The sequence below is a fragment of the Corynebacterium pelargi genome, from assembly GCF_014635485.1.
GTDB lineage: Bacteria > Actinomycetota > Actinomycetes > Mycobacteriales > Mycobacteriaceae > Corynebacterium > Corynebacterium pelargi.
The window spans coordinates 1-55,824 of the sequence record NZ_BMCX01000006.1; the positions used below are offsets into that span (position 1 = coordinate 1).

51 protein-coding genes and 1 pseudogene are annotated in these 55,824 nt (G+C 58.2%); 37 read left to right on the plus strand and 15 right to left on the minus strand.

All coding sequences use genetic code 11. The features are described from left to right. Positions 1 to 1,029, minus strand: a 1,029-nt coding sequence (locus tag IEU99_RS10630; RefSeq protein ID WP_188358310.1) for an FAD-dependent oxidoreductase, incomplete at its 3' end; no start/stop codon positions are given. Positions 1,030 to 1,268: 239 nt separating this feature from the next. On the opposite strand from IEU99_RS10630, the gene IEU99_RS10635 reads away from it, so the two are divergent. The 7 genes from IEU99_RS10635 to IEU99_RS10665 are packed head-to-tail and all read left to right on the plus strand — an operon-like array spanning position 1,269 to position 7,406. Further along, entirely contained in the window at positions 1,269 to 2,945 is a 1,677-nt protein-coding gene (locus IEU99_RS10635; protein ID WP_128889107.1) for a nitrite/sulfite reductase, read from the plus strand. Next, a complete protein-coding gene (locus IEU99_RS10640; RefSeq protein WP_128889108.1) occupies positions 2,942 to 3,175 on the plus strand; it encodes a hypothetical protein in 234 nt (77 codons plus the stop codon). Before IEU99_RS10635 ends, IEU99_RS10640 begins: the two co-directional genes overlap by 4 nt. Continuing rightward, positions 3,127 to 3,843 carry a phosphoadenylyl-sulfate reductase gene (locus IEU99_RS10645; RefSeq protein WP_371869491.1) on the plus strand — a complete coding sequence of 239 codons (717 nt, stop codon included), beginning with the start codon at positions 3,127 to 3,129 and terminating at the stop codon, positions 3,841 to 3,843. The genes IEU99_RS10640 and IEU99_RS10645 overlap by 49 nt, the downstream gene beginning before the upstream one ends. Then, positions 3,840 to 4,739: a sulfate adenylyltransferase subunit CysD gene (cysD, locus tag IEU99_RS10650; RefSeq protein ID WP_128889110.1), complete on the plus strand. Its 900-nt coding sequence runs from the start codon at positions 3,840 to 3,842 to the stop codon at positions 4,737 to 4,739. The genes IEU99_RS10645 and cysD overlap by 4 nt, the downstream gene beginning before the upstream one ends. Then, complete coding sequence (locus tag IEU99_RS10655) at positions 4,739 to 5,923, plus strand: sulfate adenylyltransferase subunit 1 (RefSeq protein WP_128889111.1); 1,185 nt, start codon at positions 4,739 to 4,741, stop codon at positions 5,921 to 5,923. The genes cysD and IEU99_RS10655 overlap by 1 nt, the downstream gene beginning before the upstream one ends. After that, positions 5,920 to 6,510: a sirohydrochlorin chelatase gene (locus IEU99_RS10660; protein ID WP_128889112.1), complete on the plus strand. Its 591-nt coding sequence runs from the start codon at positions 5,920 to 5,922 to the stop codon at positions 6,508 to 6,510. Before IEU99_RS10655 ends, IEU99_RS10660 begins: the two co-directional genes overlap by 4 nt. Then, complete coding sequence (locus IEU99_RS10665; protein WP_128889113.1) at positions 6,507 to 7,406, plus strand: sulfite exporter TauE/SafE family protein; 900 nt, start codon at positions 6,507 to 6,509, stop codon at positions 7,404 to 7,406. The genes IEU99_RS10660 and IEU99_RS10665 overlap by 4 nt, the downstream gene beginning before the upstream one ends. On the opposite strand, the gene IEU99_RS10670 is transcribed toward IEU99_RS10665, so the two are convergent. Beyond that, complete coding sequence (locus IEU99_RS10670) at positions 7,309 to 7,746, minus strand: hypothetical protein (protein WP_128889114.1); 438 nt, start codon at positions 7,744 to 7,746, stop codon at positions 7,309 to 7,311. The genes IEU99_RS10665 and IEU99_RS10670 overlap by 98 nt on opposite strands. Positions 7,747 to 7,840: 94 nt before the next feature. Here IEU99_RS10670 and IEU99_RS10675 point away from each other — a divergent pair, with 94 nt between their 5' ends. Both IEU99_RS10675 and IEU99_RS10680 read left to right on the plus strand, forming a co-directional pair. After that, entirely contained in the window at positions 7,841 to 8,377 is a 537-nt protein-coding gene (locus IEU99_RS10675) for a nucleosidase (RefSeq protein ID WP_128889115.1), read from the plus strand. A gap of 104 nt (positions 8,378 to 8,481) precedes the next feature. After that, on the plus strand, positions 8,482 to 10,065 hold the full coding sequence (locus tag IEU99_RS10680; protein WP_128889116.1) for an inorganic phosphate transporter: 1,584 nt from the start codon (positions 8,482 to 8,484) through the stop codon (positions 10,063 to 10,065). A 58-nt stretch (positions 10,066 to 10,123) separates the two neighbouring features. Here the strand turns inward: IEU99_RS10680 and IEU99_RS10685 are convergent, their stop codons facing one another. Both IEU99_RS10685 and IEU99_RS10690 read right to left on the minus strand, forming a co-directional pair. Continuing rightward, on the minus strand, positions 10,124 to 11,443 hold the full coding sequence (locus IEU99_RS10685) for an AI-2E family transporter (RefSeq protein ID WP_128889117.1): 1,320 nt from the start codon (positions 11,441 to 11,443) through the stop codon (positions 10,124 to 10,126). 136 nt (positions 11,444 to 11,579) lie between these two features. Continuing rightward, a complete protein-coding gene (locus tag IEU99_RS10690; RefSeq protein ID WP_128889118.1) occupies positions 11,580 to 12,203 on the minus strand; it encodes an HAD family hydrolase in 624 nt (207 codons plus the stop codon). A gap of 237 nt (positions 12,204 to 12,440) precedes the next feature. On the opposite strand from IEU99_RS10690, the gene dnaK reads away from it, so the two are divergent. The 5 genes from dnaK (at position 12,441) to IEU99_RS10715 (ending at position 17,491) form a co-directional block, all read left to right on the plus strand. Then, positions 12,441 to 14,267, plus strand: a complete 1,827-nt coding sequence (gene dnaK / locus IEU99_RS10695) for a molecular chaperone DnaK (protein ID WP_128889119.1) — start codon at positions 12,441 to 12,443, stop codon at positions 14,265 to 14,267. A gap of 2 nt (positions 14,268 to 14,269) precedes the next feature. Beyond that, on the plus strand, positions 14,270 to 14,839 hold the full coding sequence (gene grpE / locus IEU99_RS10700; RefSeq protein ID WP_128889120.1) for a nucleotide exchange factor GrpE: 570 nt from the start codon (positions 14,270 to 14,272) through the stop codon (positions 14,837 to 14,839). Positions 14,840 to 14,983: 144 nt separating this feature from the next. Beyond that, positions 14,984 to 16,150, plus strand: coding sequence for a molecular chaperone DnaJ (gene dnaJ, locus IEU99_RS10705; RefSeq protein WP_128889121.1), 1,167 nt, complete (start codon positions 14,984 to 14,986; stop codon positions 16,148 to 16,150). A 3-nt stretch (positions 16,151 to 16,153) separates the two neighbouring features. Continuing rightward, on the plus strand, positions 16,154 to 16,534 hold the full coding sequence (locus IEU99_RS10710) for a heat shock protein transcriptional repressor HspR (protein WP_128889122.1): 381 nt from the start codon (positions 16,154 to 16,156) through the stop codon (positions 16,532 to 16,534). A 63-nt stretch (positions 16,535 to 16,597) separates the two neighbouring features. Then, positions 16,598 to 17,491 (plus strand): Dyp-type peroxidase, encoded by an 894-nt coding sequence (locus tag IEU99_RS10715; protein ID WP_128889123.1) that lies wholly within the window; start codon positions 16,598 to 16,600, stop codon positions 17,489 to 17,491. Positions 17,492 to 17,518: 27 nt separating this feature from the next. On the opposite strand, the gene IEU99_RS10720 is transcribed toward IEU99_RS10715, so the two are convergent. Both IEU99_RS10720 and IEU99_RS10725 read right to left on the minus strand, forming a co-directional pair. Further along, a complete protein-coding gene (locus IEU99_RS10720; RefSeq protein WP_128889124.1) occupies positions 17,519 to 18,574 on the minus strand; it encodes an alpha/beta hydrolase in 1,056 nt (351 codons plus the stop codon). Continuing rightward, on the minus strand, positions 18,571 to 18,816 hold the full coding sequence (locus tag IEU99_RS10725; protein WP_128889125.1) for a hypothetical protein: 246 nt from the start codon (positions 18,814 to 18,816) through the stop codon (positions 18,571 to 18,573). Before IEU99_RS10725 ends, IEU99_RS10720 begins: the two co-directional genes overlap by 4 nt. 100 nt (positions 18,817 to 18,916) lie before the next feature. On the opposite strand from IEU99_RS10725, the gene IEU99_RS10730 reads away from it, so the two are divergent. Further along, positions 18,917 to 19,708, plus strand: coding sequence for a carbon-nitrogen hydrolase family protein (locus IEU99_RS10730; RefSeq protein WP_128889126.1), 792 nt, complete (start codon positions 18,917 to 18,919; stop codon positions 19,706 to 19,708). Here the strand turns inward: IEU99_RS10730 and IEU99_RS10735 are convergent. Both IEU99_RS10735 and IEU99_RS10740 read right to left on the minus strand, forming a co-directional pair. Beyond that, a complete protein-coding gene (locus tag IEU99_RS10735; protein WP_128889127.1) occupies positions 19,705 to 20,730 on the minus strand; it encodes a ferredoxin reductase domain-containing protein in 1,026 nt (341 codons plus the stop codon). The genes IEU99_RS10730 and IEU99_RS10735 overlap by 4 nt on opposite strands. Before the next feature lie 10 nt (positions 20,731 to 20,740). Continuing rightward, positions 20,741 to 21,799: an LLM class flavin-dependent oxidoreductase gene (locus tag IEU99_RS10740; protein WP_128889128.1), complete on the minus strand. Its 1,059-nt coding sequence runs from the start codon at positions 21,797 to 21,799 to the stop codon at positions 20,741 to 20,743. A gap of 133 nt (positions 21,800 to 21,932) precedes the next feature. Between IEU99_RS10740 and IEU99_RS10745 the strand changes: the two genes are divergently transcribed. From IEU99_RS10745 to IEU99_RS10760, 4 genes are all read left to right on the plus strand, one after another. Next, positions 21,933 to 23,249, plus strand: coding sequence for a sodium/glutamate symporter (locus tag IEU99_RS10745; protein ID WP_128889129.1), 1,317 nt, complete (start codon positions 21,933 to 21,935; stop codon positions 23,247 to 23,249). An 84-nt stretch (positions 23,250 to 23,333) separates the two neighbouring features. Next, positions 23,334 to 25,883 carry an ATP-dependent chaperone ClpB gene (gene clpB, locus IEU99_RS10750; RefSeq protein ID WP_123959380.1) on the plus strand — a complete coding sequence of 850 codons (2,550 nt, stop codon included), beginning with the start codon at positions 23,334 to 23,336 and terminating at the stop codon, positions 25,881 to 25,883. Positions 25,884 to 26,024: 141 nt separating this feature from the next. Beyond that, positions 26,025 to 26,219, plus strand: coding sequence for a hypothetical protein (locus IEU99_RS10755; RefSeq protein ID WP_128889130.1), 195 nt, complete (start codon positions 26,025 to 26,027; stop codon positions 26,217 to 26,219). A 325-nt stretch (positions 26,220 to 26,544) separates the two neighbouring features. Beyond that, positions 26,545 to 27,477 carry a hypothetical protein gene (locus tag IEU99_RS10760; RefSeq protein WP_128889131.1) on the plus strand — a complete coding sequence of 311 codons (933 nt, stop codon included), beginning with the start codon at positions 26,545 to 26,547 and terminating at the stop codon, positions 27,475 to 27,477. A 977-nt stretch (positions 27,478 to 28,454) separates the two neighbouring features. Here the strand turns inward: IEU99_RS10760 and IEU99_RS10765 are convergent. Continuing rightward, positions 28,455 to 29,738, minus strand: a complete 1,284-nt coding sequence (locus IEU99_RS10765; protein WP_164931124.1) for a glycosyltransferase family 87 protein — start codon at positions 29,736 to 29,738, stop codon at positions 28,455 to 28,457. 167 nt (positions 29,739 to 29,905) lie between these two features. On the opposite strand from IEU99_RS10765, the gene IEU99_RS10770 reads away from it, so the two are divergent. From IEU99_RS10770 to IEU99_RS10845, 16 genes are all read left to right on the plus strand, one after another. Then, entirely contained in the window at positions 29,906 to 30,736 is an 831-nt protein-coding gene (locus tag IEU99_RS10770) for a sulfurtransferase (RefSeq protein ID WP_128889133.1), read from the plus strand. 9 nt (positions 30,737 to 30,745) lie between these two features. Further along, positions 30,746 to 31,828: a TtfA family protein gene (locus IEU99_RS10775; RefSeq protein ID WP_128889134.1), complete on the plus strand. Its 1,083-nt coding sequence runs from the start codon at positions 30,746 to 30,748 to the stop codon at positions 31,826 to 31,828. Continuing rightward, a complete protein-coding gene (gene pyrE, locus IEU99_RS10780) occupies positions 31,821 to 32,354 on the plus strand; it encodes an orotate phosphoribosyltransferase (protein ID WP_128889135.1) in 534 nt (177 codons plus the stop codon). Before IEU99_RS10775 ends, pyrE begins: the two co-directional genes overlap by 8 nt. After that, a complete protein-coding gene (locus IEU99_RS10785) occupies positions 32,341 to 33,006 on the plus strand; it encodes a TrmH family RNA methyltransferase (protein WP_128890759.1) in 666 nt (221 codons plus the stop codon). The genes pyrE and IEU99_RS10785 overlap by 14 nt, the downstream gene beginning before the upstream one ends. Before the next feature lie 57 nt (positions 33,007 to 33,063). Next, positions 33,064 to 34,194 carry a glycoside hydrolase family 76 protein gene (locus tag IEU99_RS10790; protein ID WP_128889136.1) on the plus strand — a complete coding sequence of 377 codons (1,131 nt, stop codon included), beginning with the start codon at positions 33,064 to 33,066 and terminating at the stop codon, positions 34,192 to 34,194. A 138-nt stretch (positions 34,195 to 34,332) separates the two neighbouring features. Beyond that, positions 34,333 to 35,367 (plus strand): class II fructose-bisphosphate aldolase, encoded by a 1,035-nt coding sequence (gene fbaA, locus IEU99_RS10795; RefSeq protein ID WP_128889137.1) that lies wholly within the window; start codon positions 34,333 to 34,335, stop codon positions 35,365 to 35,367. 129 nt (positions 35,368 to 35,496) lie between these two features. Beyond that, positions 35,497 to 36,642, plus strand: a complete 1,146-nt coding sequence (locus tag IEU99_RS10800) for an acid phosphatase (RefSeq protein WP_128889138.1) — start codon at positions 35,497 to 35,499, stop codon at positions 36,640 to 36,642. A gap of 9 nt (positions 36,643 to 36,651) precedes the next feature. Continuing rightward, positions 36,652 to 38,277, plus strand: a complete 1,626-nt coding sequence (locus IEU99_RS10805) for an alkaline phosphatase D family protein (protein WP_128889139.1) — start codon at positions 36,652 to 36,654, stop codon at positions 38,275 to 38,277. Positions 38,278 to 38,306: 29 nt separating this feature from the next. Then, entirely contained in the window at positions 38,307 to 39,383 is a 1,077-nt protein-coding gene (locus IEU99_RS10810) for an FUSC family protein (protein WP_128889140.1), read from the plus strand. Between the two features lie 15 nt (positions 39,384 to 39,398). After that, the gene (locus IEU99_RS10815; protein ID WP_128889141.1) at positions 39,399 to 40,568 is read left to right on the plus strand and encodes an FUSC family protein; all 1,170 of its coding nucleotides are present in this window, start codon (positions 39,399 to 39,401) and stop codon (positions 40,566 to 40,568) included. Positions 40,569 to 40,647: 79 nt separating this feature from the next. Further along, the gene (locus IEU99_RS10820) at positions 40,648 to 42,084 is read left to right on the plus strand and encodes a choice-of-anchor M domain-containing protein (protein WP_128889142.1); all 1,437 of its coding nucleotides are present in this window, start codon (positions 40,648 to 40,650) and stop codon (positions 42,082 to 42,084) included. Positions 42,085 to 42,088: 4 nt separating this feature from the next. Beyond that, positions 42,089 to 43,528, plus strand: coding sequence for an anchored repeat ABC transporter, substrate-binding protein (locus IEU99_RS10825; protein ID WP_164931126.1), 1,440 nt, complete (start codon positions 42,089 to 42,091; stop codon positions 43,526 to 43,528). A gap of 13 nt (positions 43,529 to 43,541) precedes the next feature. Next, positions 43,542 to 44,300 carry a choice-of-anchor M domain-containing protein gene (locus IEU99_RS10830; protein WP_164931127.1) on the plus strand — a complete coding sequence of 253 codons (759 nt, stop codon included), beginning with the start codon at positions 43,542 to 43,544 and terminating at the stop codon, positions 44,298 to 44,300. Then, positions 44,284 to 44,991, plus strand: a complete 708-nt coding sequence (locus IEU99_RS10835; protein ID WP_128889145.1) for a metal ABC transporter ATP-binding protein — start codon at positions 44,284 to 44,286, stop codon at positions 44,989 to 44,991. Before IEU99_RS10830 ends, IEU99_RS10835 begins: the two co-directional genes overlap by 17 nt. Next, entirely contained in the window at positions 44,988 to 45,824 is an 837-nt protein-coding gene (locus IEU99_RS10840; protein ID WP_128889146.1) for an anchored repeat-type ABC transporter permease subunit, read from the plus strand. Before IEU99_RS10835 ends, IEU99_RS10840 begins: the two co-directional genes overlap by 4 nt. Further along, positions 45,824 to 48,724, plus strand: a complete 2,901-nt coding sequence (locus tag IEU99_RS10845) for a choice-of-anchor M domain-containing protein (protein WP_128889147.1) — start codon at positions 45,824 to 45,826, stop codon at positions 48,722 to 48,724. The genes IEU99_RS10840 and IEU99_RS10845 overlap by 1 nt, the downstream gene beginning before the upstream one ends. Here IEU99_RS10845 and IEU99_RS10850 read toward each other — a convergent pair. Next, entirely contained in the window at positions 48,710 to 49,492 is a 783-nt protein-coding gene (locus tag IEU99_RS10850; protein WP_128889148.1) for a hypothetical protein, read from the minus strand. The genes IEU99_RS10845 and IEU99_RS10850 overlap by 15 nt on opposite strands. A 62-nt stretch (positions 49,493 to 49,554) precedes the next feature. Here IEU99_RS10850 and IEU99_RS10855 point away from each other — a divergent pair, with 62 nt between their 5' ends. Further along, a complete protein-coding gene (locus IEU99_RS10855) occupies positions 49,555 to 50,844 on the plus strand; it encodes an adenylosuccinate synthase (protein WP_128889149.1) in 1,290 nt (429 codons plus the stop codon). Here IEU99_RS10855 and IEU99_RS10860 read toward each other — a convergent pair. The 3 genes from IEU99_RS10860 to IEU99_RS10870 are packed head-to-tail and all read right to left on the minus strand — an operon-like array spanning position 50,841 to position 53,691. Next, the gene (locus tag IEU99_RS10860) at positions 50,841 to 52,385 is read right to left on the minus strand and encodes a hypothetical protein (protein ID WP_128889150.1); all 1,545 of its coding nucleotides are present in this window, start codon (positions 52,383 to 52,385) and stop codon (positions 50,841 to 50,843) included. The genes IEU99_RS10855 and IEU99_RS10860 overlap by 4 nt on opposite strands. Further along, a complete protein-coding gene (locus IEU99_RS10865) occupies positions 52,373 to 53,167 on the minus strand; it encodes an ABC transporter ATP-binding protein (protein WP_128889151.1) in 795 nt (264 codons plus the stop codon). Before IEU99_RS10865 ends, IEU99_RS10860 begins: the two co-directional genes overlap by 13 nt. 20 nt (positions 53,168 to 53,187) lie before the next feature. Further along, complete coding sequence (locus IEU99_RS10870; protein ID WP_128889152.1) at positions 53,188 to 53,691, minus strand: phosphoribosyltransferase; 504 nt, start codon at positions 53,689 to 53,691, stop codon at positions 53,188 to 53,190. Positions 53,692 to 53,747: 56 nt separating this feature from the next. Between IEU99_RS10870 and IEU99_RS10875 the strand changes: the two genes are divergently transcribed. Then, positions 53,748 to 54,866 (plus strand): ATP-grasp domain-containing protein, encoded by a 1,119-nt coding sequence (locus tag IEU99_RS10875; protein ID WP_128889153.1) that lies wholly within the window; start codon positions 53,748 to 53,750, stop codon positions 54,864 to 54,866. Here the strand turns inward: IEU99_RS10875 and IEU99_RS10880 are convergent. Together IEU99_RS10880 and IEU99_RS10885 are read right to left on the minus strand one after the other, a co-directional pair. Next, the gene (locus tag IEU99_RS10880) at positions 54,856 to 55,350 is read right to left on the minus strand and encodes a GNAT family N-acetyltransferase (RefSeq protein ID WP_128889154.1); all 495 of its coding nucleotides are present in this window, start codon (positions 55,348 to 55,350) and stop codon (positions 54,856 to 54,858) included. The genes IEU99_RS10875 and IEU99_RS10880 overlap by 11 nt on opposite strands. A 90-nt stretch (positions 55,351 to 55,440) precedes the next feature. Continuing rightward, positions 55,441 to 55,824: pseudogene (locus IEU99_RS10885) on the minus strand (hypothetical protein); the annotation flags it as partial.

The window sequence follows — 55,824 nt, forward strand, 5'->3', positions numbered from 1 at the left end:
GGTGGTGGTGACGTGGGCGCCGTCGTTGGGGATGGTGTGGGTGGTGGTGTCGAAGGGCACGCCTGTGATGGGGGTGGAGCGGTAGCCGACGGCGCGGTAGACGGCTTGGATGTCCCAGTCGGTGGTGGTGCCGGTGGGCTGGACGTTGCCGGTGCCGTCGAGTTGGGTGCGTTCGGTGCGCAGGCCGGTGACGTGTCCGTTGGTGCCGAGGATTTCGGTGGGGGATTCGAAAAAGTGGATGAATAGTTTGTGGGGTGCGCCTTTGGGTTCGCGCATGGCGTAGGCCTCGAGTGTTTGGCAGACGAGGTCTTGGGATTTGGATTCGTGTCGGGTGGTAATGGAGGCGTCGTCGTAGTCGATGTCTTCGGGGTTGACGATGACTTCGATGGTGTCGGAGTGGTCGAGTTCTTTGAGTTCGAGTGGGGTGAATTTGGCTTGGGCTGGGCCGCGTCGGCCGAAGATGTGGATTTCTTTGGCCTGGTTGTTTTTGAGGGTGTTGTAGACGTTGTCGGGGATTTCGGTGGTGTGGAGTTCGTCGGCGGTTTTGGCGAGGATGCGTGCGACATCTAATGCGACGTTGCCGACACCGATGACGGCAACGCGTTCGGCGCTTAGGTCCCAGGTGCGTTGGAAGTCGGGGTTGCCGTCGTAGAAGCCGACGAATTCGCCAGCACCGTAGGAGCCTTCTAAGTCGATGCCGGGGATGGTGAGGTCGCGGTCACCGGTGGCGCCGGTGGCGAAGATGATGGCGTCGTAGTATTCGCGGAGTTCGTCGATGGTGATGTCGTTGCCGACGTCGATGTTGCCGATGAGGCGGATCTGTGGTTTGTCGAGGATGTTGTGCAGGCTGGTGATGATGCCTTTGATGCGTGGGTGGTCGGGTGCGACGCCGTAGCGGATGAGGCCGAAGGGTGCGGGCATGCGTTCGATGAGGTCGATGGTGACGTCTTGGCCGGATTTGATGAGTAGGTCCGAGGCGTAGATCCCGGCGGGCCCGGCACCAACAACAGCAACACGAAGGCTTGGCATAAAGGTTCCTTTCAAAAATGGACTAAGTGGTCTAGAAAATTACGCAAAGCGGCGTGTTTGACGCAATTTTTAGCCACATTTTCATTCATTGCGGTATTTATTCACGTTGCAGAAAATTTTTTAACAGCAGGTCACAGTGCCTAAATGGTAGGCAGACTAAAAAGTCTGCACCAAATAGACTAGGCGGTATGGCTATTGTTCCTTAGCAACGGATTGCACCCGATGAAAAGGAACACACCATGACCACCACCACGGCAAAACCCAGAACCCAAAGGGCTCGCCCACGCAAGCCAGAGGGGCAGTGGAAGATCGACGGCACCACACCCTTAAACGACGACGAGCGCATCAAACAAGAAGATGAAGGGCTCTCCGCCAAACAGCGCGTGATCGACATTTACTCAAAACAAGGCTTCGCCTCGATCCCCGCAGAAGACTTGGCCCCGCGCTTTAAGTGGCTCGGGCTTTATACCCAACGCAAACAAAACCTCGGCGGCGAACTCACCGGGCAATTAGATAACTCCGAGCTCCAAGACGAGTTCTTTATGATGCGCGTGCGCTTCGACGGCGGCCGCGTGACCCCACAACAGCTTCGCGTGGTGGGAGAGATCTCCCGGGATTTCGCCCGATCCACCGCCGATTTCACCGATCGCCAAAATATCCAACTGCACTGGATCCGCATCGAAGATGTCCCAGAAATCTGGGATCGGCTTGAGGCGGTAGGTCTTTCTACCCTCATGGGCTGCGGCGATGTCCCGCGCGTGATCCTAGGCTCCCCGGTCGCTGGGGTTGCCGCCGATGAGATCATCGATGCCACCCCGGCAATTGATGCCATCGTCGAGGACTACTTGCTGCGCCCCGAATTCCAAAACCTACCGCGCAAGTTCAAGTCAGCCATCTCCGGCAATGCCCGCCAAGACGTCACCCACGAAATTCAAGACGTCGCCTTTATCGGCGTTGAACACCCAGAATATGGCCCCGGATTCGAATGCTTTGTTGGCGGCGGGCTATCCACCAACCCCATGCTTTCGCGCTCCTTAGGCGCATGGGTTCCGCTTGAGCGCGTACCGGAAGTATGGGCTGGTGTAGCAGGCATTTTCCGCGACTATGGCTTCCGGCGCCTGCGCAATCGCGCCCGCTTGAAGTTCCTCGTAGCCCAATGGGGCATTGAAAAATTCCGCCAGGTGCTCGAAGAGGAATACCTAGAAGCCCCGCTTATCGACGGCCCCTCTGCCCCCATCCACCAGGGTGCGCGTGACCACATCGGCGTGCATCAGCAACGCGATGGCCGCTTCTATGTGGGCGTGAAACCCACCGTTGGGCACGCCACCGGCGAACAGCTCATCCAGATCGCCGAGGTAGCTGAGTCCTTTGGCATTCAGCGCATCCGCACCACGCCGGATAAAGAACTGCTCTTTCTCGATGTAGAAGAACGCGACGTTGCTGCGCTTTCCAAGGCCCTTGATGCCACCGGCTTGTACTCCACGCCCAGTGAATTTCGCCGCGGCATTATCTCCTGCACCGGTTTGGAGTTTTGCAAGCTGGCGCACGTGACCACCAAAGCCCGCGCCATTGAGCTCGTCGACGAGCTCGAAGCTCGCCTTGGAGATCTCGACGTTCCCTTGAAGATCTCACTGAATGGCTGCCCCAATTCCTGCGCTCGCACGCAGGTGGCAGACATTGGGCTCAAAGGCCAAACCGTTACCGATGCTGAAGGCAACCGCGTTGAAGGCTTCCAAGTACACCTCGGTGGCGCACTGGGCCTGGAGTGGGGAAGGAAGCTGCGTGGACACAAGGTGATCGCCTCCGAGCTTGGCGATTATGTGGTGCGCGTGGTGGAGAAGTTCAAGCAACAACGCGAAGAGGGCGAGCAGTTCCGTGATTGGGTGCTGCGCGCCAGTGAGGAGGACCTGCAATGAGATTTCGTCGCAAGCCAAACCCCAACCGCAACCACCCACTGCACTGCCCCTATTGCGCCAGCGAAGAACTCTTCCCGGCAGAAGAAAGCGACTTCGCCTGGAGCTGTGTTGCCTGCCTGCGCGTGTTTGAAGTGCTCTTTCACGGCCAAAACGCCCCCGAGCACCAGCCCGAACCAGCCCTATCCACCTCCGAGGCAATCGCCCGATCCGTAGCGAAGGTCAAAGCATGAACCACGCACTCGATAACGCCGTCAAAAGCGCTGAAGAGATCCTCACCTGGGCAAATGAGCATGTCCATGGCTCCATCGCGGTGACGTTATCTATGGAGAACACGGTGCTGGCAGAGTTAGCCAACCGCTACCTTCCCCGCGCAGACTTTCTCTTTTTAGATACCGAGTACCACTTCCCGGAAACCCTTGAAGTGGCCGACGCCGTAGAGCAGCGCTATCCCCAAACACTCGTGCGCGCCACCGCCGAGCTGAGCAGAAAAGAACAGGACCAAAAGTATGGCCCCATGCTCTATATGCGAGATCCCGGCGCCTGCTGCCAGATGCGCAAAGTAGCACCGCTGCACAACACCTTGGCCAACTACGCAGGCTGGGTCACCGGTATCCGCCGTGCCGATGGGCCAAGCCGTGCCGATGCTCCTGGCGTGAGTAAGGATGCGGCCGGACGCTGGAAGATCTCTCCACTGATTCATTGGTCGCTGGAAGATACTGAGGCATTTATCCAATCCGAAGGCCTGATTCGCCACCCGCTGACTACCCAGGGCTACCCCTCCATTGGCTGTGCTACCTGCACGCTTCCGGTAAGCCCCGGCGATGACCCGCGCGCTGGGCGTTGGGCCGGGCATAACAAGACCGAATGTGGCCTGCATGTAGAAGGAGCTCGCTCATGAACACTCAAACCCTCACCCCGCACTTACAAGATCTAGAAAACGAGTCCATCCATATTCTGCGCGAGGTGGCCGGGCAATTTGATACCCCTGCGCTGCTATTTTCCGGTGGCAAGGATTCGGTGGTGGTATTCGAGCTCGCCCGGCGTGCCTTCGCCCCGGCAAAGGTGCCCTTTGAGCTTTTGCACGTTGATACCGGCCACAACTTCCCCGAGGTGATTGCATTTCGCGATGATCTGGTTCGGCGCACCGGGGCGCGTTTGCATGTGGCGTATGTGCAGGACTGGATTGATCGCGGCGAGTTGCAGGAACGCGCCGATGGCACCCGCAATCCGCTGCAAACTGTGCCGCTGGTAGAGACGATCGAGGCCCGCGGCTATGACGCAGTGCTTGGCGGGGCTCGCCGCGATGAGGAGCGAGCCCGGGCGAAAGAACGTGTGTTTTCTGTGCGCGATGCTTTCGGTGGTTGGGATCCGCGCCGGCAGCGCCCTGAATTGTGGAACCTTTATAACGGCGGCCATCAGCCTGGTGAAAACGTGCGCGTATTCCCCATTTCCAACTGGACGGAACAGGATATTTGGGAATATATCGCCGCCCGCAACATTGCATTGCCTCCAATTTATTTTGCCCACGAGCGCGAGGTCTTCGAGCGCGACGGCATGTGGTTGAGCCCAGGGCCTTGGGGCGGGCAAGACCAGCCCCTAGAAACCAAGCAGGTGCGCTATCGCACGGTGGGGGATATGTCGTGCACGGGTGCGGTGCTTTCGCAGGCCAGCACCGTTGAAGAGGTGATTGCCGAGGTAGCCACCTCCACCATGACCGAGCGGGGAGCGACCCGCGCCGACGACAGGCTCAGCGAATCTGCCATGGAAGACCGTAAAAAGGAAGGCTATTTCTGATGACTCTCACCGCCCTTGCCCAGCGCCAAACCCTACGCCTATGCACCGCAGGATCCGTCGACGACGGCAAATCCACCTTCGTTGGCCGCCTGCTGCACGACACTAAATCCGTGCTCGCCGATCAGCTCGCCAGCGTGGAGCGCACCTCCGCCGATCGTGGCTTTGAAGGCCTTGACCTTTCCTTGCTTGTCGACGGCCTGCGTGCCGAACGCGAACAAGGCATCACCATTGATGTGGCCTATCGTTATTTTGCCACTGACAAACGCGCGTTCATCCTCGCCGATACCCCAGGCCACGTGCAGTACACCCGCAACACTGTCACCGGCGTTTCTACCTCCGAGGTGGTGGTATTGCTTGTCGATGCCCGCCACGGCGTGGTGGAACAAACTCGTCGCCATGCACAGGTGGCTGCGCTGCTGGGTGTGCATGATGTGATCCTGGCAGTAAACAAGATCGACTTGGTTGGCTTTGATGAGGCCACCTTTAGAGCCATCGAGGCCGAGTTCCACGCGCTCGCTGCACAACTTGGCATTCAACGCCCCAAGGCCGTGCCCATTTCCGCGCTGCGCGGCGATAATGTGGCCGAGCCTTCTTCCAATATGAGCTGGTACGAAGGCCCCACGGTGCTGTCCTTGTTGGAGCATATTGAGCTACCGGAGCCGGATTTCGATCACTTCCGTTTCCCCATCCAATACGTGATTCGTGACCACGCCAGCGATTACCGAGGCTATGCCGGCCAGGTGCACACCGGGCGCGTGCGCGTGGGCGATGAGGTGCTGCTGCCGGGGCATCGTCGCAGCACGGTGGTTGGCATTGATGGTGGTGTCGGCGATGCCGGCGACTCCATTGTCTTGCGCCTTGCCGATGATATTGACCTCTGCCGTGGGGATCTCATCACCGATGAGTACCGCCCGGAAGACGTGCGCGAATTCGAGGCCACCGTGGTCAGCCTGCACGAGCAGGGCCTGCGCCAAGGCCAGCGTGTGGCCATTCGCTATGGTGCTTCGCTGCAAAAGGCCAAGATTCTTGAGGCTCCCACCCTGGAGCTGAACGATATTGCCACGGTGCGCGTGCTGCTTGCCCAGCCGCTTCCCATCGAGCCCTATGCTGCTCGCGGCAAGGTCGGCGCCATGCTCTTCGTCGACGAGCACAGCGGCGACACCTTAGCTGCGGGGCTTTCGTGAGTGCGCTGGTCACCCTCGCCCATGGCTCGCGCCATCCGGGTGCCGACGTTGCAACGCTGAGCTTTCAAGCCGGCGCCAAGGCCGTTGCCTACTTGGATTTTTCCGAAGACACCTTGGCTGCCGTTGCAAAGCGGCTCCAAGAACACCTGGTGGTTGTGCCGTTGCTGTTTAGCAACGCCTTCCACGCGCGCTTCGACGCACCGCAGGCAGCGCGCGAGGCTGAGGCTTTTGCCCCCATCACCCTGGCCCGCCCTTTGGGGATGGGCCAGGACATCATCGCCGCGCTGCCAGAGCCACAAGCCACCCCGGTGCTGTTTCATGTGGGATCCAAGCGCAGCACCGAGGCCCAGGCATTAGCCCAGCATTTGGGCTGGTTGGAGGTGGCTGCCACCCAAGGGGGAGTGGCTGAGCTTCGTGCGCTGAGCAGCACACATCCCCGCCTGCACGTGATCCCACTGTTTGTCACCGATGGCCTGCTGCTTGCCCAGGCCCGCGAGGCTGATTATCCCGGCGAGGTCATCTTTGATCAGCCCCTTGGTACCAAACTTTCGCCCATTATCCGCGCCCGATTTGAGGAGGCAGTATGAAAAAGCTGCTAGTCATTGCCATCGCTGGTGCTGCTGCCCAGCTTGTCGACGGCGGCATCGGCATGGGTTTCGGTGCGCTTTCTACCTCCATGCTGATCTTCTTGGCAGGCCTTGGCCCTGCGCAGGCCAGCGCGGTGGTACACACCGCCGAGGTTGGCACCACCTTATTTTCGGGGATCAGCCACTGGAAATTCGGCAATATCGACGCCAAGGTGCTGCTCAAAATCGGTGTTCCCGGAGCCATCGGTGCTTTTCTCGGCGCCAATGTGCTCACGCAGCTTTCCTCCGAAGCGGCTAGACCAATTACTCAAACCATCTTGGCGCTGATCGGTGCGAATCTCTTGTGGCGTTTTGCCCGCGGCAAGGCTCGCAGAGTAGAGCGTTCCTATCGCTCAGGCGTGCTGGGTTGCTTGGGATTATTTGGAGGCTTCATCGATGCCTCCGGCGGCGGTGGCTGGGGGCCTGTGACTACCTCATCGCTTTTAAGCATGGGCAGGCAATCGCCACGCAAGATCGTAGGGACAGTCAGCGCCGCGGAATTTCTCGTGTCACTGTCTGCCACCCTCGGCTTCGCCTTCGGCATGCGCGAGGCGCTGTTAGAAAATATTGGCGCGATCATTGCGCTGCTCATCGGTGGCGCGATCACCTCGCCGCTTGCCGCCTGGCTCATTTCACGCATGAACCCCACCGCCCTTGGTGGGCTGGTGGGGACAGCACTCATGGTGGTTAATGTGCCAAGCCTGCCGCTGAAGTTGGTTCTGCTGGCAGTTGGCCTTGGGGTGACGCTTCGAGGCTTTATTAGAAGCAAACAGGAGCGCCCGTTGCGGTCGCGAGTAGTGCGTTCCACTGAGCCAGAGAGTAACCGGCAGGAAGATTTAATCCCCCAAGCCAGGTAGTGGTGGCAATGCCACGGGCTTGAAGCGCCTTCAGGGGATCGCCCAGATTCCCAGAGGCGCTAAAGATGGCTTTGGATACGCGGGCCTTTGCCTCAATTTCCACCTGGAAATCGGTATCGAGCACCAGGTCGTAGAGGGAATCTAATTCAGTATCCACGGGCACGTTGCCAATAAAACGAACGGTAGAAGCGCTTGGCTTGCCCTTGCCATAGGGGGCGAGGCCTGCAGGTGCGGGAGCTTGGTCGATGAGGTCGATGTGCATGGGGCGCTTGCAGGACATGAGGAGGTCCGAGAGGTAAAGGCCAGTGGCGGTAGCACCAACAACTGCAATGCGAAGCATGAGGATCCTCCTTCTAGACTAACTAGTCTGCAAATATAGCACTAAGTGGTTCATGAGGGAAGATCTTTCTAGACCAAGTGGTACGGTTTGGGGCATGCCCCTTTACATCGCAGCCACCGAAGCAGAAGCAAAGTACCTGGATAAGCCCGTATTAATCAGCGGAATAGGCACCCTTGCGGCAGCCATTACCTTGTGCAAGGAATTATCACGCTCCACCCCAGATCGTGTGATTAATTTCGGCACCGCCGGCGCACTGGCGCCAATAAGCGGTGAATTTGAGATCAACGAGGTCATCAAACACGACTTTGATACCGAGACCCTCAAGGCAATCACCGGACTCGACATACCCAACCGCATCACCTTGGAGCCCATAACTGATCTGCCACAGGCACGCCTTGCCACAGGCGATAGCTTTATCGGCTCCAACCAACAACGCCAGGCCCTGCAAACTCGGGCAGATCTGTGCGATATGGAAGGCTATGCCATCGCCGCAGTCTGTGCTGCCTATGAGGTGCCTTGCACCCTGATTAAGCAGGTCAGCGATAACGCCGACGAGCAGGCCGCACGTACCTGGGCGCAGGCAGTAGAGCTGGGGGCGCAACGCCTGGCCGATGTCATAGACAAGCTTTAGCGTTGGCGTCGAAAAGCTACTACCCCCAGTTCATTTTCCGTTCACTTTAACTGTGCATAGTCATCACGAGACTCTCGACATCGCAACGTGAAAGTGACCCTTCCATGTCCAATAGTGCGGCGGATACATCCAACGACAAATACTGGCATCTCACCTTTGGCGGCATGCTCGGTATTACCGTGCTCGCCTTCTTCCTCTGGGCCAACGGCTATGTTTCACCCGAAGCAAACCGTGCAGTGCTGATCACCACCATCGTGTTCGGCGTCTTCATGGCCTTCAACATTGGCGGCAACGACGTCGCCAACTCCTTCGGCACCTCAGTCGGTGCCGGCACCCTCACCATGAAGCAGGCGCTGCTGGTGGCGGCGGTATTTGAAGTCTCCGGTGCTGTGCTTGCCGGCGGGCAAGTGACCGACACCGTGAAATCCGGGATCGTGGATCTCAACGGCATTGACCTCCAACCGATGCAATTCGCCTTCATCATGATGTCCTCGCTGCTTGGCGCCGCGGTGTGGTTGCTGATTGCAACGCGCATGGGCTGGCCGGTATCAACCACCCACTCCATCGTCGGCGGTATCGTCGGCGCGGCCTTGTGCCTTGGACTCTCCGAAGGCCTCGGCGGCTGGGAGATGGTGCAGTGGAATAAGATCGGCCAGATTGCGGTGTCCTGGGTACTCTCACCAGTGCTTGGCTGCCTCGTAGCCCTCGCCCTTTTCGGCTTTATTAAGAAGAAAGTGCTTGGCTACAACGACTCTGCCGATGATGAACTGCGCAAGATCAAAGAAGATCGCCTCGCGCTGCACAAGAACTTCAAGGCCTCCTATGAGCGCCTCAATGAAATTCAGCAATTGGCCTACACCAACGCCATGACCCGCGACGCGGCGCTGATCCAAGCCGCCGATTTCGAGCCCGAGCAGCTCGAAAGCGATTACTACCGCAATCTCTACAAAATTAACTCCCGCCGAAACCAGCTCGATACCCACAAGGCGCTGGAAAACTGGGTGCCCTTCATCGCCGCTGCCGGCTCCGTGCTCATCGGTGCCATGCTGCTGTTCAAGGGATTGAAAAACCTCAACCTGCACTTCACCACGTGGAATAACATCTTCATCCTTGCCATGATCGCCGTGGTGGTGTGGATGGCCGTTGGCGTGATGTCGCGCTCGCTACGCAACCAAGAGCTTTCCCGCGCCACCTTCATCATCTTCTCCTGGATGCAGGTCTTTACCGCCTCGGCATTTGCCTTCTCGCACGGATCCAACGACATCGCCAACGCCATCGGCCCCTTCTCTGCGGTGCTGGACGTGCTCAAAACCAACGAGATCAACTCCAAGGCAGCAGTGCCCACCTGGGCCATGGTCACCTGTGGCGTGGCCTTGATTTCCGGCCTCTGGTTCATCGGCCGCTACGTCATCCAAACCGTGGGTAGCGGGCTGACCAAGATGCACCCCGCCTCTGGTTTTGCCGCCGAGCTCTCTGCAGCCGGCGTGGTGATGCTCGCATCGGTGCTTGGCCTGCCAGTGTCTTCTACCCACATCCTGATCGGTGCTGTGCTCGGTGTGGGCATTGTCAACCGCGCGGCCAACTGGAAGCTGATGAAGCCCATCGCCATGGCCTGGGTGATTACCCTTCCGGCAGCAGCCGCAGTCTCCGCTGTATGCGTGCTCATTCTCAACGGCGTGTGGGGCTAAGCTGCCTTTAGGCAATAAAAAATGGCGCTCTTTCGAGCGCCATTTTTGTGTTTCAACCCTATTCCGGATCAGATTCCTCGATGGTTTTCACCTTCGAATTCTTGCGCAAGCTAATCCTTTCAAGGCGCTCGGCAAGGGTGAGCCCGGCACCGGTATCGGCCTCGGCCTTGGTGGCTAACTCAATATCATCGGTCGTTATCTCACCTGCGCGAAGTGCTACCAGGTCAAAGTGGTAGCGGATCACAACGGCGATGGTGGCGGCAATAGGAACTGCCAAGAAGGCGCCGACGACACCGAAGATGGTAGAGCCCAAGGTCACTGCGAGCAGCACGATGGCGGCGTGCAGGTTCATGGCCTTCGACTGCAGCACCGGCTGCAGCACGTGGCCTTCGATCTGCTGAACCGCGATGATCAGCGCCAGAACGAACAGGGCATTGGTCACGCCGTTGCTTACCAGCGCCACAATCACAGCCAGGGCGCCAGCGGTGAAGGCACCGACGATCGGGATGAAGCCACCGAAGAAGGTAAGCGTGGCAAGCACGAGGGCAAGCGGCACATTCAAGATGAGCAGACCCACGCCAATGAAGATCGCATCGACACCAGAGACAACTGCCTGGGTGCGGATGAAGCCGGAGAGCGTATTCCAGATGCGGTTGAGCAATTCGGTGAGATGCCAACCGGCATTCGGGCCGGTAGCACGGCGGATCATCGGCAGGAACTTGGTGCCATCTTTGAGGAAGAAGAAGGTAAGAATCAGCATCAAGATCAGCGTCATGCCGATGGTGCCGGCGGTAGAAAGCCCGGCGAATACACCAGAGGCGATCTGGCTCGATCGCTCCTGGATCATGCCCGTGATGTCCTTGAGCGCTCCATCAAACTGGGAGGTTTCCAAGTTCAGGGGCGGGCCTTGGACCCATTCGGTCAGGCGCTGGATGCCCTCTTCTGCCTTGGATACCAGGTCCTTGGATTGGCTACGAACGCTCGGGGCCATGGCGGCTACCGCGCCACTGATAATGGCGAAGAAGCCGAGCATGACTAATACCGCCGACAAGGCGGCGGGTACGCCCTTATTGCGTAACCAGCGAACTGGTGGCCACAGCACGGTGGAAACAAGCAGGGCTAGAAGCACCGGCAAGAGGCCGATCCAGACTGCCTGGAGGCCTTTCCAAATCAGTAGTGCTGCAATCACCACGATGATAAAGCGCAAGGCCCAACCGGCGATCCAGCGGCCATCGCGGCCAAGGATGACGGCGCGATCCAGCGGCGGTGCCGAATCCGGAAGCTTCGTATCAAGGCCCTTGGGGCTCGATTCCCCTTCGGCGGCGCGTTCGAGGCTTTGAGTCAGGTCGCGGTCCTGATTTGAGTATTGTTCAGTCACCCGAAAGAGATTGCCATAAAGCGAGGGAAAATCCGCTATTGAGCGGGGAATTTGTGATCAAGCTGTAATCTTGCAGCGGAAAACAGGTCAATTCAGGTGGGGTCTTGGGCAATGGCGCCTGGGAATTGCCAAGCGGCTAAGCGCCCAGCTTCTTGGCTTCCTCATTGAGTTCAAGCAGCGAGGCGCTTGGAATGCCGGGGAGGTTTTCCACGCTAATCACATCCATGCCCGCGGCCTGGGCGGCGAGGACACCGGCCTTGGAATCTTCAATGACGAGCGTCTTATTTGGGGCAACGCCGAGCTCTTGGGCGGCAAGCAAAAAGCCCTGGGGGTCAGGCTTGCCCATGGCGGTGTCTTCGGAGGTAATGACTGCATCGAAAAGGTCGAGCACCTCATTGCGCTCCAAGATTGGCTCTACTAATTCGCGCACTGTGCCGCTTGCCAGGGCGAGCTTGATGCCGTGAGAGTGCAAGGTGCGCAGCAGCTCCTTGGCGCCAGCGAGCAATGTTTGATTGCTCAGTGCGCGGTAATTTTCTACAAAGCCTGCGATCAGTAGCTGGGGATCAACGCCGCGCGGGTGGCCGAGATGCGCGGCGATATCTTTATCATTCCTGCCCCGCGGGAATTCCCCTTCGCTAATTGGCTCCACGCCGAGATCGCTCAGGGCGGTGGAGTACGCCTTCTTTACGATGTGCTCATCGTTGGCGAGGGTGCCCTTGAAGTCGAAAATGACGGCGCTGTAGTTACTAAAGGTGTTCATCAGCTTCACCGTATCCGCTTTCAAACCAAAAGTCGCGGGTGTTTAACAAAAATTCACCTTATCTGACCAGCGAATTCAAAAAATTTTTTAAAAAGTTGAGTCGAGTGGGAACAACTTTGGCTCCTGTGCCGTTGACTTGAGTGACATCGGCTCAAGGCTCTGGTAGTGTCGAGCTCCAGAAGTTGAGCGGATGCGAATCAACTTTATAAACAACAAACAATTGGAGGAACATTCATTATGGGACGCGCAGTAGGTATTGACCTTGGTACCACGAACTCTGTGGTTACTGCTCTTGAAGGTGGCGACCCGGTCGTCATCGCTAACTCAGAAGGTGCACGCACCACCCCTTCGGTGGTCGCCTTCGCTAAGAACGGCGAGGTGCTCGTCGGCCAGTCTGCAAAGAACCAGGCTGTGACCAACGTCGATCGCACCATCCGCTCCGTCAAGCGCCACATCGGCACCGACTGGAACGTGGAGATCGACGATAAGAAGTACACCCCGCAGGAAATCTCCGCTCGCACGCTGATGAAGCTGAAGCGAGACGCTGAATCCTACCTGGGTGATGAAGTTACCGATGCTGTTATTACCGTGCCGGCGTACTTCTCCGACTCCCAGCGTCAGGCCACCAAGGAGGCCGGCCAGATCGCAGGCCTGAACGTGCTGCGTATCGTCAACGAGCCCACCGCCGCTGCTTTGGCATACGGCCTGGAAAAGGGCGAGAAGGAACAGACCATCTTGGTATTTGACCTCGGTGGCGGCACCTTCGACGTCTCCCTGCTCGAAATCGGCGATGGCGTGGTGGAAGTTCGCGCTACCGCTGGTGACAACGAGCTCGGTGGCGACGACTGGGATCAGCGCATCGTGGACTGGTTGGCCGAGAAGTTCAAGTCTTCCCACGGCATCGACCTGACCAAGGACAAGATGGCCCTGCAGCGTCTGCGTGAGGCAGCAGAGAAGGCAAAGATTGAATTGTCTTCCTCCCAGCAGGCAACCATCAACCTGCCCTACATTACCGTTGACCAGGACAAGAACCCGCTGTTCTTGGATGAGACCCTGTCGCGCACCGAATTCCAGCGCATCACCAAGGATCTGCTTGACCGCACCAAGGCTCCCTTCAACCAGGTAATCAAGGACGCAGGCATCTCCGTTGGCGAAATCGACCACGTCGTGCTCGTGGGTGGTTCCACCCGTATGCCCGCTGTGACCGAACTGGTGAAGGAACTCACCGGCGGCAAGGAGCCCAACAAGGGCGTGAACCCCGACGAGGTCGTTGCAGTTGGTGCTGCCCTGCAGGCTGGCGTGCTGCGCGGTGAGGTCAAGGACGTGCTGCTTCTCGACGTCACCCCGCTGTCCCTCGGTATCGAAACCAAGGGTGGCGTGATGACCAAGCTCATCGAGCGCAACACCACCATCCCCACCAAGCGCTCCGAGACCTTCACCACCGCTGACGATAACCAGCCTTCGGTGCAGATCCAGGTCTTCCAGGGTGAGCGCGAGATGGCTGCTCACAACAAGCTGCTCGGCTCCTTCGAGCTCGGTGGCATCGCTCCTGCACCCCGCGGTGTGCCTCAGATCGAGGTGACCTTCGACATCGACGCCAACGGCATCGTGCACGTCACCGCCAAAGACAAGGGCACCGGCAAGGAAAACACCATCAAGATCCAAGATGGTTCCGGCCTTTCCCAAGAGGAAATCGACCGCATGGTCAAAGACGCCGAGGCTCACGCCGAGGAAGACAAGAAGCGTCGCGAGGAGCAAGAGACTCGCAACTCCGCTGAGACGATGGCATACCAGACCCGCAACTTCCTTGAGGAAAACGGTGAGAAGGTATCCGAGGACGTCAAGACCAAGGTGACCGAGGCTGCAGATGCTGTGGACGAGGCACTCAAGGGTGACGACATCGAGGCCATCAAGCAGTCGGTAGAGAAGCTCTCCGAGGTTTCCCAGGAGATGGGTAAGGCCATCTACGAAGCTGAGGCTGCAAAGGCAAACGACGCCCAGGCCGCAGGCGACGACGATGTAGTCGACGCTGAGGTTGTGGACGAGGAGGATGAGAAGAAGTGACGATGCCCGACAATCCCGGCGATCCGGAGCACACTGATCCGGAGGCAACCTCGGCAGAAGCCGCTGAGGCTGCCGCCGATCGGGCGATGCAATCCGATGATCTCGACCCCACGCTCGAAGCCGACGTCGATGCCGCTTTAGCCGAAGAGGATGAGCCAAGCATCGAGGCACAGCTTGCCGAGCGCACCGAAGATCTGCAGCGAGTCAGCGCCGAATACGCCAACTACCGTCGTCGCACCGAACGCGAACGCGCTCAGGGCGTAGAGGTAGCCAAGTCTCAGGTGGTAGTGCAATTGCTGCCCATCCTGGATGATCTCGAACTTGCAGAACAGCACGGTGACCTCGAAGGGCCGCTGAAGTCCACTCGCGACAAGCTCGTCGCTGTAATGGATGGCCTCAAGGTCAAGGCATTCGGCGAAGAAGGCGACGCCTTTGATGCCGAGCGCCACGAGGCCGTGCAAGATCTCTCCGAAGGAGAGGAAAAAGTATTGGGAACTGTGCTGCGGCGCGGTTACCTCATGGGTGATCGTCTCCTTCGCACCGCGATGGTGATTATCGCCGACCCGTCCTAGGAACCGCTAGGACTTTATCGGGGCGCTGCCAGAGCTATACAACCTTTGAGCAGCGCCCCATTTTTTAGCTCACACAATTAGATACACAAAATTATTAGAACACCGTCCGAGAACACCGTTCCCGGAAAGGAGGAGAACAAGCTTATGGCCGCAAAAAATGAATGGGCAGAAAAAGACTATTACGCCGATTTGGGGGTTTCGTCCTCCGCGAGCGAACAGGACATTAAAAAGGCCTATCGCAAACTAGCCCGAGAAAACCACCCTGACTCCCACCCCGGGGACCAGGCCGCCGAGGAACGCTTTAAGCAAGTAGCCGAGGCCTACGACGTGGTGGGCGACCCCGAAAAGCGTAAAGAATACGACGAATTTAAAAAAGCTTTCGCAAGCGGCGGATTCCGTGGCTTCGGAAAGAAAGCGGGGTCCGGTTATGCCGGAGGGTTTCAAGAAGGGTTCGATCTGGGCGACATCTTCGGCCAACGAGGAGGGTTTGCTCAAGAAGACGGTCTTGGGGATATCTTCGGTAGCTTTTTCAACCGCGGCGGTGCTGCTCGCAAACCGAATCGGTCGGCGAGGGGATCGGACGTCCAAACCGAAATAACCCTTGACTTCCGTGAAGCAGCCAAGGGCACAGCGATGCCAATTCAACTCACCGCTGAAGCTCCCTGCGAAACCTGCCACGGTTCCGGCTCCAAGAGCGGCAACGTCACCACCTGTAGCCACTGTGGCGGTAGCGGATTCGTCTCTGAACAAAAAGGCGCCTTCGGCATGTCTGCTCCCTGCCCCTATTGCGGTGGCACGGGCGAGAAGATCGAAGATCCCTGCACCGACTGCGGCGGCACCGGGACTAAGACGCGCACCCGCACCATCACCGTTCGTATTCCCGCCGGTGTGACCGATGGCCAAAAGGTTCGCCTTGCTGGCCAGGGTGAGGCTGGGCGCAATGGGCGCCCCTCGGGCGATCTCTACGTCACGGTGCATGTGAACAAGGACCGGATTTTCCAGCGTTCGGGCGATAACCTCGAAATTACCGTGCCCGTCAGCTTTGCCGAGCTGACCTTGGGCGACACCATTTCCGTTCCCACCCTAGAGCAGCCGGTGAGGGTGAAAATCCCTGCTGGCACACCCAATGGGCGCACCCTGCGCGTGCGTGGACGAGGCATCCAGCGCAAGGGCGCGAAGGCAGGCGATCTGCTTGTCAAGGTGGAAGTGAAGGTGCCGAAGGATCTGGACGCGGCGTCGACAAGCGCTCTTCGCGCCTACGCCCAAGCGGAACGCGATTCCGGATTCAACCCGCGGAAAGATTGGAGCTAAACCATGCGCGAGACGGAAGAGGTTTTTGTTATCTCCGTAGCTGCCGAGCTCGCTGGCATGCATGCGCAAACGCTGCGGACCTATGATCGGCTCGGGATTGTCACCCCGAAGCGCACCCGTGGTGGTGGGCGACGCTATTCGCGTCACGACGTCGAGCTGCTGCGCACCGTGCAGCATCTCAGCCAAGAAGAGGGCGTGAATCTTGCCGGCATCAAGTCGATTATCGAGCTCAAAAGGGAAAACGCCGAGCTCAAAGCGCAGCTCGCCAAGGCTCAGGAAGATATCGCTCGCCTTGAACGCGGCGGGCGCCGAGGCGAGTTGGTGCATGTGCCGCGCTCAACTGCCGTGGTGATGTGGGAACCACGCAGACGCCACGCAAAATAACCCCCAAACCCAGGGCTTTTTACCCAAGCCCTGGGTTTTTCAATTGGGACTAGGATAAGAAGGGTGTTTCATCAAAGCGGAATTTTAGGAATCGGCACCACCGACCACTCTTTTATCGAGTTCGATCTTCGGGAGACAAACGCGGCGGCGCTCAAAGCCATCGTCGAGGCCATCAACGTCCCCACCACCGCTGGCGCCAACGTGGTACTGGGTATTCGCCCAAGCGTGTGGGCAGCGCTTGCCCCTGAAGAAGACGTGCCAAACAACGTGCACGATTTTTCTCAACCCATCGAAGGCCCCGATGGTTTTTCCATGCCAGCAACCCAGCACGATGGTTGGCTCTGGGTGCATGCATCTTCGCGTTCCCAAACCTTTGACGTGGTCAAGCACCTGCTCAAAACCCTTCAGGATGTGCTGGTGCTAAAAACAGAAACCACCGGGTGGGTCTATGAATCCAACCGCGACCTCACCGGCTTTGAAGACGGCACCGAGAACCCAGGTTCCCTGGAAGCCCCCAGCGTGATCGCCGTGCCGGATGGGCAACCAGGCGCAGGTTCAGCGGTGCTGCTCTATCAGTTGTGGCGCCATAAGTCCCAGCAGTGGGAATCCCTGCCGGTTGAAGATCAAGAACTGGCCATGGGGCGCACCAAAGCCGAAAGCGTGGAATTGGATGAAGACCACAAGCCCGACTCCTCCCACGTCGCCCGCACCGTGGTGGAAGTTGAAGGAGAAGAGCTAGAGATTTACCGCCGCAACGTGGCCTACGGCGATCACCTCGACCACGGCACCGTCTTTGTTGGCTTTAGCTTTGATCAGTGGCGCATGGAAGAAATGCTTCGCCGCATGGCCGGCGCCGATGATGGTCCGCGCGATCAAATCACCCGCTACACCGACGCCATCTCCGGTGCTTGGTATGTGTGCCCCTCTATTGATGCGCTGGCAAAATTCCTGGACTAGCCCTTAGCATCTAGGGCCACCTAGCATCTAGGGCGCTAATTCCTGCTTGAGGCGCTCCAGAAATTCTGGATGCGCCGCATATGCGTGACCAAGGCGCGGCAGATCCCATTTTTCGCTGCGATAGCTGCGCGCAGCGGGATCCATGCCATGCAAGGCGCCTTGGTTTGTGCCGCTAAGCCCTATGGGATCCCCGTGGTTCATCACCGCAATGACCTTGGTGTGCTCGTGTTTTGGATACCCCGGCACACCGGGGCTTCCGGCATAAATAATCGTGTCGGCCTCCAGCCCATCGCGGGCGGCATAACCGGTGAGCACAGAACCATAGGAATGCCCCATCACCACGAGTTTGGCTTCTGGGTTTTGGGCTCGCAGTGAGGATTGAAAACGCTGCAAATCCTCGGCACCTACCACCGCAGGCTCGGTGGCGATACCGCCTACAACATGCGGTGGCGCAATATACCCCATCCAGGCAATAGCAGCCCCGCCGGTTGAGGCGGCCACTGTTTTAGCCTCTTCGAGCTTTCTAGGCCAGTGCTCAGGATTGGAAGAACCGACCCCAGGCACCAGGGTCACAATGGATGAGGCGTGTTCGATATCGCCATAGGCCACCACCGCCGTGCCCTCACCGATCTGCAAAATTTGAGCCTCTGGATCTTCTGGCAGTGCCACCTTTTCTGCCGGTTGAGCGCACAAGGCATTGAGCTGTTGTGCGCAGGCACGGTCGAGTTCTTGGCCCATGGCATGAAGCCCAAGATAGAGCGCACCCATGCCCGGGATGGCATTAAACACCTGCTGGGGCAGGCCGGTGATGGCATCAAGGATCTGTTCTAATTCACGCTGGGCGGTGCTGGTGAGCTGCAGGATTTGGGCAATATCTTCATAGATCCCGCTGGTGTGTTGCCAGCGCGCTAATTGGCCGAGCAGCATGCGGTGGCCGGCATCGAAGGCCTCGCCGCTGCTGAACTGAAATCCCCGCTCCCATTGCTGGGCATGCGCCTGCGCAACGCTGAGCAAGCTAGCACGGTTGCCGTGGTGAATGGCAGCGGCTGCGGCTAACTCGGAGGCTTTGAGCGGGGTGCTCATGGTGCTTCCTTGCGCCCAAGGGCATGGCCTAGTTGCTGATCAATCCGGTACATCTTGTGCACGAGGGCAGCGATGTCGAGGCAGGAGACGTCGATAAGCTGCTCGCTTTTGCGCAATGCTTGTTCTAGCCGTTGCTCAAGCGCGCCGAGGGCCTGGGCGCTGAGGCTTGGGCGGATGGAGGTGGTGTTGGGGCCAATGGGGCGGAACGTGAGGTGTTGCAGTAATTCGCTAGTGACGTGCATGCCTGTATGGTCATCCGTGCCGTGGGGTGGTGCCAAGCGCTGAGGGGAAATTTTTCTGCACACCTGCCAAATCTGTGGATAAGTAGCTAGGCTGTGGAATATGCGTATCGCTGTGGCACAAATTACTTCCGGCGCCGATAAGGCGGAGAACCTTCAGCTCGTTGCCGACTACGCCCGTCGGGCAGCAGAGCAAAAAGCGCAATTGGTGGTGTTTCCCGAGGCCACCATGCAAGGCTTTGGCACAGGCAGGTTGGATACCCAGGCCGAGCCTGCCCACGGCCCTTTTGCCAAAGAGGTTGAGGCGCTGGCTCAAGAACTTGGCATCACCATCGTTCTAGGCATGTTTAGCCCCGCTGACCAGGTGGAACGCGAGGATAAGACCATTCATCGCATTGATAACCTCGCCATCGTGCGCGGTGAGGCCACGGCCGAGTACCGCAAAATTCATACCTATGATGCCTTTGGCTATCGCGAATCCGACACGGTGCGCCCAGGCGAGCAGCTTTGCACCTTTGAGCTTTTCGACGTCACCTTCGGCATCGCTGTCTGCTTCGATATCCGATACCCGGAGCAGTTCCGCCAGCTCGCACGAGACGGCGCGGAGGTGATCTTGGTGCCAGCATCCTGGAATGATGGCGAAGATAAGTTGCGTCAATGGCGCCTGCTCAGCAGCGCACGCGCCCTCGATAGCACCGCCTTCGTGGTTGCCTGTGGCCAGGCAAAACCCCAAGATGATCGCCCCAAGGATGCCCCGACAGGCATTGGCTATTCGCGAGTTCTCGATCCCACTGGTGCGGTGTTGGCAGAAGCCGGTGCCGATCCGGAATTGCTTGTCGTGGATATTGATCCCGAGCAGGTGGCGAAGGTGCGAAAGACCCTGCCGGTGCTCTAGCTGCGCCAAAAAGGCGTGAAGGTGAAGTGCTGAGTAGCGATCTGCTCCGGTGGGGCGCCTGCTTGGATTAAGGCCTCTTGGCTTTGGCGCACCTCGGTTTCGGGGCCTGCGATGAGGATATTGCGATCACCCCAACTGCCATAACCTGCGAGCACTTCTCCTGCCTGGCCCACCTGAGGCAGGTGAAGGCCGCGTGGTGGCTGGGAGTGAGAGGTGGGGCGAACCCACCAATCATTTTCTTCATTGCGCACAATTGGCATCACCATGAGCCAGGGGGCGGCGCTGGCTATCTGCCACAGCCCCGCAAGCTCATAGAGCTCGCCGGGGTAGTCTGCCGCGAAGGCGACGTGGGTGCGTGGCGGCTCGGGTTGGGAAAAGAGCGATAAAATAATTGGGCGCAATGCAGCCAGCCCGGTGCTGTGCGCGATGAACAAGTTATCCAGCGCCGGATCAAAGGCGAATCCTCCCCGGCCTTGGCCGATGAGCCATTGATCGCCTAAACGAGCGTTGCATTCACCAAAGATGTGAAACTCCACCTGCCCGGCGTCGTTGGCCGGAATGGCGGGAAAGAGGTAGCGGCGATGGCCAAAAATATCGGTGACCGGCACGTATTGGCCCGGCTGATAGTTCAGTGGGGCCTCTGCTACCAGGCGCACCACGGTGATGCGCCGGGCCCGCTTTTCTGTGTGCAGCACCCTGGCGTTTATCAATGGTTCAGCAATAGCGCCTTGGAGCGCTTTGGCTGCGGCTTGGATGTGGCGTTCTGCTTCGAGCACCTCACTAAAGGGGAGGTCCTGGCAAAGATCTCGAATGGCCTGGCTAATGCGGGCAGCATCGATGTGCTCAATGCCGCAGGCGGCGATGGCCGGGGCGTGTTCGCGCACGCGCTGGCTGAGGTCTTGTTCACTGGCGGCGATGGTGGCGTCGGTGAGTTGCTCGCCAAAGCGGTGGTGGCCAAAAGCAGCCGAGCGCAGCGCTTCGCGTTGATCTGCGAGGCGCTGCGCAACGGTTGGTTCATTCACGATGTATAGGTTACTGCACGCTATAGCCTTCGACTGGCCCTGCTTGATTGGGTTTCCACCCAAGCGCGGGAGCCACGTGTTGGGCGAAGTTGGCAAGGATGGATTGGTTGATCTCCACACCGGCCTGGTTGGGGATGGTGAGCATGAGCGTATCGGCTGCTTGCACCGCTTCATCATCTAACAATTGCTCGATGAGCTTATCGGGCTCATCCACATATGTGCGCCCGAAGGTGCCGGTGGTGCCATCGATCATGCCGATGGAATCCTTGTGCTCGCCAAAGCCGAAGAGCTGGCGGTCGCGCTCGTTGAGCACCGGAAAAACAGAGCGCGATACTGAAACGCGCGGGGTCCAGTCGTGGCCTGCTTCCTTCCATGCTGCGCGATAACGCTCGATCTGCTCGGCCTGGAGTTCAGAGAGGCTTTGGCCGGTGGCCTCAAGCACCAGGGTGGAGCTCATCAGATTCACGCCTTCGCGCGCTGCCTGCTCGGCACTGGCGTGGGTTGCCGCACCCCACCAGATCCGCCGATCCAAACCAGGGGAGTGCGGTAATACGGGTAGCTCGGCGCCGGGGCGGTAGAGCTGCGGGTATTGTGCGCCTGCGCCTGCTGCTTTGGCCATGGCTTGGCCGCGCACGGCTTTGAGGAACTTCTCGTAGTGCTCGCGGGCAATATCGGCGCCGCGTGGGTCGGTGGAGCCTGTGTAGCCGAAGGCTTCCCAGCCGCGTTCTGCGGGTTCGGGTGATCCGCGCGATACGCCGAGTGCCACGCGCCCATCGGCGATTTGATCAAGCGCCGCTGCTTCTTCTGCCAGGTAAAGGGGGTTTTCATAGCGCATATCGATCACGCCGGTGCCTACCTCGATGTGCTTGGTAGTAGCGGCGATGGCGCCGAGCAGGGGCATGGGGGAGGCGTTTTGGGGTGCGAAGTGGTGGACGCGGAAGTAGGCACCGTTCACACCGATCTCGTCTGCGGCTTGGGAGAGCTCGATTGCTTGTTTGAGCGTCTCTTTGCCGTTGGGGTGTCCGTTGAGGTTGTAGTGGCCGAAACTAAGGAATCCGAATGCTTTCATAAGCCCATGATAGGTGATGTATCAACAAAAAGTCAAGAACTTATATCTCCGCAGCTCATCTACCCGAATGCTTGGTCATGGTTGCGCCAATTTACTATGTGCATAGACCCTTCTCGCACAAAGGAGAACCCTCGTGGAATTCACCCCATTCACCATGATGGAAGATGTTGGATTCATCTCGATCCTGATGGTGGTAGGCACCTTCATGCGCAGGCACTTCGCCTGGTTCCGCAAATTGCTCATCCCCGCATCCATTACCGCCGGACTCCTCGGCCTTCTTCTTGGCCCAGAAGTACTTGGCATCATCCCCTTTTCCAATAACCTCGGCGCATACTCCACGCTGCTGATCGCCGTGGTCTTTGCCTCCATGCCATACACCATGAACTTCAACGCCGGTGAGGCCGCAAAAGCTCGCAATATGTGGGCCTTTTCCACCAGCATGTTCTTAGGGCAGTGGGGCATTTTCATTCTCGTTGGCGTGCTCTTCGTAGCGCCCATCTGGGGCACAGAAGACTGGTTTGGCATGATGCTGCCCGTGGGCTTCGTGGGCGGATTCGGCACCGCAGCAGCAGTGGGCAGCGCGCTCGACGATTCCGGTGTTGCCGCCTCCCTCGGATTCACCTCCGCCACGGTGGGCACTCTTGCCGCTATCGTTGGCGGCATCATCATGGCCAACTGGGCCATCCGTACCGGGCGCACGAACACCTTGCCCAAAGAGCTTCCCTGGGAGCTTCGCAGCGGCCACTATGAAGACCGCGAAAATCGCCCCTCCATCGGTAGCGCAACCACGAACCCCTCGAGCATTGAGCCCCTGGCCTTGCACTTCGGCTTTATCGTGGTCACGGTCCTATTTGCCTACCTTGCCCAGCAGGGCATTAGCGCGCTTTTCCCAAGCGTGTCCATCCCGCTGTTCGCCCTGTCCTTTGTGGCCGGTATCTGTGGTGTGATCTTTCTTAAGGTCATCCGCCGCCCGCATTATCTTGACCCCCAAACGGTCAAGTCCATCTCCGGCGGTTCCACCGACTTCCTCATCGCCTTCGGCATCGCCTCCATCGTGCCCGCGGCCGTCGCAAGCTACCTGGTGCCGCTGCTGCTGCTCTTTGTCCTCGGCGTGATCTACTGCCTGGTGTTTGCTCTGGTGATCGCACCGAAGTTCTTCGGCGAGCAATGGTTCGAGCGAGGCCTCTTCGGTTGGGGTTGGGCTACTGCCGCGGTGGCAACGGGCATTGCCTTGCTCAAGATCGTCGATCCCGATCTCAGGTCCGGTGCTTTGAGTGAATACGGCGTGGCCTACGTCGGTTTTGCCCCCTTTGAAATCGGCATGACTATCCTGGCGCCGCTGGCCGTGATTGGTGGCTTTGTACTGGGCTTAGGCATAGCCGGAACGGCGGCTGCGTTGGTGATTGTGGCGCTTCCCTTCCTTTTAGGGTGGACGCGGCAAAAATCTTGAACTTGAGTGGAACAAACTCAACTTTCTTAGCGTTGTGTCCTATGAGTGCGGTAGGAAACCGCATAAAGAAAGGACACAACAACAATGAACGCATTTAATCCAACTACGAAAACACAGGAAGCCCTGCAGCAAGCGCTGCAGCAGGCTTCGGCAAAGGGCAACCCCGATATACGCCCGGAGCATTTACTTTCGGCTATTTTGAGCCAAGAAGATGGCATTGCCATCCCGGTGCTGCGCGCTACCGGTGTAGACCCTCAGACGGTGCTCGAAGAGGCACGCGCGCTGGTGGATAAACTCCCCAGCGCCGAGGGAGCCAATATGGCCAACCCGAACTTTAACCGGGATGCTTTAAACGCACTCAATGCTGCACAGGAGTTAGCAGGAGAGCTTGGCGACGAATACGTATCCACCGAAGTGCTGCTCGCAGGCATTGCCCGCGGCAAATCGGAGGCAGCCGAGTTATTGACCAAGCGTGGGGCTACCTACGACGTGATCAAGGGTGTCTTCCCTTCGGTTCGCGGCAATAAGAAGGTCACGAACGAGGATCCCGAAGGCCAATTCCAGGCATTAGAGAAGTACTCCACCGACCTCACCGCTCGCGCACGCGAAGGCAAGATTGACCCGGTGATCGGCCGCGATGCTGAGATTCGTCGCGTGGTGCAGGTGCTTTCGCGCCGTACCAAGAACAACCCGGTGCTCATCGGTGAACCCGGCGTTGGTAAAACGGCCATCGTCGAAGGGCTTGCTCGCCGCATCGTTGCAGGCGATGTGCCTGAAAGCTTGAAGGGCAAGACCTTAATTAGCTTGGATCTTGGCTCGATGGTTGCCGGTGCGAAGTACCGCGGCGAATTCGAGGAGCGCCTCAAGGCTGTCTTAGACGAGATCAAGAGCGCCGAAGGTGAGATCATTACCTTCATCGACGAGCTGCACACCATCGTTGGTGCCGGTGCCACCGGCGATTCTGCGATGGATGCCGGCAATATGATTAAGCCTTTGCTGGCTCGCGGCGAGCTGCGCCTGGTGGGTGCCACCACGCTGGATGAGTACCGCAAGTACATCGAAAAAGATGCCGCGCTGGAGCGTCGTTTCCAGCAGGTCTTTGTTGGTGAGCCTTCGGTAGAAGATGCCGTTGGTATCTTGCGTGGCCTCAAGGAGCGCTACGAGGTGCACCACGGTGTGCGTATCCAAGACTCCGCATTGGTGGCAGCCGCAACGCTTTCGGATCGCTACATCACCTCCCGCTTCCTGCCGGATAAGGCCATTGACTTGGTCGACGAGGCAGCATCGCGCCTGCGCATGGAGATCGACTCCTCCCCGCAGGAGATCGATGAGCTTGAGCGCATCGTGCGCCGCCTCGAAATCGAGGAGATGGCGTTGGCCAAGGAAACCGATGCCGCTTCCAAGGAACGTCTAGAAAAGCTGCGCCAAGAGCTTGCCGACGAACGCGAAACCCTCGGCGAACTCAAAGCACGCTGGAATAACGAAAAGGGTGCCGTCAATAAGGTGCGCGAGGCCAAAGAGGAACTGGAGCGCTTGCGCCAGGAATCTGAGATTGCCGAGCGCGATGGTGATTATGGCCGAGTAGCTGAGCTGCGCTACGGACGCATCCCGGAGCTGGAAAAAGAGGTGGAAGAAGCCGAGGCCGATACCGTGGATACCACGATGATCTCGGAGGAAGTCACCCCGGATACCATCGCCGAAGTTGTGTCTGCGTGGACGGGTATTCCTGCCGGCAAGATGCTGCAGGGCGAAACCCAGAAGCTGCTCAATATGGAGCTGGAATTGGGTGCCCGAGTGGTAGGCCAGCACGAGGCTGTGCAGGCAGTATCCGATGCTGTGCGCCGTGCTCGCGCCGGTGTTGCCGACCCGAATCGACCCACCGGTTCCTTCCTCTTCCTTGGACCTACAGGTGTGGGTAAGACGGAGCTTGCCAAGGCGTTGGCGGAGTTCATGTTCGATGATGAGCGCGCCATGGTTCGCATCGATATGTCGGAGTTCGGCGAGAAGCACGCCGTGGCTCGCCTCGTTGGTGCCCCTCCCGGGTACGTTGGCTATGACCAAGGTGGCCAGCTCACCGAGGCAGTGCGACGCCGCCCCTACACCGTCGTGCTGTTCGACGAGGTAGAAAAGGCTCACCCGGACGTCTTCGATATCCTCTTGCAGGTGCTCGACGAGGGCAGGCTTACCGACGGCCAAGGTCGCACCGTCGACTTCCGCAACACCGTGCTGATCTTGACCTCCAACCTCGGCGCCGGTGGTACGCGTGAGCAGATGATGGATGCCGTCAAGCACGCCTTCAAGCCGGAGTTTGTTAACCGCCTTGATGATGTAGTGATTTTCGATCCGCTGAGCGAGGATCAACTCACCAGCATCGTGGATATTCAGCTTCGCCAGCTTGCACAGCGCCTCGAAGGCCGCCGCTTGATCCTGGACGTCTCCGATGCCGCCAAGCTGTGGCTTGCCGAGCGTGGCTACGATCCCGCCTACGGCGCACGTCCTTTGCGTCGCCTGATCCAGCAGGCCATTGGCGATCAACTGGCCAAGAGGCTGCTAGCCGGCGAGGTTCGCGACGGCGATACCGTGCATGTGGATGTTGCCGACGGTGGCGAGCACTTGGATGTAGAGGCTCGCTAAATCCAACCGGATTCCCTGGCGCGCAGGAACGCCTCACAGCGATTCTGCGCGCCAATGCTTCTTGGGGCTCGGGGGTAGCGGGCGTTTTTTTTTGATGTACGCTCGGCGATTCAGACCAATGCTCGCCAGGAAAGGATGATCATGACCCGCTACTATTCTGCGCTCTTGACCTTTATGTTTACCTTGCCGATTCTGGGCTTGGCCTTTGATTGGTTCAGCTTTGAAAAGGGGTACGCAGCAACAATAATTGCATCATTGGGTGCGGCTGTCGTTGCCTACTTCCTGACGCCGAAGAGGCGTTCCACTAAGGCCGATTTCGGGCAGAAGCTCCAATAATTCGCACCGGCCAGCATCAAAGCGAATTGCATGCGCGGCTCTTCAACAAGGCGGCGTGTCGCATTTACGACTACTTTGACGAAGCTTTGGAACGGCGGTGGGTAGCAGTGGGATAGGCGTCGGGGTCTTCTCGGCTAACTCGGTACGCCACTTCGAAGTGGTGGAGCGGAAGGGGCCTTCTTCAAGGGCCTGCCGCCTCATCGCCCCAGCGGCGAGGCCGAGATCGGTAAGTTCCTCCAGCTTGTGGAGGTGCGTCGCAGTGGAGGGTGGTGCGTCCACGGTTAATCTCCCGAGCCTCTGGGGGCGGCCATGTTAGCGTGGGTTCATGAGAAACCCGTGGAAAGATCTAGCTATCAACGGTGATGGCAAGTACGTGGCGGATTGTGATAAGGATTACCTTCGTTCGTTTGATGAAATTACAGACGATAAGATGAAGCTTCAGCTAAAAGTTCTACCTGAGCCATTCATTGGAGATCCTGCCACCGCCTCTTTTGTAGCGCTGCAGCTGAATCCTGGCGTCGCACCTTCGGACGATTATGAAAAGGGAATCTCTAGCGACTACAGGGCTTTCAAACCAAAGCACGAAGATATTCTCGCCAATCTCACCGGCGAGAGAAGGGAAATGTATTGGGCTGAACCCACTCCGAATCTCGGCGAGGGTGACAAAGAACTCTATAGTGCGCCACACACTTGGTACTTCGGTGCCGAAATCAAAACGAAATCTGGATGGGAGCACCGATTTGCGTGGCGTTCCCGCTTTCAGCTCCTGCTACTTGCTCTGTCCTCACAGCAGGCTCGAAGCGAGCTGAGAAAGCTGCAACCACCGTCAATCGGTGAATTTCATGAAGTCGTTCTCAACGCTGAAGGTGAGAATTTCCCCTCTAGTCTTAATCGCGCGTACGGGATTCTTAGAAAGAATTTCGCCGTAATTGAATATTTTCCCTACCATTCTGAAAAGGCCGATCGAAATCAGATCCGGAAGTCAAATCTACCTAGCCAGGAATATACATCACATCTTCTTGATCAGGCAATTGACAACGGAGCTTACATTTTCCTGACGAGGTCAGTCACCCCATGGGGAAATCTCTCAGCCAAGTTGCTACAACGCGGTGAGCAGCTCATCATTGCGGCTGCCCCCCAGTCTCCCACCTTCACGCCTGGAAATGTTTGTAAGTGGGATATTACGACGGGTAGGAAGGGAGCCAAAGATCCGAACCTGTTCTGGAAGGTCGTAGAAAAACTCGATCCGGAGGAATGACGTCGAAGGACGCACCGGCCGAGCAAACTATCGCGCGGGCCTGTCTGCGCTATCCGAGGAGCGGCCAGGCGGCGGCTCCAAAGCGGCGCCCCTCCACCCACGATTCAAGCGGAACCGAGCTACCGACCATTGTCGCGGTGGTGTAGAAGCGGACTGCATGCTTGAGAAACTACTGCAATATAGGAAGAAGCTGAGTCGTGCACCCGGGGCTCTGCGGACAACCATGGCGGTGTCGTTATCCCTTGCTCCTTTCGTCTTAAATTGCATTTCCTTGTAGCTTTCACGGTTGAGGGATTGTTTGCTGGGACCTGTGCGAGCTCTCCGGCATCGTCCCGACGAGGACAATGTTGTCGGTAGATCAGTGAAGGGCAGGATAAACAGGGGTACGCCTCCGGATGGCGGATGAGCAACCATATCTCCAGCACAAACGCCACTATCTGCTTGACGGTGCTTGGTCGAATCAGATCGTAGCCACAACCCGTGTTCTGGTAAGACAGAACGTCCTTGGTACAGGGCGATCCGCCGCGCTGAGGCTGGCATTATTTTCCAGCAACTCGCGGATCATCGGCTCTGCAGACAAGTATGCTTCACCTTCCGCAATCCGCCTACGGTGGAAGATAATTCGGAAACTGTTGAGATCTGCTTGGATCAGCGGGGGAGACTTGAGGGTGTCTGCCAATGACTTCCTCATCGCCTGGATCTCCGTGCCGACCACGCCTTGAATATTGACCGTGCGTTCGGGTGGGAATCCAATTGGTTTTACCCAGGCAGATTCCCTACTTGCCGAAGGATCGTCACACCCCCACGCCGGGGGATCGCGCCCCTACACCTCAACCCTGCCTTGGGCGCGAAAGCTCCAGCAGCATTTGGGTAAAACGAGATGGGTTGAGTTGAGTGTTGTGAGTTCCTGAACTATTGATAGCTACCACGTTTGAATAGCAGAGATGGCTGCTTCTCACGTCTCAAACTCCGCGATCTTAGGCTCGACGGTGTCTTCCAGGCGGTTGGATAAATGTCTCGCCAATGACCAGCAGCGGCACCACAAATAGCAGTGCGATGGTGGTGATGTACATGGTGTTTTCTCCGCCGAAGGTGGGACCTTCGGTGCCTAAGGTGCCTGCCAGGGGTGGCAGATACATTGCCACTGCGACGGCGCCGAGTGCCCAGGCCAGTTCGCGTAAGGGGCCTTTGATGGCGAAGGCGCCGGCGATAAGCAAGGCAGCCACGCAAAAATAGTGAGCCCACACAATTGAGCTAAAGCTCACGGTGCATACGTAGCCGACGGTGCCGAGGATCGCGAAGCGGCGGCGCTCGTTGAGCAGCGCGGCAATGCCGGCGAGCGCTGCAGCGCCGAAGGCTAGGCCATAGTTGAGCACCTTGAGCCCGGTGGGAACTTCTGATCCATCGAGGCTGCTCACCACCAGGGAGTCGTCTACCTTATCGCCTAAGTGTTGGGAGTAGAGCGAAAGGTTCGCGCCACCTACTTGGACTTGATCGCCGATGGTGCTGATGCGCTGAATCCAGGCGCTAAAGATCTCCGGCCCAAAGGCGATAAAGGATAGGATCACCACCGCCGATGCGGCACTTCCAGCGACAAACGCAGCTCTTCTACGACTCGGGAACAACAGCAGCAGCACAATCAGCACCAGTGGGGTGAGTTTAATGGCGGCCACGATGCCAAGGCTGAGCCCTGCGCGGATTGGTTGATGCTGCGCCATCGCTAGGGCATAGGCCACAGCCGCCACGATTAATGGCGTGGTCTGCCCAATCCAGAGCGAAAATTGCAAGGGGAAAGAAATCAGTAGCAGCACCATGCCTGGCAGTACTGCCTGGATGGGTGCGGTGTGGCCGCGCCAGAGGTAGTAGGCACTTGCGGCGATCACGGCGCAGCCAAGACAGGAGAGGTATGTCAGCCCAAGTGCGGCGGCTTGTGCGCTGATGCCGATGTTGGCAAGCAGGCTAAAAAACCACGCAACGGCTGGAATGTGCACATAGGGGTGGGGGTGGGGTGCGATATCGGCGATGCTTGGTGCGAGATCCGTCCAGGGGCCTGCGCCCAGGCTGCTGAAATCCCGGGGGTCGTAGTCGTAGATGTGGATGGGGTCGATGCCTTCCGCCACCATTTTGCCGGCTAGCCAGAGGGAGGCGAAGTCATCTACCTGCCATCGGTACTGCACAAACCAGGTGGCGAAAAATGCAATAATCGCTGCGAAAGCCCAGGTCGACTTATTCATAAGTGGGGCGTGGTCGCGATTATGCAAGGCTTTATTCTCCTGAATCCTGGGTTGTTTTGTTCATGGTAGTTGGCTGATGCAGTGGTGTTGGCATCGACGTTGCTTTTGCGTTTGGGTTGCGTCGAAAAGCTTAAAAATGTGACTCAATTTACTCCAATGAGCATTCCGCGGGTGCCCCCTTTAGTATCGGGTGCATGAGCATCACTATCTCTGCTGAAGAACTTGCCCAACGAATTCACTCTGGCAGCAACAACATTCTGCTGGCCAGCCTGTGGTCCGCAAACGAAGGCGGCGGCTTCGCGCAGTTCAATTCCGAGCACATCCCTACCGCAAAATTCTGCGATCCCGCAGCGGCCCTGGCCGGCATTCCAGGTTCCTCTTCTGGCCGTAACCCCCTGCCCAGCACCGATATTTTGGATCGTTGGTTTAATCGTTGGGGCCTTCGTGATGATCGCCAAGTGGTGGTCTACGACAATTTCCGTGGGCTCTATTCAGCGCGTGCCTGGTGGGTGCTCAAGTGGGCGGGCGTGCAAGACGTTGTCGTCCTTGATGGTGGTCAGGCGCACTGGGAAGCCACCGGCCATCAACTCATCGGGGGTCCTGGCAATCCTCGCGGTTTTTCCAATATCACCTCCAATCCCGGCCAACTGCCCACTGCCACCATCGAAGATGTGAAAAAGCACGATGGCATTTTGCTGGATGCCCGTGAGCGTAATCGCTTCGCAGGCCGCAAAGAGTTCCTCGACCTCAAGGCAGGCCACATCCCGGGCGCGATCAACATCCCCACCCGCGAGGTGCTCAATGAGGATCTCACCTTCAAATCGCCTGAGCAATTGCGCGATATTTTCCACGAGGCGGGAATTGAATCGGCAGACGATGTGATCATTTATTCCGGCTCCGGCAACCACTCTGCGCAGGTCATCATGGCTATGGAGATGGCTGGCATCGGCATTCCGCGCCACTATATCGGCGGTTGGTCGCAGTGGTGCGCCGATGAAAGCAACCCCGTGGAGCGTGGCGACTAAACTAAACCCATGCTCTTTTTCCTCGCAGCACTCCTTGGGCTACTGGGCGTAGCCCTTTGGCTTTTCGACGTCCAACGCGCCCGTGGCCAACGTGACGTCGTTTCGGCCGAGGCTCCCACTCCCAGCGCGGAGCTTGGCCAGGAGGAAATTGAAAACCCCGAAGATTTAGCCAGCCCTCCACTGCCAGAGCAGCAGCCGAACCCGAGAAAAGCCCCGCGCTTTGCAGGGCTTCCTGGCTCTGCCAGGAGGCAGAAGCGTCAGTGGGCTGCGCAGCAGGGCTTTGCGTTTAGCAATGGCGATGAATTGCTCTCCCAGGAGTGGGAACGCGGCCCAGAAGGCACGGCCAAGAATGTGGTCAGTGGGGTAGTGCGCGGCAATGAGGTGCGCCTTTTCGATATCGCCGGCACCACCATGATGGCTGCCCGCCGAAGCGCTTTTTCGGAGCACCTGCTGTGGGCAAGCCGCGAGGATGGCCCGCCCGAGGAACTGGTGCGCATCGCTAACCGCGGTGGTTTTTATATCTACGGCAGTGATCAGGGCGCGGTGCAAAGGGTGCTCGACCAAAGAGCAGAGGAGGCCTTCGCTGGCCTGCCTGATGCGGTGCAGCAGGTGTGGTGCGAGGCCGATTGGGTGCTCGCCACCTTCATCCGCGGCCACCAGCCCGAAGATTGGGATCGAGCCGCCGAGGCCCTATCGCTGCTGGCCGACGCCGCCATGGTGTTGCCTCGTCGCGGCAACACCGATTTTGGGGTGGAGTATGAAGATCTTGATCCCACAAGGCCACTTCCCCCTGCCCCTGATGCGCAGGAATTGGCGCCTGAAGAACCCACCATCGCGGTCCCAGAGGTTGAAGAAGCTCCGGTGGTGGTGGAGCTTCCCAGCCGAAGTGCCACAATAGCCAAAGGTGCAATCGAGCAGCGGCCCCTTGGTGGCGACGAGGTTGAGGCCATCGGCACTGGGCACAAGCCCGCGCCGAGCGATTTCCAGGGCACGAGGGTGCTTCGGGATCTCAGCAAAGGTTCGAGCATTTTTGAAGATATTGCCCGCGAGATGGGCACCGACCCCTTAGAAAAGGACGCAGAGGATGAATAAGAAACAACAACTGGCGCAATTGGTTCAGAAGCTTGCGGTGGTGCACGGCAAGGTCACCTTATCTTCTGGCAAAGAGGCCGATTATTACGTCGATTTGCGTCGCGCCACCTTGCACCATGAGGCTTCTGCGCTCATTGGTGAGCTTTTGCGCGAGCTCACCGCGGACTTGGATTATGTGGCGGCCGGTGGCCTGACCTTGGGTGCCGATCCGGTGGCTACCGCCATCATGCACGCCCAGGGTCGTCCAATCGATGCGTTTGTGGTGCGTAAGGAAGCAAAAAAGCATGGCATGCAGCGCCGTATTGAAGGCCCCGATGTGGTGGGCAAGAAGGTGCTCGTTGTTGAAGACACCACCACCACCGGCAATTCTCCGCTGACGGCCGTGGCTGCACTCAAAGAGGCCGGTGCCGAGGTTGTGGGCGTGGCTACCGTAGTGGATCGCAATACTGGTGCCGCCGATGTGATTGCTGCTGAAGGTCTTGAGTACCGATACATTCTGGGGTTGGAAGATCTTGGTCTTGAGTGATCAACCAGGCCCTACCGAGTGGGGCGAATCTCGCCACGGTGTCGGGCCTTGGGAGGTAGAACACCCCGGGCAGCCAGCCGACGATCTCCGCTTTGATCCAGAATTGCTGGCAGAAGGGGATCGGCGCAATGTTGTCGACGCCTATCGCTATTGGCGCCGCGAAGCCATCGTGAGCGATATCGATAGCCGCCGCCACGAGCTGCATATTGCCATTGAGAATTTCGAGCACGACGCCAATATCGGCACCGTGGTGCGCACTGCCAATGCCTTCGCGGTGGATACCGTGCATATTGTTGGGCGCAAGCGTTGGAATCGTCGCGGGGCGATGGTCACGGACCGCTATCAACACCTCATGCACCACCCCAGTACCGCTGAATTGATGCAGTGGGCCAAGGAAGAAAACATTGTGGTGGTGGCAATTGATAACACCCCCGGCTCAGTGCCTCTAGAAACTGCGGAGTTGCCTAAGCGTTGCCTCTTGCTCTTCGGGCAGGAAGGCCCCGGTGTTTCCGATGATGCAAGCGATCTAGCAGCAATGACTTGTTCTATTGCACAATTTGGTTCCACACGATCAATTAATGTTGGTGTGGCCGCCGGGATTGCCATGCATGCGTGGATTCGCCAGCATGCCGATTTGAACAAGGCCTGGTAGCGCTATACTGGCTGCCAAATTGTGCCTACATGATGGAATGAGGTTGCTGTGCCTGAAATGTGGTTGCATCGAGCCGATCTTGCCGAGCAGGCCATCAATGATCGTCATGCGCAGACACTGTGGCTTTTGCCCAAGACGAACCTCGCCGTAGTGGCCTGGCCGCCAAATACCAAAGAAAAGCTGCATTATCGCTGGCATTATTGGTGGCAGGCGCACTATTTGGATTGCCTTGTCGACGCAGCCTCGCGCCGCGGCACAAAGGTGCGCAAAGCCCGTATCCGCCGCACAGTCCTAGGCTTGCGGGTACGCCAATTAGGTCGATTAACGCGCAATAAGTATTACGACGATAAGCTCTGGCTGGCCCTGGCTTTAGCGCGTGTGCGCAAGCTGGAATCGAAGGCCAAGCCAAAATATTTGCGCGAGCTTGAACGCAATATTCTTCAAGGCATGGATCCCACCACCGGGGTATTGCCGTGGCGCGAAGGCGAGCACTTCTTCAATGTGCCCACCAATGGTCCGGCGGCGATTATGGCTGCACGCAATGGTGATATCGCTACCGCACGCCGTTTGGTGGATTGGATGATCGATCACCTGCTAGCGCCGAATGGTCTGATCATGGATGGCATCCGCATGAGCATGGAAGGCCCCAAGGTGGTCAAGCCCACCCACCCCTATTGCCAGGGCGTTGTCATTGGTGCCTGCATTGAAATTGCCGAGGCCTTGCGCGAAAGCGATTATGAAGCCTCCGTGCGATATCTCACTCATGCGCGTTCCCTAGTTCACGCCGTGGCCAAAGAGATGGCGACCAATACGGGTGTGATTGATTGGAAGACCGGTGATGGCGATGGTGGCCTTTTCAAGGGCATTCTCGTGCGATATTTGGCCGATCTTGTGATGCGTATTCCGGAAGATAACGACGCCAATATTGCAACAAAGAAGATTGCGCGCCGTTTGATTCTCGCCTCTGCGGAAAGTGTGTGGGCACACCGCCTAGAGGTGGATGGGCTGCCGATTTTCCCCACCGACTGGACGGAGGATGCGCGTCTGCCGCACAACTTCGGCGTCGGAGGTTCTTCGCTTTCCGATATTGTGCGCGTGGTTCGTATCGATGAGCGCGATCTTTCGGTGCAGCTTTCCGGCTGGATGTTGCTTGAGGCCGCCGCGCGCGTGTCCGAAGTGCCCGCTTAGTGTTTGTCCATGCCCGAATGTGTGGGATTTCTCTCCCTTCTTGGGCGTGATTTTTAGCAAACGGACAAGCGAGACAACACTTTCGCTGGCATACTTACATAGTGACAGACTGAATCGCTCGACTGGAGGGTCACTTATATGCCTATCGCAACTCCTGAGGTCTACAACGAGATGCTCGACCGCGCCAAAGAAGGCGGCTTCGCCTTCCCGGCCATCAACTGCACCTCGTCCGAGACCATCAACGCCGCACTCAAGGGCTTCGCAGAAGCCGAGTCTGACGGCATTATCCAGTTCTCCACCGGCGGTGCCGAGTTCGGTTCCGGCTTGGCGGTAAAGAACAAGGTCAAGGGCGCTGTAGCACTCGCTGCTTTCGCTCACGAGGCTGCAAAGAGCTATGGCATCAACGTGGCACTACACACCGACCACTGCCAGAAGGAAGTACTGGACGAGTACGTCCGCCCTCTGATCGCCATCTCCCAGGAGCGCGTCGACCGCGGCGAGCTGCCCCTGTTCCAGTCCCACATGTGGGATGGTTCCGCAGTGCCGATCGACGAGAACCTCGAGATCGCCCAGGAGCTGCTGGCAAAGGCAAAGGCAGCGCACATCATCCTCGAAGCTGAGATCGGTGTTGTCGGTGGCGAAGAGGACGGCGTTGAGGCTAAGGCCGGCGCAAACCTCTACACCTCCCCTGAGGATTTTGAAAAGACCATCGATGCCCTCGGTACCGGCGAAAACGGTCGCTACCTGCTCGCTGCCACCTTCGGCAACGTCCACGGTGTGTACAAGCCGGGCAATGTGAAGCTGCGCCCCGAGGTGCTGCTGGAAGGCCAGAAGGTAGCTCGCAAGAAGCTGGGCCTGAGCGACGATGCACTGCCCTTCGACTTCGTCTTCCACGGTGGCTCCGGCTCCGAGAAGGAAAAGATCGAAGAGGCACTCCGCTACGGCGTGATCAAGATGAACGTCGACACCGACACCCAGTACGCCTTCACCCGTCCGATCGTTGGCCACATGTTCTCCAACTACGACGGTGTGCTCAAGATCGACGGCGAAGTGGGCAACAAGAAGGTCTACGACCCACGCTCCTTCATGAAGAAGGCTGAGCAGGGCATGTCCGAGCGCGTGATCGAGGCTTGCCAGGATCTGCACTCTGTTGGCACCACTGTCAGCAAGTAGCCACAGCATCAAAGATGACCCCTTCGGGGGTCATTTTTTTGCTCAAGCGGGGGTGATCGCTCGCGGAGCCCTGCAACCCGCGAAAGAATATCTTGAGAGTTGTTCCCCCAACCCACTCAAGGAAAAACTATGCTTCGCCGATTCAGCATCGCGCTTCTAAGCTCCGCGTTCGTCCTCGCCCCGCATGCCTACGCTCAAACGGCACCGCAGCCGGAGCCATTCGGCGTGGAGGCCTACCTGCCCTATGAATCCGATCGCAGTTCTTACCCGGACTGGGTCTATACCGAGGTTGTTTCCGAATTTGATGCGCTTCGCACAGAGCATCCAGAGGTCATGGAATCGAACCTGCAGCAGGTGATCGAGGCCAATAACCTCGCCGATCCTGAGACCATCGCTCGCGCCCAAAGCGATGCGGCCACGGATACGGAAGGCGTGCTTGGCCACTTTGCCGATGCATTCGGCCCCACCTTAGGCCAGCACTTCCGCGATGCTCTTGCAGAAGGCCGCTTGCCTAAAACCAAGATGATGTTCGACGGGATCACGGCCAGGGCCGGCGGGCTGGCCAGCTCCACGTTTGTTGAAAAGGCCATCTTTGCCAACGAACGCCCCTACATCGCGCACCCAGATAAGATCAAGCGCTACGACGTCGAAGGCAAAGATATTTATCCCACCTCGAAGTCTTTTCCCTCCGGGCACACCAACCAGGCAGCGTGGACAACCACGTTGTTGGCGGTGATTATCCCCGAGGCGGCACCGCAATTGCTTGAGCGCGGTTCGGAGGCGGGCTATCACCGCATGGTGCTCGGCGTGCACTATCCCCTCGATGTGATTGGCGGGCGCATGACGGGTAATGCTGCGGCGGCGGATCGTTGGAATGATCCACGCATGCGCGAGAACCTGCGCCTTGTTGGCCAAGAGATCCGCGCCGAGTTGGAGTGGCGCTGCGGTGCGGCCTTGAGTGAGTGCGTGGCTGCTGAGGCAATGGACCCGGATGAGGCCACGGCACTGTACACCGAGCGCATGAATTATGGCTTCGCGCCGATCGCTGCCCAGGACGCTCCAATTCAGGTGCCCCAGCAGGCTCCAGATCTGCTACTAGGAGTGTTTCCTGAGCTTAGCTACGATCAAAGGGCTTCGATCCTCGCGCAAACTGCAGGCCCTGCCGGCATGCCCTTGGATCATCAGGAAAGTTCATGGCAGCGCATCAACCTAGCCAAGGCTATGAATGCGCAGATCAGTGTCGCAGCGGACGGCACTGTGACCGTCGTAGATTAAGGAGAACCCGTGTCCTTCGCATTGAACCGCCGTCGCTTCTTGCAGCTTGCGGCATCCACCTCGGCTGTCGCCGCAGTGAGTCGCACTCCTGCACGAGCCGAAGCCCAAGGCGTGTTTCAGCACTCCGTGGCCTCCGGTGATCCCGAGCCGAACGCGGTTATTATCTGGACGCGCGTGACTCCGCAGCCCGATGCCACCCCCGGTTCCGGTGTTGGCGCACCCACCGCGGTGCGCTGGGAAGTCGCCACCGATGATGCTTTCAACAATGTGGTGGCCAGCGGTGAAGTCACCACCGGCGCCGAACGTGACCACACGGTCAAAGTGGATGTGCGCGGCCTTGCTCCCTACACCCACTACTTCTACCGCTTCCAGGCTCTTGAGCAGACCTCCCGCGTTGGCCACACTCTCACCGCCCCCGCAGAGGCTGTAGAGGCCATTCGCTTCGGCGTTGTGTCCTGCTCCAATTATGAGGCAGGCTACTTCCGCTCCTATCGCAGCATGGCCGAGCGCATGGACCTCGACTTTGTGCTGCACCTTGGCGATTACACCTATGAGTACGCCACCGGCGAGTATCTTGGCGCGCATAAAACGCAGGTGAGGACGGTACAGCCGCCGCAGCGCACCACCACCTTGACGGACTACCGTATCCGCCAGGGCTGGTATCACCTGGATCCTGATTTGGCTGATCTGCATGCTGTGAAGCCCATGATTGCGATCTGGGATGATCACGAATTCGCCGATAATGTGTGGCGCGATGGTGCCGCCGGTGATTCTTTTGAACCCGGCGATGATATTCAGGCTTTGAGGGCAGCAGCAACGCAGGCATACCTGGAGTGGATGCCGGTGCGTCGAAAAGCTACTGAGCCGGTATATCGAAGCTTCTCCTTCGGCCCGTTAATGGACATTATTGTTCCTGACCTGCGCACATACCGCGATAAGAAGGCAAGCTTTGGTCTGGAATCCAATGATCCACAGCGCACCATGATGGGCCAGGATCAGTTCTCTTGGTTCCGCGAAGAGCTCAATGCCTCCGATGCTCGCTGGCAGGTTATCGCCAATTCGGTGATGTTTGCCCCCATGACCCTGCCTCCGGGATTGGATGCCCGTTTGCAGCGCTGGCTCATTGAGCAAATCGGCCTGCCTGAGCAGGGCATTGCCTTGAATAACGACCAGTGGGACGGCTATATGGCCGAGCGCCAGCAGCTTATCGACGCCATCGCTGAAGACGCCAACGTCGTGTTCCTCACCGGCGATATTCACTCCTCCTGGGCCTCCGAGATTCCACGCAATATCCAGGGATACCGCGAGGGAAGCGATGCGCGCGTTGCTGCCGCCGAGTTCGTTACCCCCTCTGTGAGCGCCCAAGGTGCCTATGAGGCGCTGGCTCCGAGCCAGGCGCTGGAACCGGTTTCGCGGCAAACCACCCGCACCGGCGCAAATATTCTGCGCAGTGCCGACACCTGGTTTAAGTACATTGATTTTGAATTCCACGGCTATATGGCAGTGGAGGTGCGCCAAGACTCGGTGAAGGCCGACTGGTGGTACACCGATAATGTGCTAAGCCCCGATATGCCTTTCCGTCAGGCCGCTAGTTTTATTACCCGCGCGGGTGATCACCGCGTGACCCCGGCCTAATGCCCAATACCTGGGCGCGAATTCGAGGGATGAGCCGCCTGCGCCAAGGCCTGGTTCGGCTCAGCTCGAATTGGCTGTATGTTATTCAGGCAGGCATCGCCGCGGGGCTTGCCTACCTTCTGGGTAGGCAGCTAGGCCATGAGCAGCCCTTCTTTGCCCCCATGGCCGCGGTGATCGTCCTATCCACCACCGGCGGGGAGCGTTTTCGGCGTTCTCTCGAATTGGTCATTGGCGTAAGCCTCGGTGTTGGTTTAGGCGATTTGCTCATCGCCACCGTCGGTACCGGCCCTTGGCAGATCGCCGTGGCGGTGATGGCCTCGATTGCCGTCGCCACCGTGATTGACCGCGGTGTGCTTCTAGCAAATCAGGCTGCCTTCGCGGCGGTGTTGGTGGCTACGATCCTGCCGCCCGGTACCTCTGGTGGTACCTTCCGCATGGTCGATGCCTTTATCGGTGGCGTGGTGGGCTTGGCCGTGATGGCAGTGGTGCCGGAATCGCCCCTTCGTTCAGGGCGAAGAGAAATTGCCAAGATTATGGGCATTACCGGGCAAGTCTTGCACCAAGTCTCCGATGCCGCCGCGCGTGCTGATGACGAGGCCATTGCAGCGGCGCTGCGTGATGCCCGCGGCACCCAAGGCCAGATCAATGCGATGATTGCCGCGGCCAATTCCGGTAAAGAAAGCCTGAACGTCTCCCCACTATTGTGGACGCAGCGCCACCGCATTCAATCGCTGATCCGCATCCTCAACCCGGTGGATAACGCCATTCGCAATACCCGCGTTCTCGCGCGCCATGCACGACACTTGGCTGAATTGGGCTACACGCCTTCCGGGGAGCAACTGCACCTTTTGCACCGCATCGCTACCGTGAGTGATCGGCTCAGCGAATTGTATTTTGGCCAAGGCAATGAAAGTACTGAGATTCCGATCTTGAGCAAAGAGCTCCAAGAAATTGGGGCGCGCGCCGGGCGAGATGTCGCGCTCGATCGCATCTTGCCGGCGCAGGTGATGCTCGGGCAGACGCGAGCACTCATTGTGGATCTGTTGCAGATTTGCGGGCTATCACGGGAATCTGCAATGGAAGCGCTGGCGCCAATCTCCGAGTAGGTACAGTCGGGAGATATGGGAAAGCAAACCTCACGGACGTCTGCGTACTTAAGGGAGATTGATAACTCCTTGCACCAACGAGTGCTGCGCCTGCGTCGGAGTTTTTCTTCTATCCTCCAGGCATCGATCGCCGCGGGCCTTGCCTTCTGGATTGCGCATTCCGTCGTAGGCCACGAGCGCCCCTTCTTCGCGCCGATGTCGTCGATTATCATTTTGGGTCTTTCCAGTGGCAATCGCCTCAAACGCGCCGTTGAACTTTCCATTGGCTGTTCCCTTGGCGTGGGTCTTGGCGATTTGCTGATCTTAGGTATTGGCAGTGGCTCCTGGCAGATGGCATTGGCCATTTTTGTCTCCCTGGTGGTGGCAACGTTTCTTTCTTCAAGCCAGTTGCTGATCAACCAAGTAGCGATTGGTTCAATCCTGATCGCCACCATCATGCCCCCGGGATCTGCCGCAGGGCCTGAGCGAATGTTTGATGCCGTTATCGGCTGCGTGGTGGGCATTGTGGTGATGGCGTTGCTGCCACATTCGCCCCTGGCGGGTGGCCGGCGTGAAGTAACGAAGGTGCTGCGTCTTGCATCTTCGGTGCTCAAGGACGTCTCTGCTGCGTTACCTCAGGGCGATTATGCCTCTATCCATTCCGCGCTCAAGCAGGTTCGTGGCTCTCAAGGGGCAATTAATGCGATGCTGGAGGCCGCTAAATCGGCGCAGGAAGATACGCGAGTTTCTCCCTTGTTGTGGGCCTCGAAGCGCCGGGTTCGTTCCTTTGCCCGCATTCTTGCGCCCGTAGATAACGTGATTCGCAATACCCGTGTATTGGCGCGCAGGGCGCAGGTGCTCACAGAAGACGGCGATAAGGTCAGTGCCGAGCAAATTGCCATCATTGATGAGCTGGCCGATATTACTGAGCGCCTAGCCGATGTGTATGCAAGACCCGGTGAGATCCAAGAGGCGAGGGAGATCCCGGAATTAGTGAAGCAGCTTCGCGGCTTGGGGGCTCGTGCGGGTGTGGATGTAGCAACGAATGTGCTTTCCGCGCAGGTTATTTTGGCGCAGTCGCGTTCGATCATCGTCGATCTGCTGCAGGTATGTGGCATGTCGCGTGAGTCGGCGGTCGCCGCTTTGGTGCCTACCTCCCATTCTCCTGCGTTCCCGCCAGAGGTGATGGATCCCGAAACAAAGTAAAACTGAAAACAGTTTGCAACAAGGCGTGGAATTCGCCATACTCTTCTAAAAAGGAATCCTTTTCATTAGGAGAGTAGTGATGCTGCAATTTCGCGGGCTGATCGGCATACTCACGACCCTCATCGTGATGGCCTTCGCTGCCCAACCGGCTTCGGCCCAAGAACTCAACGACCCCATCGTCTTCGATAGCGGCCACATCGATGCCTTCAATGTCACTTCCGACGGCAACAGCCTGCACCTAAACCTCAAAGAAGACATCACCGGCCAACACGTGCAACGCGCACCCGAAAGCACCATCTTGCAGGTAAAACCGGAGGCGTACCGCGAGCATGTGCCAGGCCTTGAGCTTGGCGGATACCTGCTTCCCCTGAGCCAAGACCCGAATCTTTTATGGCCAGGCTGGGATACGCTCGGCGTTGCCCAAGGCGGGCTGAGCTCCATCGACTTGGAATTCCAAAGCATCGAAGGTCCGGGAAGGATCTTCCTGTTTACCCAATCCGGGCTTGGCGGCGGCATCGAGCCGCTTCTGAACAATGGCCTTGAGCTGCAAAGCGGATCGGTGAGAACCCAACCCGACCCCGCACACACCCACGCCTACTGGCTCTTTGAACAGCCCGGCACCTACACCATGCAGGTAGCCGCAGCCCAAACTGGCGGTGGGCTTCGCTCTGCCCCGCGCACCTACACCTGGCAGGTAGGCGATGCAGCAGACGCGCCCCAGGAAGCAGCACCCACGCTTGCCGACGTGCCTGAAGCGGCCCCAGAAGCCGAACAAGAAGTATGCGAGGCGCACCTCGAACCAAAAATCCGTGACGACCGCACCTCACCAGGACAGTGGCGCAGCACCGATGAACTGCTCTTTGGCCTCGGTAGCGCTGCCGCAACGACCACGCAGCAAAGCGTCGGCAGTATCCCCGAGGGCACGAAGGTCTGGGCCATTGGCAGCGTACAACAAGCAGGAGTTCCTTGGCTTGGCGCAAATACGCAGGCGCCTTCCTTGCTCGAACACGGCGTTGATGCAGTGACCTATGAAATCACCGGATTCCAAGGCCCCGGTGTGATGGAGGTATTTGTCCCCGGTGACTTAGGCGGTAGCGGGGCTACAAGCTGGTTCCACGGCGACGCCAATGGTGCAAGTGGCTCGGTGGCAATCCCGCACAACTCCCATGTGCACCCCTCCTGGGTATTCGATACGCCAGGACAATACGACGTCACCATCACCCAAACAGCGAACACTGCCGATGGCCAAACGCTCCAAGGCCAAGCCACACTGCACTTTGTGGTCGATGGCTCCGGCAATGCTGATGATGGCCACTTCGACTTCGGCTCCGAAGTTTCAAATTCCTGCACCACCACAGCCGCCGTTGGGGCAGTGCCCCCGGTGGCCGGCGCTGGGCGGGGTGCCTTGGCAAATACTGCCGGCGGACCGCTCACTGGTGCGATTCTCACCCTCGGTGCTGGCTGGCTTCTGCTGGGTGCTGCAGTGCTGTACGCAGCGCGCAAAGAAAAGCTCTGAGTCAATGAACAAAGCCCTCAGTGTGCTTGCGCTGTGCTTGCTCACTGCCTGCAGTGCCCCGAGCCCACAGCAGCAGCGATTGCAGGTGGCAGCAAGCACGCCGATTATCGCCGACATCGCCAGCGCTATCGCTGGCGATGATGCAGAGGTACAAAGCGTGATGCCTCCCAACGCCGATCCCCACATCTTCGAGCCCCGTCTCAGCAGTATTCGCACCATTGCTACTGCCGATGTGGTGCTCAGTAATGGTTTGCTGCTTGAAGAACAATCTTTAAGCCGTGCACTCGCTTCTAACACGAAGCCTGGGGCCTTGCACGTCGTTCTCGGGCAAGCGCTGCCCAAGGCCGGTGGCTATCAACTACCTCTTGTAGAAAACGCTGCCTTAGATACCGTGTGGCTGGGGTTTCGGGTAGAAGGCGAAAGGCCAGAGCCAGGCCATGTGGAACTGCGCATCTTGGATGCTCAAGGCCCGGGGTTTATTGAAGCCTTCATCACCGGCACATTCGGCTCGCCTGAGCGTTTGTTGAGCTCAAAGAACACCTCGCTTGTAGCTTCGCTGCCGGAAAATGCCCATACCCATGTTAGTTGGGCCTTCGAGCAGGCAGGGGAGTATGCGCTTGAACTCGCGGCATGCTTTGTTCCCGACCAAGGCGATGCACAGCCTATTGCCACACAGCGTTTCCGATTCGCCGTCGGCGAGGCACCGGATGGGCCATCGGTGCTGGATCAAGGGCATGAAGATATCACCGTCGATCTCAATGCCCATTCCCTAGGTTTTGTGGGGGATCAAGCCCCTCATCCAGATGAGGCAGTCATTGCCGTGCCGGCTCAAACGCTGCAATTGATCCCCGCAGATCCGGCCTATCGCTTTCTAGGCAGACCGCAACAACCCGTGTATCTGCTGCACCAGGCGGTGTTGGGAAAGCATGTTCACGGCGATGTGGATCCGCATATTTGGCTCGATCCGAGCAATGCGCGGGCGATGGCCCAGCTCATCACCCAAGCCTTAAGCCGCAAAGACCCAGAACACGCCGCCGCCTACGCGCGGCGGGAGCAGGAGTTTCTTGAGCGTCTGCAGCAGGTGGAGGCCAAGATGCACGATCACGTCGAAGGCATTGCGCCTTCGCGTCGCCATCTGCTTAGCACCCACGACGGCTTTGGCTACCTTGCTCAGGCAATGCAATTAGAGGTTGCGGGCGTGGTACCTGCATCTGCAACGCCAAGAGACATTGCCGCTTTGCAGCAAACATTGCGTGATCTCAACGTCCCGGCGGTGTTTGTGGATCCGCGAGAGCTCAGCCGAAGCAAGACGCTGGAATCGGTGGCGAAGGCCCAAGGCGTGAAGGTGTGCACCTTGCATAGCGATGCCTTGGGCGAGCAAGCACCGACGTACCTCGCGCTGCTTGAACAGAATGCATCGACGCTGGAGAAATGTCTTGGATAAGAAAGTAAAAACGATGAACCTAAATAAATTATGTGCCTATGTGCTGAGCTTCCTCATTACATTGTGCGCAATTCCATATGCGAATGCACAGGCCTTTCAACAAGGCCACGCTGATTTTGGCCCGGTCGTAGAAGATGGCCAGGTAGTACTGAAGCTTCGCGACGACACCACTGTGCCAGCGCAGTGGCGCGACGCACAGGACGTGGTGTTTAGCCTCGGCGATGCCGCTACCCAGCAACTGCCCGAAGGACAAGATTTTGGCTTCACCGGAGCCAAGCCGGGCGATACCGTCTGGGTGGTTCCTCAAACAGAAAAGCCCCACGTGCCCTGGTTAGGGTGGAATACTCAGGCGCCTGAACTTGCAACGGTGTCGGAACGTGGCGTGAATTTTGAGTTCATCGGCCACCAAGGCCCAGGAACGTTTTCGCTTTTCCTCCAAGACGGTGGGCTCGGTGGGCCGGAGCCATTGTTCTTAGAACCAGGGGATAGCGCCTGGGTGGATCATGGCACCCACGCCCATGCCAATTGGGTCTTTAGCCAACCGGGTACGCATCTTGTGCGCATCAAAGTAAGCGCTGGTAGCCAAGAAGCCATCGCTGACCTCAGATTCGCGGTAGGCGATACCAGTGAAGCTGCGATTCAGGCCGCGCAAGAAGAACAATGGCAAGGCCATAGTGAGCAGAAAAATTACCTTATGTACCTGCTCTTTGCCCTCGTAGGAGTTGTGTTACTCTTGCTTGTGCTTTGGAGGCTTCGTGCTCGAAATTCATGATCTCAACGTCAATTTCGGTGCAAGGGCCGTGCTTGAAGGCGTGGAGCTTCACCTCCAACAGCCAGGCATGTGCGCGTTGCTCGGGCCCAATGGGGCCGGTAAGACGACGCTGCTTCGCAGCATCATGGGCTTAGTTCCGTACCGGGGCACACTCAAGGCACCAGAAAATCGAGCCTATGTGCCACAAATATCGCAGTTTCAATGGTCGTATCCCATGACCTGCATTGATGTGGTGAAAACCGGCGCGATTCGTGGCATGTGGCGAAGAAACAAGGTGCAGCATCAAGGCGAAGAGGCGTTGGAGTTGGTGCAGATGGGTCACCTTCGTGATCGCGGCATTGCAGCGCTTTCGGGCGGACAGCGCCAAAGGCTGCTGCTCGCGCGTGCCTTGGTCGAGCAACCAGCGTTGCTCTTACTTGATGAGCCTTTTAATGGCGTGGATGTTCCCAGCCAACTGCTGATTCAAGAAGTAATTGCGAGGCTGCGCAACACCTTGGTGCTGATCTCTACGCACGATATCCCCTCGGCACTCGACACAGCGCACACCATGGTGCTGCTGAATCAACGCGTGATTGCCCAGGGCAGTGTGCAGCAGTTGCGGGATCCGGCCTTGTGGGAACGCGGTTTTGGCCTCAGTGCGCAAAGCTCCATGGTTCGTGCCTATATCCGCCAGATTGAGGAGGCAGCGTGATCAGCCCCTGGGATTTTCTTGCAGACCTTCACAATCCGGCTTTAGCGTTTTTGCCCAAAGCTCTCATCATTTCGGTGCTCAGTGCCGCCCTTTGTGCAGTCGTGGGTACACACATGGTGTTGCGCGGCATGGCTTTTGCTGGTGATGCCATCGCCCACGCGGTGTTCCCCGGCCTTGCCATAGCTTTTGTGCTCGGTGGATCGCTTGTGCTCGGCGGCCTCATTGGTGGTTTTAGTGTGGCGCTGTTGGTGGCGTTATTTGCCCACAAAAGTGCGCTCAAAGAAGACTCCTTGATCGGGGTGTTCTTCGCTGCGGCTTTTGCCATTGGTTTGGTGGTGCTTTCGCGAACCCAGGCTTATGCAGGCTCGTTGGAGGGCTTTCTTTCGGGCTCGATTACCGGTGTGAGCACTGAACAATTGTGGGTAGCCGCGCTGGCAACGCTGGTGATTATGGCGTTGCTTGCTGCGATCCACCGTGAATTGGCGTTTGCCAGCTTGGATCGGGAACTCGCGCGGGCGGCCGGTGTTCCGGTGGTGGTGCTCGATGTGCTGCTCTATGCAGCCGTTGCGGTTTCGGTGGTGGTTGCTGTGCACACGGTGGGCAATATTTTGGTGCTTGCTTTGTTGATCACCCCTGCCTCTACTGCGAGGCTGCTTTGTCGACGCCTCCTGCCAATGATGTTGTGCGCAATGTTCTTAGGTGTTGCTGCCTCAATACTTGGCATTTATGCAGCCTGGTCGCTGGATATTCCCGCAGGCGCATCCATCGTGTTGTGTTCCACTGTCATGTTCTTACTCGTTTGGTTATTGCAACCACTGCTCAAGGATCGCTGATGAACTTTTCTACTTTCCGTACACGTATGCGCCCCAGAATGCTGGGGCTGATTGGTGCTGTTGCGTTGCTTGCTGCGCTGCTTTTGCCAGGTCCTGGACTCAACCTCATTCGCTTAGTCGATGAAAGCACTCAGGTTGGAACGCACCGCCCGGGTACAGGTGATGCGCTGACGAGCCTTCCGCCGGATCAGCCTTTCTTTGATGCAGAAGGGCGTGATACTGGCGAATTGCATCCATGTGCTGGCCGCGACTTGTTGTATCACGCGCATGTGGATGCCGGTTATGTCACGCGCAATGAGCGTGGGGAACTCGATGTGATGGCGGTGAACAACACCAAGGTCATCCCGCAGGATTCGGCATGCATGCGCCTTGGGCCAGATAGCTTTAACGGTGTGGAAGTCTCGCGCTTTGTGGTGCCACAGGATCCAGCGCTGAGCTTCCTTGGCGCACCCGGTTCGATTGTGTGGCGGGCTCCTTTTGAGAACTATGGCTGGAAGTGGCTGCCGATTTGGGCTGGTCTAGGCGCCTTTGATGGCGAGCACGAGTGGAAGGTGCCCACCGATTTCGTGGCGAATGCGGTGCAACTCGAATTGGTAGATTTTGAAGGCCCCGGCGAGATGAATATTTATAATTACTTGCCCACCTGGGATAGGGCCGCGCGCATCATTGGCTCAAAGGATTTAAGGACCACAACCTTGCGTGTTGGCGGCCATGGCCATATGAACTGGGCCTTTTCCCAGCCCGGTATTTATAAGCTTTCCTGGCAAGCCCAAGGTCGGCATTATGACGGTTCGGTGGAACGATCTGCTCCTGTGACTCAGTACTGGTTGGTGGGTGAAGACTCGCAGGTTGGTCTTTTGCCCGGCACCAGCCGAGATCTGGGCAATTATGGCAAACGCGCCGAAACACTGCGCGAAGAAATGGGATTGAGTGAGCCCTCAGGGGCCCTTGCGGAAGCGGTGATGGCTGAACAAGCCCCGAAACTCAAGGCCGAAGACGTCACCGCGATGGTAGAAGACCAATTTTATAATTCCACCGCGCCGATTAGCAGCGGCGATGTGGTGTTCAACGTCGGCTACTCAGGAAAAGAGCTGCTCCAAGAGGCCGAAGTAACCTTGGAGCCCCAAGTTGATGCCAAGCATATTGAGGGTGCAGTGGTCATCGAGGTTCCTGATTCGGCGGCCAAGTGTATTGCTGCCGATGATCCCTATTTATCGCATTTTGCCAGGGCTGCAGGCAGCAGGCTGGTGTGGATGACGGGTGAACCTGGAGGCAACACGCCTTCATTTGGTTTTGATACTTCCGGTTTGGATTTGAGCCAATTAAGCGAGCAGCAGGTTGTGGTCGAACCTGGTGTGACGGCCCCAAGGGGCGGTGTATTTGCGATCGGTGCAGGTCAAGGGGAACATTTTGCACCTATTGCAACCAATGCAAATTCCAATTCTTCCCCCTTGCAACTCCTCGGTGCTCAGCGCCACCATCTGCAATACATGATGAGTGCGCCCGGTATTTATAGCGAAGATGGCTCGGTGCAGGTCTTTCATAAGACCGATCCCCGCTATGACTTCTACTCGCCCATTTTCCTCGTGGGCAATCAGGTTATTAATGAGTGGCGAAAGCGCGCCGGGGTCGAGGAACGCTTGCCGGAAACACAACCTACGTGCGCCACGGCACCGCCGGTACGGGGCATAGATCCTTTTACCCCCGAGCTTGTCGACGCCCCCGAGGATCCCGAGAACCTCCCGGAAGAAACGGCTGCCCCGGAAGAGCCTGAGCAACCGCAAGAGCCTGAGCAGCCGGTAGAAGAGGAACCATCCCCGAGCCCGAGTGCCACGGAAACGCCTGAGGCTTCAGCGTTGCATCGCATTCAACTCGGACACCTGGATATGGCGCTGGGCACGCTCGACGGTAGTGCCATCGCATACCTCAAAGACGAGTCTGATCCCGCCAATCCTGTGCGCAGGGAATCTGGAACGTTCTCCATTGTGGTGCCTCAACGTGCCTGGCATAAGGATGCATCGGTACTAGAGCTTGAAGACTTTGCTGACGGTGCCTTTGTGCTCCCGGAGGTGCAGGATCGACGTCTACCGTGGCCAGGGGTTTCGAATGAAGCTTTCGATTTTTCCGCAGTACACCCCGAACACCCCACGACTGATTTCTCCATCGCTTCTGTGCTGAATGCACCTGAAGGTGGGCGCCTAGTGATTAGTGGCACTGAAGATATGAAGGTCAAGCGTCAGCTTGATTCGGCAGATCCGAGCGCCTCGATTGCCTTGCCCGCGTTTACTCACGCACATAAGGCGTTTTGGTTTAACAAACCGGGTACTTACGAAGTGCGCTTTGCCTATAGCTGGATAAACCAGCAGGGTGCCACCGAGCAGGTTTTCCTCGACACCACCTTTGAGGTAGGCACGCTCCCCAAGGAAGAGGAGCCGCAACCACAACCCACACAACAACCGGCACAACCCACGCAACAACCGGCGAAGCCACAGCAGCCGACACACCCCGCAAAGCCCCAGGCACAACCACAGCAACCGGCACAACCCGCCAAGCCCCAGGCGCAAGCACCTGCGCCGGCAATTGCTGCTTCACCCCAGGTTCCACCGGCACAAGCCCCGGCGGCTGCACCTGCACGACCAGCTCCGCCACGTGCTGCGGCTGCAGTGCCCAAGGCCGGATCGACGCCTGCCCCGCCTAAGGCGGCAGCAATACCTCGCCCTGCACCTCCGCTGCCGCAGAATGCGCCTTTGGCTCAAGGGCCGAAGCCTCCATTGTCGCGCCAGGCTGCCCAGGAACGCAGCTTGGAGGTGTGGCGTGGCGTCTTGCTCGGCGTGGGTGGTTTTAGTTTGTTGCTGGCGCTAGTGGTGTACCTGTATTCGCGCAGGTCAAAGACGGACTGATTGCAGGTCGCGCAGGTGGCGGTAGAACGTGGCTCGTTGTACTGGCCGCTTGCGCGATACTCCGTCGATGCTGATGCGAAGGTTAGCGCCACCTGCTTGCATGGCTCTGCCGGAGTAGATGGTGTCGGCACGTTTGGAGGCTTGGCGGAATTTAGCGAGCAGCCCAGTGGGGTTGGCGGGGCTTAGGATTACTTGCCCCGCTACTCCTGGGGCGTCCATGGTGGAGATCAGTGATGCTCCATAGTGCTTGCCCCGCAGCAGGACTGCATCGTCGACGATGATTTCGCCGTCGAGCTTCTTATCGTCCCAGTCGCTGATGATGGCTTGGTGGGCTACGGCCTGGCCTGCGTCATCCCGAATGAGTGGTTTGGGTTTCACGGGGGCGTCGAAGGCGAAGTCTCGATCTGCGGGTAAGTTCCACGCTTGGGCTAGGGAAGATTCTTTGCTGGGCAGGAACGCTATTTCTGCCCACATGGCGTCGATGCGCATGAGCCGGGTGATGATTGCCGCGAGTGCCGCATCATCGCCGTGGACGATAAAGCGCAGGGGGTCGTCGATAAGCTGAGGTGCAAAGCCTGGTTCCCCCAGGTGAGCGACGTCGGGGGAGGCGGCGATTTCTTCGAGTGAAGGGGTGGGATCTTCGGGGAGGACTTCCTTGGTGATGGCGTTGAGGATTTTTAGTTCCGAGCGTGTGGGCAGCGCGGAAAGTTCATAGGATTCCGTGCTTTCGATCGGTGCTACACCGCAGTTGAGGATCACATGGCGCATGCTGGCTAATTCTAGCGCTACACTGGTATGCGGCATTTTTAACGAACATATAAGGATCAGCCATGGCGGCAATCGTAATTGTGGGCGCTCAGTGGGGCGACGAAGGCAAAGGCAAGGCCACCGACATCCTCGGCGGACGCGTGGACTACGTGGTCAAGCCGAATGGTGGCAATAACGCCGGCCATACCGTAGTGGTGGGCGGCGATAAGTATGAGCTGAAGCTTTTGCCTGCTGGTGTGCTTTCCGAAAACGCAACCCCTGTGCTTGGCAATGGAGTGGTGATTAACCTTGAGGCCCTCTTCGAGGAGATCGATGGTCTAGAGGCTCGCGGCGCCAATGCATCGCGCCTGCGCATCTCTGCCAACGCGCACCTGGTGGCTCCGTACCACCAGATTCTCGACCGCGTGCAGGAGCGTTTCTTAGGCAAGCGCGCCATCGGCACCACTGGCCGCGGCATCGGCCCTACCTACGCGGATAAGGTTTCGCGCGTGGGCATCCGCGTGCAGGACATCTTTGACGAGTCCATCTTGCGCCAGAAGATCGAATCGGCGCTGGATGTGAAAAACCAGATCCTGGTCAAGATGTATAACCGCAAGGCCATCGTGGCTGATGAGATGGTGCAGTACTTCCTCAGCTACGCCGATCGCCTGCGCCCGATGGTGATTGAGTCGGAACTTGAGCTCAACCGCGCATTGGATGAGGGCAAGCACATCCTCATGGAGGGCGGCCAGGCCACGATGCTCGACGTGGATCACGGCACCTACCCCTTTGTTACTTCCTCCAACCCCACCGCCGGTGGCGCTTGTGTGGGCGCAGGCATTGGGCCTACCAAGATCACCAGCTCTTTGGGCATTATTAAGGCCTACACCACGCGCGTTGGCGCAGGTCCTTTCCCCACCGAGCTCTTTGATAAGTGGGGTGAGTTCTTACAAACCACCGGCGGCGAGGTTGGCGTGAACACTGGCCGTAAGCGCCGTTGTGGTTGGTATGACTCGGTGATCGCCCGTTACGCCTCCCGCGTCAATGGTTTCACTGACCTCTTCCTGACCAAGCTCGATGTGCTCACCGGCATTGGCGAGATCCCGATTTGTGTGGCCTATGACGTCGATGGCAAGCGCTTCGACGAGATGCCCACCACCCAATCGGATTTCCACCACGCTGAGCCGATCTACGAGACGATGCCCGCCTGGGAAGAAGACATCACCGGTTGCACCACCTTTGATGAGCTGCCCGAAAAGGCCCAGGCCTATGTGCGCCGCCTCGAAGAGCTTTCGGGCTGCCGCATCTCCTATATCGGTGTTGGCCCAGGCCGTGACCAGACCATCGTGGTGCACGACGTGATGGAAAACTAGACCCAGTTGCGCACCTGGGAGTAAATCTCGGGCATGGAGCTATCGGCCTTCTTTGAGGCCACGTTCGTGCCCACCACATACCCCACGGCGCTCATCACCACACTCAGCAGCGCGCCGCCAATGCCAAGCCCAAGAGCATCGTTATTGACGGCGTAGAGCATAAGGCCGAAGCCTGGCCCAATCAAGGGCACCACGCCAGCTAAGCACACCAGCGAGCTAATAAAGGCGTTGGAGTTTTGCCCCGATCGATCCTTCATCATCGCGGTGCCCGGCTTGGAGGTGGGGTAGGGGTTATAGGCCGATAGCGCCGCGGAGATCATCATCGAGCAAACCACACCACAGATGACGGTCACGGCAATAACCAGCCAAACGGCATCGAAGGATTCCACCACGCCCAGCGCCAGAAGGTAGACGGCCGCCAGCAGCATGCTCAGCACTCCAAAGACCATCGTTTCTGCCTTGAGCTGCAGCGATGGCTTGGTCGGGGTGACCATGACGGTATTATTGGCCGGACCGTTATAGCCGAAGAGATTCGCACCTTGGGTGGGCATCATGATCACCAAATAGGCAGCCACCCAGTGCATTCCGCCTTCCGAGATGACGCCGAAGACAAAAAATCCGGTGATCAAAATCAGCATGGTCGTCAGCACCATCACCATGCGCGAGTCGCGTATGAGGTAACGGAGCTGACGCGAAAGCAGCGCACCGAAGGCATTAAAACGCAAGGGAGGAACAAGTAGCTGTGCACTTGAGCTTTTCGACGCCGCGCTCGCGCTCACAGAGATCTCACTGAGCTCTCTGCGCAGCCCCTTGAGCAGCAACCACCAGGCGATTGCGAGGTAGGCCAGTGCGAGGAGGGCGCTTATAAGCGCGAGCACTGGATTGCCTTGCACAAGAAATTGCGTGGGGGCAATGGCTGCGCCGAAGGGGGTCCAAGCCAAGTATTGATCGAGCTTGAGTTGGGTGACATCGCCGTTGGCGATGACCGCGAAGTAGACAGCCACAAATATGACTACGCCGGCTAGGCCCCTGAATGTCCTTGAGCGTTCGCTGCCGCTGCTGACCAGGGTGCGGATGGCTGCGGTGCCAACGATGGCGGTGGCAAAAGACACCACAATGCCCAGCACGTAGACCACGATGGCCACGCCGTTGCCGGCAAGCCCGATGCTTCCGCCGATGGCTGTGACGATTGAGCACAATATGGCGGCAAAACCGCGGGATTGGATCATCTCTACCAGCACCATCGCCGGTCGGATCCGCCGAGGATCCAGGGGCAGGGCAATGCACTTTTCTAAGTCGATTTGGTGCTCGGGCGAAGGTGCTGTGTATTGGAACATCCACAGCACCAACACGCCCACGGAAGACACGAGGATCCAGGGGCTATTTTCGCCAAAGGCCAGCACGAAGCCCAGCCCCACTGCCGCACCCACGGCATAAAGGGGGATAAGGATTACTTGAACAAGCGTGCTTTTTTGAGCCTTGAGTAGGCGCTTCCATAAGGTGAATTGGGCTGAAAGGATGGCTTTGATCAACGCAGCCACCCCAGGGAAGAATCGTCGAGCTCGCGGGCGCCAACAAGGTGGATGAAGGTCTCGCTGAGCGATTCACCCATTCGCACCTGATCCAAGGTAGCCGAGGCGCGCACCTGGCCATCGGCAATGATGGCCACATGGCTACAAAGCCCCTCAATGACTTCCATGACGTGCGAGGACAAGATCACCGTGCGCCCGGCAGCCACATAGGCGCTGAGCATTTGGCGGATGGTTCGCGCCGAAACGGGATCCACGGCCTCTAAAGGCTCGTCAAGGATGAGCACTTCGGGCCGGTGCAGCATGGCCCCGGCGAGCAGAATTTTCTTGGTCATGCCGGCGGAGTAGTCGGCAATATATTTTGGCCCCGCATCTTCAAGGTCTAAGGCCTGTAAGAGCGATTCGCTGCGCTGGGCCACGGTGGCCTCATCCATGGACCGCAGGGCGCCGAGCAATTGGAGATATTCGATACCGCTGAGCCTGTCAAAGGTGGGCAGGTCGTCGGCAAGCAAACCATAGGCCTGCTTGGCTTCGGAGCCCTGACCTTCCCACACATTAAGCCCATCGATCCACACGCTGCCAGCACTGGGTCTGAGCAAACCGGTGGCCATGGTGATGGCGGTGGTTTTGCCAGCGCCGTTTGGGCCGACGATGCCGTAGAAGCTGCCACGGGGCACGTCTAAGTTGAGGTTGTTTACTGCAACCTGTTTGCCAAAGTGTTTGCTCAACCCCCGCATTGCCACAGCGGGGGTCGTTGGGTCTTCTACGATGGGCTCAATGTGAGGGGCATTCATGGTGCCCCAAGGTAGTGGAATTACAAAGAAGGCTCTACCGGTGGCTGATCGGACCAGGGGAAGACGATCCACTCATCAGTGTGCTTCCACACATAATCCGGGCTGACCACTGAGCGGCTCTTGCCATAGATCACCGCGGAGCGCACTTCCGCTCCATGGGACTGCAAGAGCTTGAGCACCAGGTCCAGGGTGCGGCCCGAGTCGGCTACGTCATCGACTACCAGCAGCTTCTTATTGGCAATGGAGTCGGTGTCGAGCAGTGGTTCCAGAAGTACTGGGTCTGGCAAGGTTTCGTGCACATCCGTGTAGAACTCCACGTTGATGGCGTCGGAAAGCTTCACGCCCATGGAGTAGGAAAGGGCACCTGCTGGTACCAAGCCACCGCGCGCAACGGCGATAATGATGTCTGGGTTAAAGCCCGAGTCGACGATCTGCTGGGCAAGCTCACGGTTGGCTTTGCCAAAGCCTTCCCAGGTGAGCACTTCTTTATTTTCAAGATCCGAAGAATCTGCGTGGTAAGCCATGTATAAACTCTAGCGCGGTGGGCAGATTTTCCCCACTAGCTTGTACCCTAGAGGCTATGTTCACCCCTGCGTTTATCTCTACGCCCAAAAGCAGCGACCCGACGAAGGTGCTGATTTTGGGAGCCTGCGAATTAGGCCACAACCTTGCGCGAGCGTTTTCGGGCCTTGGCGTAGAGGTGCAGCTTCTTGGAGAATCCACCCTGCCCCAGGAACACGAGCGCTTGCTCGAAATCGTCCGCGAGATCCGCCCCAATATTGTGGTGCCAGCCAGCGACCGGGTATCAGTGGCGGCGCTCCAACGCATCGAACAAGAGTATCCAGGCAGCGTTGCACCAAGCTCGCGTGCCATCGAAGCGGCCTATAACCGCGAAGTCATGCGCCGCATCGCCTCCGAAGAATTGGGTCTACCCACTTCAAAATTTGCTTTTGCCGACACACTCGAAGCATTCGCCCAAGCCACCGAAGAATTAGGCTTTCCTTGCGTGGCTAAGCCGGTGGAAAATACAGGTGGCGGCACCAATTTTGTGTTGCGTGATCAACGCGATGTGGGTGCTGCCTGGAAGCACCTCAAAGGCCAGCGCTCCATCATTGAGCGCTTTGTGGAATTCGATGCCGCGGTACTCATGCTGGCTATTCGTTCCATCAATCCCGCCGATGGCAAGCTTTCCACCTGGTTTTGCGAGCCGATTGCGCAGCAACACGAACACGGTGAGCTGCTCGGCTCGGTGCAGCCACTCCACCTGCCGGAGCAGGCCTTGGACAATGCCCGAAGCGTCACCGCCCGCATTAGCAATGCCATCGGTGGCCGCGGCCTCTTTGCCGTAGAGCTATTCCTGGTTGGTGACGATATTTATTTCTCAGGTGTTTCGCCACGCCCGCTGCCCAGCGGCACCGTCACCCGCGTGAGCCAGCGTTTTTCTCAATCCGAGCTCCACGCACGCGCCATCCTTGGTTTGCCTATCGACGCCACGCTCACCAGCCCAGGCGCCTGCGCATTTAGCAGCCGCGTGCCCGCCGATATCCCGCGCGAACAATTCGCCCAGGCGCTCAGCACGCCCGAATCAGATATCCACTTCAGCACTGATGGCGGCACGGTGGCCATGGCCACGGCCGACGATATTCATCAGGCATGGGAGCGTGCGATTAAGGTGCGCGAGATTCTGCTTAATCACTAAACATTGCGGCCAGCTTGCGCTCGCTGAGTAGCATCGGCGCATGAGTGATGCCGGCGTCGTCGAAAAGCTCCCCACATTGCTCAAAACCAAATTGCTCATAATAGCCTTTGAGCGGTTCTTGGGCTGCGATCCACACTGCGCGCATGGGTTCGCGCTCGAAGGCCAGGCGTAGTGAATTCAGCATCAGTTCAGCGCCGAGGCCGGTGCCGCGATGAGAGGGCTTGAGTACGAACCTGCCCAGCTTGGTCACTTCGCGGCCATCGACCTGATCGGGAAATACCCGCGCGGTGCCCAGGATTTGATTGGGCTGGCCGGTTTCGAAGGCTCGCACGTGCAAGGTGGTGCTCAGGGGATCGATGTGGTCGATTTCTTCGTAGGGGCACTGCTGTTCCACCACAAAGACATCGGTGCGCAGCTTATACAGCTCGTGGAGCTCGCGGGGGCTGAGCTCGGAGATATTGGAAACGGCAAAGATAAACGACATGAGCAGACACCTTAGCCACAGAAACAGACAAAACCCCAAATTAAACGGGCAAAGTGTGACCGAATAATTTGGGGAGGCCTGCTCTGTGGCCTAGTTCATACGAGCATGTTTAACCATCTCGTCCCATTCGACGATTTTTTTGCGTTCGCGTCCTTCTTGTTGGCCGAGGGTGCGTTCTTGTTGGTCGAGTTGGTACCAGCCGTCCCAGGTGGTGATGGGGATGTTGTTGTTGGTCAGGTGGTCGATGATGGCTTGGGGGTCGCGGTTGGGTGCGGGGGTGAGGTGGCCTTGGTTCCAGTCGTCAAGCAGTGCGGTGGTGGTTTCTTTGGCGTCGGATTTGGTGTTGCCGATCAGTCCTACGGGGCCGCGTTTGATCCAGCCGGTGGCGTAGAGGGCTGGGATGGGTTCACCATTGGTGGTGGTGACGTGGGCGCCGTCGTTGGGGATGGTGTGGGTGGTGGTGTCGAAGGGCAC

Coding starts and splice junctions, on each gene's coding strand:
- IEU99_RS10635 (WP_128889107.1), top strand. CDS start 1,269: ATGACCACCACCACGGCAAAACCCAGAACCCAAAGGGCTCGCCCACGC.
- IEU99_RS10825 (WP_164931126.1), top strand. CDS start 42,089: ATGAACAAAGCCCTCAGTGTGCTTGCGCTGTGCTTGCTCACTGCCTGC.
- IEU99_RS10665 (WP_128889113.1), top strand. CDS start 6,507: ATGAAAAAGCTGCTAGTCATTGCCATCGCTGGTGCTGCTGCCCAGCTT.
- pyrE (WP_128889135.1), top strand. CDS start 31,821: ATGAATAAGAAACAACAACTGGCGCAATTGGTTCAGAAGCTTGCGGTG.
- IEU99_RS10670 (WP_128889114.1), bottom strand. CDS start 7,746: ATGCTTCGCATTGCAGTTGTTGGTGCTACCGCCACTGGCCTTTACCTC.
- IEU99_RS10730 (WP_128889126.1), top strand. CDS start 18,917: ATGCGTATCGCTGTGGCACAAATTACTTCCGGCGCCGATAAGGCGGAG.
- IEU99_RS10640 (WP_128889108.1), top strand. CDS start 2,942: ATGAGATTTCGTCGCAAGCCAAACCCCAACCGCAACCACCCACTGCAC.
- IEU99_RS10790 (WP_128889136.1), top strand. CDS start 33,064: ATGTGGTTGCATCGAGCCGATCTTGCCGAGCAGGCCATCAATGATCGT.
- grpE (WP_128889120.1), top strand. CDS start 14,270: ATGCCCGACAATCCCGGCGATCCGGAGCACACTGATCCGGAGGCAACC.
- IEU99_RS10760 (WP_128889131.1), top strand. CDS start 26,545: ATGAGAAACCCGTGGAAAGATCTAGCTATCAACGGTGATGGCAAGTAC.
- fbaA (WP_128889137.1), top strand. CDS start 34,333: ATGCCTATCGCAACTCCTGAGGTCTACAACGAGATGCTCGACCGCGCC.
- IEU99_RS10855 (WP_128889149.1), top strand. CDS start 49,555: ATGGCGGCAATCGTAATTGTGGGCGCTCAGTGGGGCGACGAAGGCAAA.
- IEU99_RS10725 (WP_128889125.1), bottom strand. CDS start 18,816: ATGCACGTCACTAGCGAATTACTGCAACACCTCACGTTCCGCCCCATT.
- dnaK (WP_128889119.1), top strand. CDS start 12,441: ATGGGACGCGCAGTAGGTATTGACCTTGGTACCACGAACTCTGTGGTT.
- IEU99_RS10755 (WP_128889130.1), top strand. CDS start 26,025: ATGACCCGCTACTATTCTGCGCTCTTGACCTTTATGTTTACCTTGCCG.
- IEU99_RS10720 (WP_128889124.1), bottom strand. CDS start 18,574: ATGAGCACCCCGCTCAAAGCCTCCGAGTTAGCCGCAGCCGCTGCCATT.
- IEU99_RS10830 (WP_164931127.1), top strand. CDS start 43,542: ATGAACCTAAATAAATTATGTGCCTATGTGCTGAGCTTCCTCATTACA.
- IEU99_RS10675 (WP_128889115.1), top strand. CDS start 7,841: ATGCCCCTTTACATCGCAGCCACCGAAGCAGAAGCAAAGTACCTGGAT.
- IEU99_RS10820 (WP_128889142.1), top strand. CDS start 40,648: ATGCTGCAATTTCGCGGGCTGATCGGCATACTCACGACCCTCATCGTG.
- IEU99_RS10845 (WP_128889147.1), top strand. CDS start 45,824: ATGAACTTTTCTACTTTCCGTACACGTATGCGCCCCAGAATGCTGGGG.
- IEU99_RS10875 (WP_128889153.1), top strand. CDS start 53,748: ATGTTCACCCCTGCGTTTATCTCTACGCCCAAAAGCAGCGACCCGACG.
- IEU99_RS10870 (WP_128889152.1), bottom strand. CDS start 53,691: ATGGCTTACCACGCAGATTCTTCGGATCTTGAAAATAAAGAAGTGCTC.
- cysD (WP_128889110.1), top strand. CDS start 3,840: ATGAACACTCAAACCCTCACCCCGCACTTACAAGATCTAGAAAACGAG.
- IEU99_RS10850 (WP_128889148.1), bottom strand. CDS start 49,492: ATGCGCCATGTGATCCTCAACTGCGGTGTAGCACCGATCGAAAGCACG.
- IEU99_RS10770 (WP_128889133.1), top strand. CDS start 29,906: ATGAGCATCACTATCTCTGCTGAAGAACTTGCCCAACGAATTCACTCT.
- IEU99_RS10710 (WP_128889122.1), top strand. CDS start 16,154: ATGCGCGAGACGGAAGAGGTTTTTGTTATCTCCGTAGCTGCCGAGCTC.
- IEU99_RS10680 (WP_128889116.1), top strand. CDS start 8,482: ATGTCCAATAGTGCGGCGGATACATCCAACGACAAATACTGGCATCTC.
- IEU99_RS10815 (WP_128889141.1), top strand. CDS start 39,399: ATGGGAAAGCAAACCTCACGGACGTCTGCGTACTTAAGGGAGATTGAT.
- IEU99_RS10810 (WP_128889140.1), top strand. CDS start 38,307: ATGAGCCGCCTGCGCCAAGGCCTGGTTCGGCTCAGCTCGAATTGGCTG.
- clpB (WP_123959380.1), top strand. CDS start 23,334: ATGAACGCATTTAATCCAACTACGAAAACACAGGAAGCCCTGCAGCAA.
- IEU99_RS10740 (WP_128889128.1), bottom strand. CDS start 21,799: ATGAAAGCATTCGGATTCCTTAGTTTCGGCCACTACAACCTCAACGGA.
- IEU99_RS10775 (WP_128889134.1), top strand. CDS start 30,746: ATGCTCTTTTTCCTCGCAGCACTCCTTGGGCTACTGGGCGTAGCCCTT.
- IEU99_RS10800 (WP_128889138.1), top strand. CDS start 35,497: ATGCTTCGCCGATTCAGCATCGCGCTTCTAAGCTCCGCGTTCGTCCTC.
- IEU99_RS10865 (WP_128889151.1), bottom strand. CDS start 53,167: ATGAATGCCCCTCACATTGAGCCCATCGTAGAAGACCCAACGACCCCC.
- dnaJ (WP_128889121.1), top strand. CDS start 14,984: ATGGCCGCAAAAAATGAATGGGCAGAAAAAGACTATTACGCCGATTTG.
- IEU99_RS10690 (WP_128889118.1), bottom strand. CDS start 12,203: ATGAACACCTTTAGTAACTACAGCGCCGTCATTTTCGACTTCAAGGGC.
- IEU99_RS10655 (WP_128889111.1), top strand. CDS start 4,739: ATGACTCTCACCGCCCTTGCCCAGCGCCAAACCCTACGCCTATGCACC.
- IEU99_RS10880 (WP_128889154.1), bottom strand. CDS start 55,350: ATGTCGTTTATCTTTGCCGTTTCCAATATCTCCGAGCTCAGCCCCCGC.